This window comes from Micromonospora sp. NPDC005171 (assembly GCF_040608575.1).
Lineage (GTDB): Bacteria > Actinomycetota > Actinomycetes > Mycobacteriales > Micromonosporaceae > Micromonospora.
The window spans coordinates 1-57,671 of sequence record NZ_JBEXIM010000013.1 but is presented as its reverse complement, the minus strand read 5'-3'; the positions used below and the strand labels follow the sequence as shown (position 1 = coordinate 57,671).

The following is a 57,671-nucleotide window of genomic DNA, read 5'->3' as shown; positions in this document are numbered from 1 at the left end:
TGACAGCTTGCGCCTCGTTGACTTCCAAGTCAGGTACCTACCCGTAGAGGAGATGTTCGTTCCCGGAGCGGAACGTCTACTGGTGGGTGATCATCAGCCCGTGTGGAACACCGTCCTAGAGGGCTTCGGCTTCCACTCTCCAGGAAAAGCTCGGATGGCAAGACGATCGCCCTGGGACGAGCTTCATCCGGGTCGGCCATGGGCGGCCAATACGGCACCCAACCGCAGAAGCGGACAAGAATTGCGTGCGGCGGTCCGTCGTCATCTCTTTAGGAACAGTGACGAGCGCACGTAGACCAGTGAGCGCTCGGCGCTGCCGGACCCGATTCGCGTCAACGAGCCCGGTGCCTCGCGGCGTGCGCCCGACGCAGCGCGAGAGCGATCTTGCCGACGCCGGCGGTGCCGGTGACAACGACGAGGGTGGCGCCGACGGCCTCATCGCCGACCAGCCGGTCCAGCGCGCGCAGCTCCTCGGCTCGGTTGACGAAGCCGCGTATGCCGCCGGGGAGCTGACGCGGAGGCAGTTCGGCGAGGGAGGCTTAGCCGGCACGAAATATGCACCCCGCCGTACACGTCGCGGGCCTGCACGAGGTCGGTGGGGCCGGACAGCTCCGACCGGTTGACGTGCTCCGGTCGTCTTTGCTCCACCTCGCTGTCAGCCATCGGTCAGCCCGGACGGGGAGGCTCCAGTGGTGCCACCACTCGGGCGAAGAACTCGTTCAAGGACTCGCCGTTGTCGTAGAGCGATTCGATGAATTCCTGGCACCGTGTCACCACGTCCGGGTTCCGCCAGCGCCGCGCCGCCTCGAGTACGCCGTCGGCGTCGTAGATCGCCTCGTACATGACGTCCGTGCCGAGGGTGTAGATCTCCGGCAGCGGACCACCCGCCTCCGCGGCGACGACCTGGCCCGGCGCCACCACTCGAGTCAGCCCGCCGCACTCGTGGCGGAGCCGCAGCACATGCAGCTCCCACTGCAGGTAGGGCGTCAGTGGCTCCTGCACCACCCGCACCCGGCGGGTAGCGAATCCACTGTCGGCGATGCGCCGGTAGTAGTTCTCGAACTCGGGACGCCGCGCGTCGAGAATCCGCAGGGCTCCTCCCATCGGCCGGCGGCGAACGCCTGCCAGCCCTCATCCTGCGGCTCCTGGAACGTCTGTTGCCGTTCCAGTTTCCAAAATCCCGGCGGGCCGGTCTTCCAGAACCGTTGGTCGAAGTCGGCCCAGTAATCGTCGAGGGCCAGCACCTCGCCGGGGTCACCGCCCAGGAGTTCACGCATCAGGAATGCCCGCCTTCACCGCGATCATGGTTGACCGGGGAATGATGATAAGCCGCTCCCCGGGGTCGACAGACACACCTTCGGGCAGCCGGTCCTGGTAGGTCTCGGTGAGGCCCTGCCCGATCACCGCGACGCCGCCGTTGCACAGCTTCCAGATGTCGGGACAGCTGCCATCGCCAGGTGTCGCCCAAACCATGCGACGACTTGCCCCATCGGCCGTTGAGCTCGGCCGACGGATCCGCCCTCCACCGGTACGCCCTCACGGCACGGGCCACCGCGACGGAAGCGGCAGTGTGCGTCCCGCCAGCATCAAGGCGTACCTCTCTCAGTAGCCAGGACAGCTTTGTGGCGCCCGAGCGTGCCGACAGCTCGACTACAGCAGATCAGCGAACTGAGTCTCGCCCCACGCTGCCTGAGTGTGATCACCTGATGACGTGAACGAGATCTTCATGTTTGACTATGCGGATGCAGGCGGGGGATGCGCGACTGTCGATCGATTGTGGTGGCGCCAGTACCGTGGCTGTTCTGGCCTGGGCTGATGGCAGCGCGTCGGCGTTGTCGTTCGACGGGCTGCCGTATCTGCCCAGCGCCGTGCACGTAAGCCCCGATGGGGAGGTGCGGACAGGACAGCGGGCGTGGCAGGCCGCCGTCGAGCAGCCGAGCAGGTTCATTCCGAGCCCTCGCCGCTCCATCGAGGGCGACGTGACAGTCGACAGCACGCCGGTGGAGGGACTCGCGTTGGCGGCGGCGCCGCTGCGCACGGTCGCGGCCGAAGCGGAGCGGGTTGCTGGTGGGCCGGTGCGGGATGTACGGCTGGTGGTGCCGGCAGGTTGGGGACCGCGGCGGCGGACCTGGATGAGGCAGGCCGCGCATCGGGCGGGTCTTGCGCAGCCGCGTCTCGTCGAGGCTCCGGTAGCCGTCGCCGAGTATCTGTTGGCGACCGATCTGCAGCTGCCGGTCGGGGCGTTCATCGTGGTGTGTGACGTCGGCGCGGGCGCGGAGGTGACGGTGCTCCGCCGGGGCCCGGCGGGGTTTGAGGTCCTCTCGACCCTCGCTGACCCTGCTGCCGGCGGCACCGCCGTCGACTCGGCCTTGACTGCCGCCCTGACTGGCGGTCGGGACGCGTCCGGTGACGGCGTGGGCGATTGGGTGACCGCGCAGAGCGTCCGCGCGGCGAAGGAATCCCTGGGAGTCCACCCTGCGGTCACGGTGCCGCTCGCTGGCCAGGCACCGGTCGTCGCGAACAGCGCCATGCTCGTTGAGGCCACCCTGCCAGTGGTACGACGCGTCGCGGAGTTAGTTGAGGAAACGATCGCCGCTGCCGAACTGTCCGCCGGCGACCTCGCGGGGATCTTTTGCGTCGGCGGCAGTGCCCAGCTGCCGCACCTGGACACGGTCGTCGCCGAGCGCACGGGCATCACTCCCACGGTTGTTCCCGAACCGCAGCTCGTCGCGGCCCGGGGTGCCGCGGATGCTGGCGCCGCGCACACGGGAACGGCGGTTGTGGTGGAGGTGCCGGTACCGCCGGTGCGACGGGCCGTGGCGATCGCGGTGCCGGGCTTCGCGTCGCTGGCCCTGATCTGGCAGGTCCTCCTGACCGCCGAGCAGCACAATCTGATGAACGTCTACCGCTCGGTGACTTTGAACTGGGGCGAGTTCACGATGGCCGGCGTGTTCGCCCTGCTAGCCTGCCTCGCCGCCGGGACCGTCCTCGGTTCCCTGATCGCCGCACGCAGCCCCACCCCGAGTACCCGTACCGAGGGCGGGAAGGTCAGTATCGGCATCCTCGCCGCCGTCAGCCTCGGCGCGGCGATCGCCGGCCTCTACGCGGTCGTCACCAGCCAGTACTTCGGCGAACCCGTGGGCCCGTTCCTGAAATGGGCCCTGTGGCCGATCACGCCGATCGTGGTGATGGCCGTGGCGATGGCGGTGATCGCCGCCCGGCAATGGCGTGCCCCGCACGGCGGCTGGTCGGCGCTGCTGGCCGCACCGACCGGATCGATCGTCACCGCCGCCCTCGGCATGGGGTTGATCCAGTACTCGCTGACGGCCGACAGGTGGCCCGACCGGCTGTTGTTCATCGACATCGCCGGGCGCGTCGGTGGACTTCTCCTCGGCGTCGGGCTGGTCATGGCGCTGGTGGCGCCGCTGATGTTCCGCCTCATTCTCAGCGCCCCCGTCGCGGTCATCAGCGCCGCGATCGTCAGCGAGCAGGCCGCCGGCATTCTCGGCGTCAGCTACGCCGTGGCCGTAGCGATGTGGTGGGCAGCCCGACTGTGGACCCGCATCATCCGCCCCACCCCAGCCAGCCCCGCCACGACAGCACCAGCAGTGGGCGCCGGCACGCCGGGTGGAGGTACGTGACGTGCGGTGGCCCCGCCAGCTGATGTCACTGCTGGTCGTCCTCGCGCTCCTGGCCGGCCCGCCCGCGGTGCTGCTCTTTCTGATAGGCCCACCCGTCAGCGGGTGGCCCACCACGAAGCAGGTACAGGCGTGGGTGCAGCAACCGCTGACCGAGGAAACCCTCACCGCCGCTTTGACGATCGGCGCGTGGCTGCTGTGGCTGTTGCTCGCCTACACCGTCACCGTCCGGGCCGTGACCCGGCTACAAGCCACCGCGGCCTGGCTACGACAGGTTCCCCTGCCCACACCGTGGCAGGCGACGGCCAGCGGAATGGCGGGAGCCGCAGTGTTCGGTGTCACCACCCATCCCGTCGCCACCGCCCCACCGCAACCACCACCAGCGTCAGCAGCGGGAACATCCGAGAAGCCCGCCGACACCAACCCGACGCCTGACGACACGGCGGTCAGCGACGACGGGATCCTCCTACCCGGCGGATGGCTACCCCGGGATACCGCCGAGTCGGTCGCCGCCGCCACGGCCCTGCTGTGGCTACGCCGCCGCCGCGACTACCGACCCCGCCCACTGACCCCAAACGCCCCCGAAGCACACACCACCCGGTTACCCCCGGCCGTTACTGCGGTGCAGGCTGCCCTCGCCGACGCTCCCGCACCGTCGAACGTCCCGGCACCCACGGACAGCTTCACCGCCCTCGTCAGGGTCCTCCCGACCGGTGGCCTGAGCCTCACCGGACCGGGAACTCTGCCCATCGGCCGCGGTCTGCTCCTCACGGCACTGCTGGCGAGCCACCGTCACACCGGCTCGACGCTGGTCATCACCAGGGCAGCGCTGACCGACCTCCTCGGCCCCGACGCGGAACCGCTCGGCCGACGTCTGCCGCAGCTCACCATCGTGGAAGACCCCGGCGGCGCCATCGGGCTCGTCGAGGGTGTCGGCCCTCCGAGGATGGTGATCCTGGCCGGGGAACCCTTTGCCGCCGACAACACGACACACCTGGCCAGCGTGACGGCCGCGAACGGCGGCAGGCTGGTCGTGCTGGGAAGCTGGCCGACCGGCCAGACCTGGCATGCCGAACCGACAGGCCACCTCCACGACCCCACCCACCCCGACACCCCTGTCCCTCGACTGTGCGTCCTCGACCAGGTCACCGCCATCGACCTCCTCACCGTGATCGCCCACCCCGAACCAACGAGGCTCTCCCCCACGACACCGCGCACGCCGCTGGCGCAAACGGTGACACCAGGACCACGGCTGCCGCGACAGAGCAACCGAGGAACACCACGCCTGCCACCGGCCGCCACCAGCCAGCGGCTGCGTCTGCAGGTCCTGGGCGAGCCCACGCTGCTCATCGACGGCGAGCCCCTCATCATCCGGCGCAGCGCCGGCGTTCAGGTCCTCGCCTTCCTCGCCGCTCATCCCAACGGCGCCGACACCCGGGCACTGACCGCGGCCCTCTGGCCGGGCCTACCCCGCAGCTCCCTGCCCGGCCGGCTCTACACCACCCTCAGCGACCTCCGCGGCGCCATCCGCAGCGCCAGCGGTCTCCACGTGATCGAGCACACCGACGACCGCTACCGCCTCAACCCCGCACAGGTGGACGTCGACCTGTGGCACCTGCACGCCGCCGTTCACCACGCCGCCACGTCCGTCACGGACACCACGACAGCCTGGCAGGCGATCCGTGACGCCTACCCCGCCGACCTCGCCGCCGGACGCACATGGCCGTGGCTGGCCCCCATCCGCGAGGTCACCCGCCGGCGCGTCATCGACGCCTGCGCCGCCCTCGCGGACGGCGAGAACGACCCTCGGCGAGCTCTCATCCTTCTGCAGGGCGGCGTTGGCATCGACCCGTACAACGCCGACCTTCACGCTCGCCTTGTCGATGTCCTCACCGCCCTCGGTGACCACGAGGCCGCCGACCAGCTACACAACCGCTACCTCCACACCCTTGCGCAGGTGGGCATAGACGATCCATCCGTCGGTCACCGCGCTACCACTGGCACCATCGCCAGCTGGAATCCGCTCTCCCGCTCCTGAGATCAACGCAGCACCCCACTGGATCGAGGTCGGGTCTGTGGATCTAGCGGCTGTCTCCTCAAGCTGGTTGGCCTATTCGCGGCCAACCCAGGTGGCGACGCACGCCTCGTTGCCCTCGGCGTCGGTCAAGACCCACCACTTCGGCGCGTGCGCATCGGAGGCCAGGTGGCCTCCAGCGGCTAGAGCGGCAGCGATGCGGATCTCGGCCTGATCATGCGGGACGGCGACATCGAGGTGCATGCGGTTGCGATGTGGACGCGCCGCTTTCATCTGCTGCAACCCGAAGCCTGGGCCACGGCGCAACGGGTCGGCCAGGTAGTCATCGCCGATCTGGTCGTATCCCAATAGGGCCTGCCAGAACGGCAGTACCTCCGCGCCGACGAGCGCGTCGAGAGTGACGTTGATGAGCTGCACAGCGGTCGGATCAGCGGGGATGTCCATCGTCTTCGCAGCGGCCGAGATCCGCCGTGCCAGCCCGATGTCGCGGCGAGACAGTGAGACCGTGACGCCGGCATAGCGCATGTCAATGTTGAGGTACTGCTGCTCGGCCTCGTCGGCGAGCCGGCCAATTTCATTGACGAGCGCGGCGCCCTTCGTCATCGAGCCGGTCCGGAAATGGGCAGAAACCACGTGATACAAGCAGCGCCAGTCCTCGACACCGTCAGCCCCGTGAAACTGCCCGGCCGTGATCTGCACAGTCATGCCAGCGAACCTAACAGCGGCGACGCGCGGCGCCCATGCCTGCAAAAAGTCAGACGCAGTGCCCGTCTGCCGTCAATCGTCCGAGCCTGAACCCGCCGGCGCTGATCGCAGGCGTTAATCGCGCTCACATCATCGCCGAATATCCGGATCTGCCGCCGTCCTCGCTCGGCAATCCGTGCAACAGGGCCACCGCCTCGCTGACCTGCGGGTGTGAGGTCGTGTCAGCCGGCGTGAGGTTCTGTGAGTCACCGAGCCACTCCCCCCGGCCGGTGGCCGGTCGTAGCGTCGCGGCACCGGGTGATGCCACCCGCCGCCACCGGTACCGGTGGCGACCAGACGATGGACGGAGGGCAGGTGACACGCACCCGCACCCTCGCGATCGCCACCAGCGTGCTGGCCACTGCCGCAGCGCCGGTCATTCTCGCCGCGACCGGGACCTGGCAACCGCCGTCACCAACGTCGGGTGACATCCGGCAGGTGATCGTCTCCCCCCTGGGCCCCCACCTCGTCACCGCCCTCATCGGCGCTGCGGCGGTGGCGCTGTGGCTGTTGCTGATCACGACCCTGCTCATCCACGCCTACGCCACGCTGGCACGCCGGACACGTTGGATAATCGAGCTCCGCCTCCCTGGCCCAATCCGCAGCCTGGCTGCGGCGCTGCTGGGTGCCAGCGCCGTCACCACGGCCAGCGGCGCCATCGCCCACGCCACAGCTGTCACCACCACCACCGACCAGCCCGCCCGTGAACCGGTCACCGCCGCACCCACACCGCCGACCACCCATCTCACCGCCGCGCACCCGCAGCCCGCCCACGGGACCCCGCCCACCCACACTGTCCGACGAGGCGACACCCTGTCCGAGATCGCCGACCAAGCCCTCGGGGACGACAAACGCTGGCGCGAGATCTTCGCCCTGAATCGCGGCACCCACTTCGCCAACGTTGGTGGGACGCTGCGCAACCCGAACCTGATCTTCCCGGGCTGGGTGTTGATCCTGCCCGCCGCTGACACGCCGCCGGACACCACACCACCGCGGCATCCCCCCGCCCAGGACCCACCGCAAGGCCCAACCGCATCACCACCGACGACTGCGACTGCCACGCCGAGCACGACTACGCCCGCCGCTTCACCAACGGCCGGACCGAGCGCGTCGCCTACCGCCAGGCCCTCAACCGCGGCACCGTCACCTACCGCCGACGACGGGGTCGTCAACCCACCCTCACCGTCGGTGCCACCATCGACGGCCCCCGGCGTCACCAGCCCGGCGACCTCGACGACCGCACCGAGTCCGCCTCCTGCCGATCGCAGCAACGCCACCACGCCGCCCGGTGCCGCCGACGACAGGCCCTCACACTCCCTGTGGGGATGGGTGGAAATCGCCGGTGGCGCCATCGGCGCCGGAGTCGCCGCCGCGCTCGTCTCCGCCATCACGATGGTGTGGAAGCGCCGCCGGCACCGCTACCGGCCCACACCCATCACCAGCCCGATCCTCGCGGATGCGGACCTGACACCACCGCTGGCGGCATTGACCCGGCTACGCCACGGCGTGCGCCGCGTCGCACCACACCTGCTGACCCGCACCGCAACGCGCGGCCAGACCGTCCGCGAGAACACCACCGCCCAGGTGACACCTCCACTGCCGTCCCCCGCACCCAGCCACACGGAACAGGCCGGCGTCGACGGGACTGCGGCCGCCGCCGGGCTCGGCCTGGACGGACCCGCCGCCCTGGACGCGGCTCGCGCCCTGCTGGTGGCCACCCTCACCCCCGGCGCCGACAGCCCACACGCGCACGGTCGCGTCATCATCCCCGACACCACGCTGACCACGCTGCTGGGCGTGTCCGCGGTGGACCCCGCTTCGGTGCCCGGACTCACCGTCGCCCCGGCATTCGCCGCAGCGCTAACCCTGATGGAAGAGGAGATCATCCGCCGCAGCCGGATCCTCGCCGACCAGGAAGCCGTCACCGTCTTCGCCCTAGCGACAGAGGGGACGGTCGGTGAGCCGCTACCGCACCTGCTGCTCATCGCCAGCGTTCCCGAGGAAAGCTGGCACCCCCGGCTGGCCACCGCGATCCACCTCGGCACGAACGTCGACATCAGCGCGGCACTGATCGGCACCTGGCCCCACGGCAGCACCCTGACCGTCGCCGCCGACGGCACGACCGACGGCAGCCACGGCGATCGCGTCGGCGTCCTCGACGCCACCGCGACCACCGACATCCTGCGCATGCTCACCGAAGCCCACGGCGGCACCGCACCCGCAACCACCACGCAGGCCCCTGCACCTGCACCCGTCGCGCCGACGACGACCCCGGCACGACACGGCGACACCACCCGCGCATCGTCCGAAAAGGTAAACCCCGCACCGCAGGTCCCCGCATCGACGCCCAGCGCAGCCCCACCGGGTCCGGGAAGCACCGCGACCGGCGCCCGGGTGCGGGCCCATGTGCTCGGCCATCCCACGATCCTCGACGCCCACGGCAAGCCGGTGCGCGGCCTGCGCGCCAAGAGCCTGGAGCTGTTCGTGTACCTGGTCGTTCACCGCGGCGGCGCGAACCTGGACGACATCATGGAAGCAATCTGGCCGGACGTCACCGTCTCCCGCGCGTCAGAGCGCCTCTCCACCTGCGCGGCGAACCTGCGCACCACCATCCGGTCCGTTGCGCAGACGGGCACCGGACCGAACGACGACGCCCCGAAGATTGAACCGGTCATCAACACCGGCGGCCGCTACCACCTGGACCCGACCCTGCTCGACGTCGACTGGTGGACTGTCCAGGACTCCTACGCCCGGGTCGCCGCCGCTGTCGACGACGCTGATCGCCTCGCCCACCTGCACGCCGCGATCGCCGCCACCAACGGCGGCCTTGCTGACGGCAGAAACTACGAGTGGATCGACACCGACCGTGAGCACGCCCGACGCCACCTCGTGAAGATCTACGCCCAGGCCGCCGGGCTGCACCTCGGCAGTGATCCTGCCGCCGCGCTCGCCCTCTACGACGCCGCCCGCGCCCTCGATCCGCTCTCCGACGAGCTGACCCGCCGGGCGATGCGCACCTCGGCGCGTCTCGGTGACGCCGTCGGCGTGCGCGAACGGCTTGTCGCGTTGCGCCGCGACCTCGGTGACGCCGGCATCGGCATCGACCCCGACACCGAGAACCTCGCCACCAGCCTGCTCCGGGAACTCACACCCGTAACGCTCCGCCAGCCGAGATCAACAGTGAACTTTCGCCAACCTTAAGCCCGGCGAACAGGTTGATCAACCCATGACGGGCGGGCGACAACACCTGCACTCATTGATGTGGAACACCGTCTGGAGTGGACCAATCCAGGCTACGTGACCCTCAGCCGTCTCGGGACGGGAGGAGGACCGGATCGATCTCGGCGAGCGTGTCGATCAACTGCGCGGCGCCGTCGCGAACGTGATCATCCGGGTCATGGATCAACATCTCACACTCACGCACGGCGACGTCGCGATCGTGGCCGAACACCATGAACACATCGAGCACTGCGGTGTGAATCCAATCAGCGTGGTTGGAGCCGGCCGCCGCGAGCGCTGAGGCGACCACCGTCAGTCCGGCCGCATCCTGACGGCGGAGCAATGGCACCGCCGTCACGCGCGTAACGAACGTGTCCTCGGTGTCCAGCACAAGGCCCAACAGCCTTCTGCGGGCATCGGGATCCTCTGCGAAACTCGCCAGGCTTCGGCCCGCATCAGCCCGATCCTGGAAGTCGGGGCTTCCCGCGAGCTCGATCAGCGCGGCCACCACATCGCGTCTTGCCTCTCTGTTCATGGCCTCATTCTCTGCGCCTGCACGACCTCGCCTTCCCGGCAGGACCTCATCGCCGTGTTCAGGTCAGTTGCGAGACATCCCTTAGATGCACGTGCGCGACCTTTCCATCGAGAGCCACCGCGCCTGCGATTGTTCAGTTACCGACAGTAGTGGATGGGGATACAGAAAAGGACCTGTCGCGCCTCCCAGGCGCGTCGGTGGTGAGCAGCCGGACGGGCCGCCTGGCGACGTTCCAGCGCCGAGTGACCTGCATGCCCCACGAACTCCTGCGAGCCTCCTGAATGAACCTGATGTGCGCTAGGTGGCCGTCAGGTCGATGCCGCGCGAGGCGAAGTAGCCGACGGGGTCAACGGCGTTGGATTCGGTCGCGGGCTCGCCGATGTGGGTCTCCAGGTGCAGGTGCGGCCCGGACGAGTGGCCGCTGCTGCCGACCTGACCGATGACCTGGCCGACGGCGACCTGCTGGCCGACGTTCACCGGTGGGCGGCGCAGCAAGTGGCAGTAGCGGGTGACGGTCGAGTCGGGGTGCCGCAGTTCCACGTACCAGCCGCATCCGAGGACGGTGACCGGATGGCCGTCCACGTCGCACGAGTAGGGGCTGCCGTCGCGCAGGTGGGCGTTGCAGACCACGCGGATCACCAGACCGGAGGCGGCGGCGTGGATCGGCGTGCCTTTTGCGGCGGCGATGTCGACGCCGTCGTGGCCGGACCGGCTCTCGGTCCGGAAACCGGATACAAACGTTCCCTGAACCGGTGTCATCCACCCACCGACGCTGATGCACTGCTCACCGGAAGCGGCCGGCTGGTCGGAGACGACCCCGACGAGGGCGGCGGCGTCGCCCTCCCACCGGGCGTAGGCGTCGGGGTAGGCCGAGCGTTGCACGGCCTGCGCGGCGACGGTGAGCGGTAGGGACTGCCACCCGGGAACGGTGACGAGCGCCCGGTAGAACGCCCCGGCCGCGTACGCGGGATCCATGATCTGCGCGGGGGTGCCCCAGCCCTGGCTCGGTCGTTGCTGGAACAGCCCCCGTGAGTCGTGGTCGTTGTCCTCGCCGAGGTGCCCGAGGTTCCGCAGCCCGGATTCCTGCAGGGCGGTGGCGACGGCGATGACCTGCCCGCGGACGGGTATGCCGTGCTGGACGCCGACGGCGACGATGACGTTGGCGTGGTGCACCTGCCCGGTGTCGTAACGGCCGGTAGTGCCGGCCGGGATGGTGACGACCGAGCAGGCCGATGCCGCCCCGGTGAGGGTGACCAGTCCGGCGACGCACAGGGACGCGACGCCCACGACGACCGCGGCAGCGAGGGCGATGAGGCGGCCGGTCATGGCAGCCACCGCAGAGTGTGTACACGCATAAGGGTTTCCCGTCGAGGTAGGTGCCCGACGCCGATCTGCCGTGCGCACGCTGCAGGGGTCCGGCGTGGGCCGGGCAGGGATGCACGCCGGTGGCGCAGGTTCACGAGGTGGAGGCCGGATGGTGTGGGGCGTGACCGTTGGTGGCGGCCAGTTGGGCGATCCGGTCGATCAGGGTCAGCGGTGAGTCGAGCAGGCCGCTGGCGCCGGTGCGGCGGATCCACTGGACCTGCCGCAGGGAGATGCCGTGCCGCTGCGCGAACGCGGCGAGTTCGATGTCCGGGTCGGCTTTGAGGTCGGCCCACAGTTGCCGCCACCGGTCGTAGGACGCCTGGTCCTGCGGCACCCGGCGCAGCACGTCAGCGGGCGGCATCGGTCCGGCCACCGTCACGACGTCCCGGTCGGGATCCGCGTCGACGTCGCCGCCGACGGCGGGCACGGGCACCGGCGGGGGCCGTAGGTCGGCGCCGATGACGCGCGCCCAGCCGGGCACGTCGGCGTGGGCGGTGAGGTCGGCCGCGACCGCGTCGAGGTCGAGGGTGGTCGCGGCGATGTCCGCGCGGACGGGGTCGTCGTGCCGGGACCGGATCAGCCTCTCCACATGGGTGGCGAGGGCGGTGCGGCGTTTCTCGTCGCGCAGTTGCTGGCGGGCAAGGGCGAGGGACTCATGCAATGGCAGGCGCTGGGCGAGGGCCAGGGAACGGGCGCGGCGGGTGACCGCTGGTTCCCGCCACCACTGGGTGAGGCCGTAGACGGGGGCGGTGTCGGCGAGTTTCCCGGTGGCGCGCAGGGCGTCACGGCGCCGCGCGGCGCTGTGCATCAGCCAGATCGCGTAGGCGAAGACGCCGAGGCCGCCGAAGACGACGGCCAGGTATGCCACGTCGGCGTGGCCGACGATGTTGGTGGTGACGCCGACGGTGACCGTGGCGGCGGACAGGGTCCGCCACCCGTAGGCGGCCTCACCGAGGCGTTGCCGCCAGTCGGCGAACGCCGCGGTGACCGCACCGCCGAGGTCGATGACGATCGCGAACGGTGCGACGAACACGGCACGCCACCACCAGTGCAGGGTGTCGGGCCACGGCGGGATCTGCACACCGACCCAGATCTGGCCGATGGTGGAGCCGAGGGCAGCGATGGCGTAGAAGATCCAGGCGGCGTGTTCGACCGGTGGGCGCCGCACAGGCCCCGCCCGATCGGGTAGATCCACCCGCCGGGGCCGGTCGTGCTCGTCGAGAGTCATGCGCTTCTCCTCCAGAGGGGAAGGTGGCCCAGCGCCGCAAGGGCGACGCTGGGCCACCCGGGGGTGGTCATCCCGCCGCGACGGCCACCATCGGGGTGTCCGTCGCTGCGTGCGGGTCAGGTGGTGAGGCGGGAAGGCGGCGAGTGGCTGCCGGCCGCGGGCCGCACCCACCCACGTGCGGCGAGGGCGGCCGGGAGTTCTCGCTCCTGCGACGACGTGGGCGCTGCCGTGTTGGCGGTGATGCCGGCTTTCGCCCGACGCGGTCGGGTTAGGTCAGCGTCACGGCGGGAAGCGTTGCCGCCAACGCGGCGGTCTTGGACGCCGTCCGGAACATCGACACCGCGTTCGCGGCGATGTCGGCGATACCGTCCGCCCGTTCCCGCGCCGTGAAGGGCAACCGCGCGTGCGGGCCGACGCGGAACGCGGACAGCTCGTAGTGCTCCCGGGCGACCACGGTCCCGTCGTCGGTCGTGTACTCGTAGAAGTCCCCCAGGCCGAGCCGGTCGATGGTTGTCTCCTGGTTGCCGGTGCACACGACGACGAGGTCGTACGTGCGGCCGTCGATGAGGCCCGCACCGGGCAGCGCGACGGGCTGTACCCGGCGGGGCAGCACGGTGAGTCGCCGGAGCCCGAACCGGTCCGGGCGCAGGTACCGGCCGATTCCCTGATACCTGCCCCGGATGTCGTCGCGCCACTGCTCGCAGGTCCTGGGCAGGTCCTCGGCGTACCAGTCGATGCGCTGCACCTGGTCCAGGGCGGCGGCGGCCATGAACGGTTGCGGGGCGAGGCCCAGGCACGATTCGACGGCGCATCTGGCGGAATCACCGCCACCGATCACCGCGACCCGGCGCACCCCGCGCAGCGGCCACCTGCCCGCCATACGGTGCATGAACTGCGGGTAGGTGAGGATCGTGGTGCCGTTGGCCACGTTCTGACCGGCCGGGTCACCCAGGCCGCGGGCGTCGATGACCCGCCCGGCGGGCAGCGACGCCCTGCCCTCGATCTCCACCTCCACTCCGGGATCCCCGTCGCTGACGGACAGGACGGTGGCGTGGGGCACCACGTCGGCGAACTGCGCCAACGCCAGGCGGATCACGAATGCCATGTCCGTGTTCGTCTGGTACTCGGCCATGGACACGTTCGCCGCCTGAATCGGTGCGCCCGGCAGGTAGTTCGGGCTTGTTCCCTGGTCACCCGCCAGGCCCGCGCTGCCGGCACGGTTGCGGGAGTTGAGATGGAACACCGGCCGCGTGGTCATCGCGAAGCTGCCGCCGACGCGCCCGGTCCGCTCCAGGACCAGCGGTTTCGGGTGACCGCTGAGGACGCGGACCGCCGCGTAGGTCGCGGCGTGGAAGCCACTGCCGATGATGACCTCACGGTGGGGGCGCTCGGCGCTGAGCAGCGCCTCCTGACGCTGCTCGTCGGCCCAGGAGGCGTCCAGGAGCTCATCGGCGTAGGCGCGGCCGTGCGGGTCCAGGGCGATACCGGTGAGCCTGGCCTGCGTCGGGCTGGGGAACTCCTGTTCGCGATGCAGCATCGCCCGCAATCCCTCGGCGGCGGACTCGTTGACGGCGACGGCGGTGAGCAGGGACGTGATCTGCGCGGATGGCTCGAACATGGTGTCCTTCCTCGGTCACCGGGCACCACGCCGGCCGCGTACCTCACCCCAGGGGCAGCCCCGGGGTTACGGCACGCGGCCGGCACGATCCCCGGAAGGGTTCACTGGGTTGGCGGTTGCCAGCCCCTAATGGGTAGGTCGGCGGGCGCCTGCGTATCGCCCAGCCCGGCCTATCGGCCGTGCTGCGGGGCGTGGTGCTGTTAAGCGGTGGCCGCGAGGGGCCGGATGCGCAGCGGCGGGATCCGCTGCCACGACGCGGTGAGGGTGCCCGGTTGCGCCGGATGATCGACGACGTCGTAGTCACGGATCCACACCGCGTACCAGCGCTCCACCGGCGCGGCCTGACGCAGCACCTGATCAGCGGCGATCGGGGTGCCCGCCAAGCCCGGGTGGTCACCGGCCCGATACCGGTGCCGCCGGCCGGCGAGCATTGGGCAGGCCCGACGGCTGTACGCCGCGCACGGTGGGCAGACCGCCGGCTCCGCCGTGCACTGATGAAGCAGGTCGGATTCCCGGGCGAACAGCACCGCCCGGACGCCCAGCCGCCTACCACACACCTGGCACAGGCTGCGGGTCAAACACCGGTACTGCGCCAGGTTGCCGATCTTGCCGAACAGATACAGTCCCCCGTCTCGGGTGGCCGGGGTGATCCACGGGACGACGAGACCGCCGGCGCGAGGCCGACCGACCAGGTGCACCGGGATGTCAGGTATCCCCGTCACCCGTGTCACCTCCCCGCGGTCCGCCCCCGGGTGGTGGGGCGAGGTCAGCCACGATGTGCCCGGCGCAGCCCACCGCCCGAACCCGGGCGTCGGTGCGCAGCAACTCGAGGCAGCCAGCCGACACCGCGGACGTCACCGGACCAGGCACGACCAGGCCGACGCGGCCCAGATCGAGGGCCTGCCGGACGGTCTGCAGCGCCGCGCTACGCGCCGACGCCTCCACCACGACCGTGCCCGCCGTCAGCGCGACCAACAGCGCCCGGTGCACCCCCGTCCGCGCCAAGGTCGGGTCGGCGCCCGGCGGTTGGGCGCTCAGCAGCAGGCCGACCTCGGCCAGGCGCGCCAACAGTGCCCGATGCTGGTGCGGGTGGAGTCGGTCAAGGCCGCAGGGTAGGACCGCGACCGCCCGACCGCCGGCGGCCAAGGCGGCCCGCAGCACCGCACCGTCGATCCCGAGCCCGCCCGAGGACACCACCGTCCAACCGTGGGTAGCCAACTCGGCGGCGAGGTCGGCGGCGACGTGGTTGCCATAGCTGCTGCTGGCCCGCGACCCGACGATGGTCACCGAGCCCGCCGGCGGCGGGATCGGGGCCGGCCCGCGCGCCCACAGACACACCGGCTGCCCACCGTCCGGGCCCCGCAGCCCTGAGGGCCAGTCCGGGTCGGCGGGGATCACCACCCGGCCGCCGCCCCGTTGGGCCTCCTCGACCGCGGCAGCCGCCTCGCCCCAAACCCGGGAGGTGGGCAGATGCCGGATCTCCGACCGGCGAACAACCGGCACCTCCTGCCGGGACAGCATGTCGACCACATCGGTCGGCGCGTGCCGCGCCAGCAACTGCCGCAGCCCGGCATCACCGGGCTCACACAGCCAGCCGAGCGTGGCCCGCGCCATGCGCTCATCGTCACCGGCGCCCATCAGGCGACCTCCCGTCCGACCGCCTGCAGGTCGGCCAGCGCGAGCACCACCGGGTCCGGTGCGTCGGGTCCGGGTGCGCTCGGGCCGGCGGCGTCGTCACTCTCGTCGGGGGTGAGGTCGGCCAGGACCTGCCTGGCCACCCGCAGCACCGTGGCGGCGCACTCCTTGACCAGGTCCATGTCCCCGTTGGCCCAGCCGAACACGTAGGCGTCGGAGAAGGCCGCGCTGTCCATGCCCAGGGCCCGGAGCACGATGTGCGTGACGCTCTCGGCTTCGGTTTCGGTGCGGCCCCGGTGCAGGGTGCCCCCGGGTGCGGTGGCGTCGAGGTGCCCGCAGCGGATGTGCGCCAACTCGTGCAGGGTGGTCTTGGTCCGCTGCGCCGGGTCGACGTCCTCGCGGACCTGCACGATCCGTGTGTCGGGGCCGCGGACGGTGACGCCGTTCGCGCCGTTGAGGTGACCGGTGTGCGGTGCGACAAGCTGGTAGTCGTAGCCCTCGTCGGTGATGAGGGTGACCAGGTCGTCGTAGACGCCGGTCGGGTCGTCGCCGACGAGCAGTTGCGGGTCGTTCCCGTGCTGGTGCAGTCGCCGCCGCACGAGCACGGTCGGCGGGTCGAAGGGCTCGCCGTCGGTCTGGGACAGCTCGAAGGTGTTGGCCAGGCCGAACCCGACCAGCTGGACCGCCGGCCGGCCGGAGGGTTCCCGCCGCACGGTGCGGCCGTTGGCCTCCCATTCGGTAGCCTGGTCCTCGGTCGGCCGGCGTGTGATCGGCGCCCAGATCTTGAACGCCTTCTCACCGGCGCGCACGTACCGGTGGTGGGCTTTCCACCCGGTCGAGCCGTCCTTCTTGCCGTAGGGCAAGAAGTAGCGGGGCGTGATGCCGCGCTCTTCGGCCTGGACCAGCAGCAGGATCTGGTTGCCGACGCTGTAGCGGGCACCGAACACGGCGACGTGGTCGATGAACTCAATCCACCGCGCCGGGTCGGCGGCCATCCGCGCCAGCCGGTCGTCGAAGTCGGCTTTGATCTTCGCCAGCAGCCCGTCGCGGTCGCTGTCGTTGTTGTCGGGAGACGTCTCGCTTGTGGTGCGGGTGTTGCTGTGGTGCGTCGTGGTGCTGTTGGCCCTGGCCTTCCTGGCCGGGGTTTTGCGCGTGGCCATCAGGGTGGCCTCCTATCCCCGCCTCGTGGCGGCGGGCAGGTGGGGACCCGGCGCGGCCCCCACCTGCCCGTAGGCACGAGGTGAGGCCGCCGCCCCAACGGTGGGCGGACTACAGCCGGGTGGGACGGGTGGGATGGGGGTCGGTCACCGGGCGATCACCACCTCGTCGTCGAGGATGGCGAACCAGGGGATGGCCGTCGTCCGGCGCAGCCGGGTCAGCCAGCGGTCGATGACGGTGATCGGGCCGTCGGGGTCCGGCAGCGGATGCCGACGGGTGAAGTCCGGGTCGTCCTCGGCCAGGCCACCGGTCTCGGCGAGGGTCCTCGCGAAGATCCGGATGGCTTCGCGGGTGACCGCGTCGGCGCTGCGGCCGACGATGAGGATCGGCGCGTCATCCCAGTCGATCAGCCCGTACACATCCCCGCCGGCTGGCACCGTGGGCCGCTCCCCCACCCGACAGATGACCGATCTGCGGGTCCTCATCACCGCGTCCCGGTGCCGGCGTCCGGGCCGAGTGGGCGGTGGTGGCCGCGCATCGTGACCGGGTCGAAAACCGCGGTGTGCCCGCGGCCGGTCGTCTTCGCCGCGCGCATCGCCCGGTCGGCGCGCCCGAGCGCCCGCCGCTGATCCGGGTCCTCATGCGGGGTGAAGACGGCGACACCGGCGCACGCGGTGACGGTGACGGTGATCCGGTGCCGGGTGAGGCGCAGGTCGGTCGGTTCGGCGACGGCAACGACCAGCCGGCCAGCATGCCGCGGCGCGTCGGCGGGATTGTCGAGGATGACGGCGAATTCGGCCCGTCGCATCCGGAACACCGCGCCGCCGGCGGCGGACGCGACATGCGTGAGGCGGCCGGCGGTCAGGACGAGCAGTTGGTCGAGCGCGCGGTGGCCGAAGCGCCCGACGACCGTCCGGGTGCCGTCCAAGTTGATCAGGATCACGGCGACGGGGCGGCGGCGTTCGGCGGCGGCGGCCAGCGCCGCGTGGAAGCCGCCGCGGTTGCCCAGGCCGGTCAGGTCATCACGGCGGGCGGCCTGCGCCGCGGCGGTGAGCGCCGCCTGGTAGCGGCAGGCGGTGCGGCGCCCGGTCAGGTGGGCGGCGATGGCGGCGGTGAGCGTCAGCGCCGCGACGACGACGGTGATCTGCGCGAAGGTGGACATGGGTGCCCACGCCTCCAATCCCAGGTGGGTTTGGTGGTGAGGGCAGCCGGGATGCCACCGGCTGCCCTCACCTCAAGCGGTGCGCGGACCCCGGTGTGCGGGGTTCGCGGGCGGTGCCGGTGGTGCCCGGTGCGGGCACCGGACAGGGGTTGTTAGTCGGTGGTGGTGCCGGTGATGGCGGCCTGCCAGACGTGCGGCGGCACGCCGGCCTGAAGGGCCTGGCCGAGCAGGTGCGCGAGCCGGTAGTCCGGGTCCGCGTCCAGGGCCCGGTCGACGCCGATGCGCGCCATGGCGCCGTCACCGTCGAGGTAGGCGGTGATGGCGAGCAGGCAGGCCGGGGCGGCGCTCAGTCCCGGCGTCGCCCGTCGGGTCACGTCGGTCCACAGCCGTCGCTGCGCGTCGCTGCCGTCGCCGGTGATCCAGGCGTGGTCGCGGACCTCGGGGACCATGAGCACGGCGGTCAACCACGCCACGTCGTCGTCGGACAGGACGTCCCCGCGCCCGGCGCATTCGTAGGCCTGCCGGACCGCCGTGACACCGTAGGTGACGACCTGCTCGGGCGGGGATGACGGCGGCACCCCGGCAGCGCCCGCGGTGGGGTCCCGGCCGTCGGTGAGCATGCCGGCGAGGCGGCGTAGCGCCTTCTCGGTCGCGGCGCGCATCCGCTCGCGACCTGGCCCGATGATCGGGGTGATCAGGTCCTGCAACGCGGCCCGGTCCGGCAGCGGCGCGATGCCGAGGTAGACCGCCTCCGCCGGGACCCTGCTGGTGGATGGGTCATACGCCACGCCGGCGGCGCAGGCCGGGGCACCGCACAGGCACCAGTAGTGGCCGTCGGCGACGCGCAGCACCTCGGGCACGATGACGTCGATGCTCTGCAGCGCGGTGCGCAGGGCGGCGGTCGCGGGTGCGACGCGGTCGGCCGGGCCGTACCCGACGAGGATCACCGCCGACGCGTACCGCACCAGCAGGGTGGCGGTGTGCGCGGCCGGTTCCGCGAAGTCGTCGACTGCGGACGGCTCGGGCAGGTCGAGTCGGGCGACGAACCGGATCCGCCGCTCATCCACCGCGATACCGACCAGGCTGTCGGTGGGGTGGAACCCGAGAAGGTAGGGCACCGCGACGACGATGTCGTCGCGGCTGGTGAGCCGGAGCGTGCGGGGTGCGACCACGGTGGGTCCTCCTTGACGATGCGGTGGGAGATGGCCGGCGACCCCGGGGCCGCCGGATGGGGCAATTCAGCGGCAGTGGGTCAGCGCGGCCAGCACCGCGTCGACCTGTGCGGTGGTGAGGCTGCGGGCGGTGCCGTCCCGGTAGCCGGTCAGCGCGATCGGGCCGGCCAGCGGCAGCCGGGCACCGCCGAGGTGGGCGATGAGCAGACCGGCGACGGGGTTGGGGCGGCGGCCTGTCGACGGTGCGTGCGCGTCGCACCAGGCGACCAGGTGCACGGCGGCGAGCGGGATCGGTGTCGGCGCGGCGCCGACCGCGCGGCGCAGCCAGGTGTCAACAGCACCGGTGCGCTGCCGGGTGTGGTGTTCGTGGCTGGTGCCGTCCTCGGCGACCACGAGGAACGTGTAAGCGGTGTGCGCCATGCGCAACCCCCTGGGAGGTGGGGTCGCCGGGCAGGGCCATCTGGCCATGCCCGGCGACACGTGATGGCCGGGCGTCGGCCAGGAGCGGAAGAGTGCGCACCCGTCGAGCCCGCCATCGGCGGCGCTACGCGGCACGGGTGCGGTGGTGATCTAGGCGTCGAACACGGGCTCACCGTCGACGGTGACCCGCATCGGGACGGTGCCGTCGGGGCGGCGCAGCCACCCGACCGCGTCCTGCAGGTGCGTGGACACCTGCAGCACGCCGCCAGGGTCGACGGCGACGACGACCCACACCCCGGCGACGTGGATCGCCGGGTACGGCGCGTCGAAGCGCGCCGCGACGACGCGGGCGTCGAGGTTCGCGGCGAACGCGACCACCGGCGTCGACTGGTGGATCTCGTCGAACCCGGCGGCGCGCCGCCGCCACCCGTCGGGGTCGTTGCCCGGCGCCGCGGTGCCGCCGTGCGCCTCGGCCCACTGGTGGGCGCGGTCGGCCATCAGCTCACACAGCCGCGCCGCCTCCCCGTAGAGGGTGGCGTGGGTCAACTCCGTCACCAACCGCGGCTGTGGCTGCAGCTGTCCCAACGGTCCGCGCAGCTGGTACACGCGCAGCCGAACCGCATGCGAGTCGTCGTGCAGCACCAGGTGGTAGCGGTAGTCGAGGTCACCGATGTAGGTGTCCTCGGCGGCAGTCGTGCCGGTGACCTCCAACCGCGCCAAGGTGCCGGGGAACGTATCGGCGTGGGCGAGCCAGCTGTCCACGGTCAGCGGCCGCTGATGCCGATCCGCCCAGGCGACGAAGTCGGCCACGTGCGGTATCTGGTACTCCGGGCTGCCCCAGCCGGCCCAGAAGCAGCGGCTGTTCCCGTGTTCGTCGGTGATGGTGACCACGGCGCGGTTACCCATCGGACGTTCCTCCTTGGTGACGGCATGTGCTCACAGCGGAATGCCGTGGACGGTGACCGTCGGGGTCGGATCGGTCAGGCGCAGGACAGCGGTCGGCGGTACGACCGCGCGGGCACCGTCGGCGTGGGAGATGACCCACCAGCGGTCACGCCGGGGCCAGATCGCGGCGACGGTGCGGGTGGTGCCGTCGAAGGCGAGCACGTCGTCCCCGGCGCGCAGGTCGCGTACCGGGCGCAGGCACACCCCGTCGGCGGGCCGCACCCTCCAGGGCGGCACCACCTCGGTGCGCCGACGATCCGCCGGCACGGCGATGCGGTAGTCGACGACGACGCGCGCGGCTGCCAGGGAGGTGACGGTGGCCGGCAGCCAGGCGGCGCGGGCGTTGACGTGCACGGCCTGCCCCACCTGCAGCACGGCCGCGGGGAGGAAGGGAGACGTGAACAGATCAGTCATGCCGGGCTCCTTCACTGGGGGATGACGAACCTGGACACGGCGGCGCTGCCGTGCCCGGGTGGGGTGATCACGTGGTCAGGCCGGGCAGCGGCCGGTGAATCGCACACAGGGGCGCTGGTGCTGTCGGGCAGCACGTGTCGCGGTAGCGCACGGCAGCGGTAGCGGCCCGGTCAGCGGCCGGCAGGGCGTCAGGGAGTGCCGCGCGGACCGTGACTGCCGCAGCCTGACCAGCTGACCTGCCGGCGGACGGCGACCGGGTACCTGCCGTGGGGGTACCAGGTGCGGGCCGTGCTGGTGGTGCGCGACCACGGCGCGGGGTGGGATTAGGAGGTGCCGGTGCGGTGCCGGTGGGGGCGGCGGTCGCGGTGGCGCACCGCCGGGCGCACACCGGATGCGGGCGGCTCGCCGTCGCGGACGGGGTCGTAGTGCGCTATGCCGCCGCCGCGGTTTTTCGCGGCGTACATGGCCCGGTCGGCCTGGCCGAGGGCACGGTGCGGGTTCCCGCCGGGTGTGCGGCAGATGCCGATGCTGACGGCCATCGGCCGGGTGATGCCGTCGATCGTGATGGACGGCGCGAGGACGCCGGTCAGGGACCGGGCCAGGGTCTGCGGGTCGCGGGGTGTGACGAGGACGAATTCGTCGCCGCCGAGGCGGGCGACGAGGTCGCCGACGTGACTGGCCTGCTCGAGTCGGGCGGCGAGCTCGGCGAGGAACCGGTCACCGCCGTCGTGGGTGTGGGTGGTGTTGATGGCATGCATGCCATCGACGTCGATCAGAGCGACGGTCAGTTCGGTGCCGACGGCGTCGATGAGGTGGTGTTCGGCGACGCGGCGGACCGCGAGCCCGGTGACCGGGTCCCGGTAGGCGACCGCGAGGTCCCTCTCCAGGGCGGCGATGCGGTCCGCGGCGTGCACGACACGGCGGTGGGACAGGGCCAGCAGGACCGACTGGGCGATGCCGACGGTGGCGATGATGCCCGCCACCCAGGGGCGACCGGTGAGCAGCAGGGCGAGCAGTGCGGCCTGGGCCGCGATCGTGGTGGCGACCGGGATCCGGCGCAGGGCTGTCGCCCACGCGGTAAGGCACATGAACGGTTCTCCTTTCGACAGAAGGGGGACGCGCATGCCGGTAGGCGGACCGGTTCGACCGGTCCGCCTGCTGGTTCGGGGGTGCGGTAGTGACTTAGCGGGTGTGCAGCGCCACGAGTACGTCTCGGTGGTGCAGCAGGCTGATGTGGTGGTTGACCGCGGCGAGGTAGGTCATCTGGGTGACGTACCGGTCGGTGGCGGCTACCAGGTGGGTGCCGTCGAGGCTGACGAGGCTGCGGCCCGGCACGGCGCGCAGCCACCCGTAGTGGGCGTAGCTGTGCGCGCCGGTCTGCAGTGCCTCCAGGTGGCTGGTGGGCAGATCCGTGAGCCGGTTCGGTAGGGCGTTGTAGGTGAGCATGCTCGCGATGCGGGGTTGGGCGAGGTAGTGCTGGCGGGCCGCGGCGATCAGGTACGTGCCTGGCCTGGCGCGGTGCCGGTCGACGAACGTCCAGTAGGGCTGGGCGGGCCGGGTGCCGGCAACGACCTGGTTCCAGAGGTGCCAACGCCGCCAGAACGCGTCGCGGGCAGCGGCGCGCATCGTCTCGAGGTCCAGCCATCGGACGGGTCCACCAGCGGCGGTGTTCTTCCTGGGCTGCAGCAGGCTGCCGCGGTGCCAGCGGGTGCGGGTGATGAAGTGTTGGGCGCTGCTGAGGGGGGTCAGCGGGGTGCCCGCGAGGCGGGTCGCGGCCGTGGTGGCCAGTCGGTGGGCGGGGGTGCCGTCAGGCAGGCACACGATGGTCAGGGACCCAGGGGGCACGGTTCCTCCTTGCACGGGGGTGGCCAGGCGCGGGTGCGCCGGGGGCGGTTTCCCAGGGAAGGGAGGTGGGGCGCGGAAGAGGGCGTGACTGCGATGCAGTCAGCGGTGCGCGGGAAGAATCCGCGGTGGCGCCGGATCGGCGCGGGCGGTGCTGAGGTGGGCGAGACGCCTACGGGCGGCGCAGGCCGACCGGCCAGGTGGCGGGTGGGCGGTGGCGACCGCGGTCGTGGGCGGTGGGGCCCGGATGGTGCGGCATAAGGGGGTTCATGGAAATGAGCCCTCACCGTAGCCCGGTCACCCAACAGACACCGGCCTCGCGGATCCACTCACCACCCGTGCCGGCACGGGTGGTGAGGCGCGCCGGTGCCACGGCACCGCCGGGCCCACCGCTGTTGGGTGAGGTGCGGGTGCCTGTTGGCCAACCCGCCACCGTCGTCGCCGTTGGGTAACCCGATGAGCTGTCTCCGGCCCGGCATCGCCCGGCTTCACCGCGACTCCTCGTCGGCCACCATCACCGACGCCGCGCGCTCAGAGCCCGCGGCTGGTCCTCGTGTCAGCGCGCCACCATCCGTAGGGTCACGAGGTGGCGTCGACGATGAGGCGCAGCGGATGGTCCTCCGGTCGCGCCGGCCCGGGGGTGAGAGGGCCGGGTGAGCCGTGGCTGCTCGGCAGGTCGGCCAGAGTGAGCCGGTGGCGTCCGTTACCGGCCAACCGCCACACCGGCCCCGCCGGATCGGACCCGGATTCCGGTGAGGTGGTGGCGACGGTCAGGGTGGGCTCCGGCCGGTCGGCGAGCCTGCGGTGCAGGTTCTGCTCGCGCAGCCGGCTGGGCAGGACGAACAGCAGCGGGTAGTGCGGGCCGCCCTCAGCGTGCAGCTTGCGGTGCGACGCCAACTTGTCGACGAGGCGTCCGATCGGCTCGGTGCCACGGTCGAGTTCGAGGAAGAACCCGGTCTCCTGATCGCCGTCGGTCCAGACGCCGTGGCCGTCGGGTTTGATGCGGTGACCGAACGCCGCGGCGGTGGTGCGCTCCGACCACCAGCGGGTCAGCGCGGCGCCCTCCTGGTGGCGGGCGTGCACGAGCAGAGCGACGAACATGTCGTTCACCGCGAGCAGGTGGTGCAGAGTGGGGCTGGAGTAGATGCGGTCCTGACGTTCCCGCACGGCCCGCGCGGTCGGTGGACTGTCGTTGCGGGACAGGGCGACGTACCGGGAGGACAGCAGGCCGGGCAACCAGCACACCGGGTCAGGTGCGCCGGGCCGGTTACGGATGAACCGGTCGATGAACCCGAGGCGCCGCAACAGGTGCAGGCGATGCCGGCAGGTGGTGGGGCTGGCGAACAGGACGGCGGTTAGGTGCTCGGTGGTGAGGGTGCCGTGCTCGTCGAGGAGCGCGGCGATGGTGTAGTCGCGCGGCCGCAGACGATGGGACACGCCGATCAGGGTGTGCGCAGGCGTCGGACGACGGGTGGTCGGACGCAGTGCCACCACCGACGTGTCCCCCGTGAATGACTCCCCCTCAGGGAGGTGTCGGGCTTCGGTGTCACCGGACATGACGGCTCCTAGCTGGGCTGTTGGGTGGGCAGGGGCGGCCTTGGCCCGGCAGCACGACGCCCGGTGCCGGCCGGGTCGGTGGCCGCCGCGACGATCGGTTCCTGGCCGACCCCGGTGGCGGCTGCGCCACACCCGGTGGGCGCCTGAGGGACACCACCGCGGCGGCGAAGGCTGGCCGGCGTTGCCTGGTGGTGCGCCGGTGGGTCACCCCGCCTCCGGTGGGTCGGCTGGCGGGTTACCCGGATCAGCGGCGTCATGTCCCGGAGGGTTGGCCAGGCCGGCGAGACGGGCGATCGCGGTCCGTCGCGCGGGCCCCCCGGCAACGGGCGGCGCGGCGGCCTGGCGGACCGCCGTCGACTCCCCGATCAGTGGCCGCGGCGGGTTGGTGCGCAGGGTGAACGCAGCGGTTTCGCAGCTGTTGACGACGAGCCGGCATCCCGCCCGGTAGGCGTCCAGGTGCGACAGGTCATGCTCGTCGAGTTCGGGCATGGTGTGCCGGGCCAACTGGTGGGCGTCCTCCGGGGCGCAGGAGAAGAACACCTTGTTACGGGCGTTCGCGGAGATGGCCAGTTGCGTGTCGCGTGGCATCTGCGTCAGGTTCTGGTGGGCCAGGACGAGGCCGAAGTGGTAGCCGCGGGCCTCGGCGAGCATGTCGCCGACCGAGCCCGGCAGGTTGAGGAAGTTGTGGGCTTCGTCGATGTAGGCAAAGGCATCGCGGCGGTCGGGTTCGGGGAGCCGGGCGCGGCCGGTCGCGGCCTGCCAGGCGGAGGCGAGGACGAAGCTGCCCATCAGCCGGGCCGTCTCCTCACCGATCTGTCCCTTGGGTAGGCGGGCCAGCAGGATGCCGCCGTCGAGGACGCGGCGCATATCGAAGCTCGACTGCGGGGCGCCGAGGGTGCGGCGGACGAAGTCACGCAGCAGGAAGGCGCGCAGCCGGGACAGGACCGGGCCGATGACCTGGGCGCGCAGCGGCGGTGGGGTCGACTCGAACCATTCCCAGTAGCCGCGCAGCCCTTCCGGGTCGTCGAGGTCCTGGGTGAACGCGTGGCGGAACTTTTTGTCGTTGAGCAGCGGCGGGATCAGCGTCAGCGTGGCGTTGGCTTTGCGCAGCAGCGTCAGGCACGCCACCCGCAGGGTGTCGTCGATGCGCGGCCCCCAGTGCTTGGCGAAGATCCGCCCGAAGATCGACACGATGTTGTCGACGACCAGGTCGTGGTCGGCGCCCTGCAGCGGGTTGAGGGTGGTGCCGGCCGGCTGGTCCGGGTCGATGATGGTCAGCCGGTTGGCGTGGCTGGTGGGGATCCGGTCGAGCAGGTCGAGGACCAGGTCGCCTTTGGGGTCGATAACGACGACGCCGCGGCGGGCGTGGATGTCGTCGAGGATCATGTTGAGCAGCAGGGTGCTCTTGCCGGAGCCGGTGGAGCCGAGCACGTGCAGGTGCTGGCGGGCGTCGGTGACGCTCACGGCCACGGAGTGGCCGCCGACGTCGGCGCGGCCGAGGACCTTCGTGCCGCGTCCTCCGGTGGGGACGGCGACGGGTGCGGGCATCGGCTTGGCGCGGGCCCGGTCCAGACCGGGCACGGCGATGTCCTGCGGCAGTGCCGCGATCGTGGCCACCTCGGCGGCGCTGAGCAGGAATCCGCGGCGCAGCACCCGGGTGGCCAGGGCGCGGGCCGGGCGGTGCAGGGGCAGCCGGCGCAGCCGGTTGCGGCCGGTCCAGGATCCGAACGCGGACGCGACGCCGTGCGAGAGGGTGACCAGCCGGGGCGTGAGGGTGGCGGGGTCGGTGCCGCGGGGGTTGGTGTGCGCGACGCCGAAGCGCAGCGCGACCTCCCACTGGGTGCCGGTGAGCTTGTCGATGCCGGCGCGGCTGTCGCGCTCGCGCCGCGGGTCACCACCGGGTGCGGGTGGGTGCGCTGCAGGTGACGAGGGCCGCCGGCCCGTGGTGACCACCTCCAGGCTGAGGTCGAGGACGGCGCGCAGCCAGGTGGCAGGGTCGAGCAGGTGGCGCGGTGGGTGTCCGGTGCGCAGGCTCTGCACGCCGCGACGCAACCCACGGATCTGCCGGACGGTCGCGGGCCGGGCCAGGACCTGCACGCAGGCGGACTCGGCGGCGCGCAGCCCGGACGCGGCGGCGATCAGGGTCCGCAGCGGGTCGCTGTGGTGATCGGTGTGCAGTGAATACCAGGGCGCCAGGGTGGGGGCGAGTACGCCACCGACGGCGAGGGCGTCCACGGGCAGCGGCGCGGTGGTGTCGGTGACGGTGCACGCCGCTCCGGGCCAGGCGCCGCGGATCGCGGCCTGGATCGACGCGGGGTGGATGCTGCGGGGCACCCACATCGCGATGGTGAGTTCCCGGCCGTGCCACCGGTACTCGACGGCGAGGTGCGGGCGGCCCTCGCGCAGCCGGTGGCGCCAACCGGTGTGCAGGACCTCGGCGAGGGTGGCCCAGAGCGTGGCGGCGCCGTCGGGGTCGACCTGCGGCGGTGGGCTGATGGTGATCAGGTGGGCGTGGCGGATCATCCGGGTGTGTCGGCGGCCGGCCACGACGACCCTGCCGGTGTGGCCGGCGGCGATGAGCAGCACGGCGACCAGCGCGAGCCAGGGCCGGTCCCGGCACCCGTCGAGGGCAGCGGCGGCGGTGTCGTGCAGCCACTGCGACGGGCCGGGCAACGGCGCCGCCGGCGGTGAGGTGGGAGCGGGAGCGGGAGCGGGCGTGAGGGTGGCAGCGATTGCGGGGATGATCGCGGAGACGACACTGATGCTCACTGGTCGGACCCTTCGGTGAGAGCACGGACAAAAGGGGCCGGCGCCGCCGATGCTGGTGGCCCGCGGCCCCTCGGGAAGGGGGTCGAGTCCCGGCAGGTCGGGTGTGACTCCTGTTCTCATGACGTCCAGCCGATCCCCTCGATCGAGAAGTGCGGAGCTGACTGTCGGGCGCTCGTTGGGTTCGCCGCGTCGGCTCGGGTCGGCCGACGTTGAGGCGGACTACGAGCAGGAGCTGGTGGATCAGCGCCTCCTGGCGTGCGTGGGCGCGGGAACCTGCGACAGCACGGTCAGGGTGACCGGTCGACGTTGGGCGCTGAGCGTTGCCGGTACTGTGAACCACCATGATCGACCAGCGGCCGACCCCACAGCCCCTCCCTGCCGAGCGTGTGCTGGAGCTTGCCGCGCCGATGCTTGCCGAGGTCGGTGGCGAGTGGCTGCTGACCGAGGGGCCGATGCTGCGGTCGGGATCGTTGGGTGTCCGGGTTCTTCCGTCGGACAGCGACGATTACCGCCACCTGGACCTGGAGATCCTGCTGAATGTCGACCGGCCGGACGTGCCAACGGTCGTCGACTGCACGCTTGGCCTCGCGGCTGATCCGGTCGAGGCGGCCCGTCAGGCGGTCCAGGCGTGGATGGAGACCTGCCTGGTGACGGTCCTGGAGATGATCGAGCAGCAAGGGCGACTGGCGAACCACTTCAGGTCCGGCGACGAGGGCGGGTTCGCCGGCTGGCATGCGATAGTCGGCAGTGTGACCGGGTGGTCCGTTGACGGATCGCAGGCTAAGCAGGAGTGGTTCGCCGAGGCGATGCCGTGGTCGACCCTGGCGCCGGTGATCGCGGCCGGGCTCGACCGCCCGTATCTCAATGGCGTTCGCATGCTCCTCGGCCAGGGTGGTGACTCCACCGAGTGCGAGGTGCGGATCAACGGCCAGCGGCACGAACCGTCCAGCGCGGCGCTCGCCGCCCTGGACTGGCCGCGTACCGACCGTTTCGGCCTGGCACGCACCTTCGTCCTCCTGGTCGGCCCCGACTAGCGCCTTGACGCCGCCCGTACCGTCGGGGTGGTGCCGGTGGCGGCGGAGCGACCGCAACGGTGGTCGAGGTTGGTCGGGCCGCCCTCGTGGGTGCAACTGATGCTCACGTGTCGGACCCCTCAGTGAGAGCACGGACAAAGGGGTCGGGCGCCGCTGTTGCTGACGGCCCACAGCCCCTCGGAAAGGTCGTCGAGTCCCGGATGGTCGGGTGTCACTCGTCGTCGGGCACCTCCAGGTCCCCGATGCACAGCCGGTGCTCCTGTGGGGAGGCCACCGCCTGGAAACCCACCCGGTGGGTGCCCGAGATCAGCAGGCCTTCGCCGCGGCCGGCGGCGAGCAGGACCCGGGCTTCGCCCGCGGTCAGGCCGAACACGTCGGTGATGATGTCGATCGCCTGGGGTGCCTGCCGCAGCAGCACCTGGGTGGCGGCGTTCGCGATGACCACCTGCCCGAGCTCCGAGCTGAGCAGGTCCCCGACGTCCTGGGTGATGACGGCCAGCCCGGCCCGACGTTTGCGGGCGGACTTCGCGAGCCGCGACAGGAACCGGGCGCCCTCACCGTCGCGCAGCAGGGTCCACGCCTCGTCGACGACGACGAGCCGCCGGGGTGTCTGCGCGCAGCGGACGGCCGGGGTGTCGACCTCCCGCCAGATCGCGTCCAACGCCAGCAGCATGCCGGGGGCGCGCAGTTCGTCGGCGAGGTGCCGGGTGGACCAGCACACCAGCTGCCCGTCCGGGACGGTGGTGGTGGGGCCGTCGAAGAGGTCCTTGAACGATCCGGTGGTCCAGGGCGTCAGCCGGGCGGCGAGGGTGTCGGCGGCGTCGGTGCGTTGGTCGGTGAGCGCGGCGGCGACGTCGCGCAGCAGAGGGGCGCGCCGGCGCCAGGTGTCGGGGTCGTTGGAGATGCCGGCCTGGTCGTAGGCGTCGTTGATCGCCTTGTCCAACGCGGCCCGCTCCGACGGCGGCGGCTGCTGCCCGAGCAGGACCGCGATCAGGGTGTGCAGGAACAACGCCCGGTGGGTGCGGGCCTGCGGGCGGCGGTCCCCGGGTGGAATGTCGAGGGGGTTGAGCCGGACCCCGCCGACGCCGAGGGCGATCGTGGCGCCGCCGACGGCGTCGGCGAGGCGGATGTACTCGTTGTCGGGGTCGATCACCGCGACGTGCACACCGTCGGCGAGGGAGCGCAACACTTCAAGCTTGACGAAGTAGCTCTTACCGGCCCCGGACCGGGCGAGGACGACGCTGTTGGCGTTGTGCTGCGCCCACCGGTCCCACCAGACGATGCCGTTGCTGGCGGGGTTGAGGCCGTAGAGCATCCCGCCGGTGTCGCCGGGCTGACCGGGCAGCGGCGCGGGCAGGTCCGCCGAGGCGAGGGGGAACGCCGAGGCGATCGCGTCGGTGTCCATCACCCGCCGCATGCCCAGCCCGTCGGTTGCCAGGGGCAGGGTGGTGGTCCAGCCCTGCAGGTGCCGCCACGTCGCCGGCTGGGTGTCGAGCAGCAGGGACGCGGCGGTGGCCCGCACGTGCGCGACGGCCTCGTCGAGGTCGTCGAGGCCGGTGGCGTGCACGCACAGGTACAGCCCGACGCGGAACAGTTTGCTGTGCCCGCGGGCGATCCGGTCGGCCAGCTCCGCGGCGTCGTCGGCGGCGGCGTCGGCGACCGGGTCGCTCAGGCGGCCCTTGTCGGCGTCGGCGCGCCGGGTGGATTCCAGCCGGGCCCGCTGTTTGCGCAGCTGCGCGGCGGCGGTCTGCGGGGTGAGGGGGTCGATGTAGACGACGACGTCGAGGCGGCCGGGCCAGGCCAGCAGCGGATCCAACCAGGCCGGTCCGACCTCGGCGGGGTACCCGGTCACGATCAGCGTGGCCGCGTACCCGCCACCGACGCGCAGGTAGCGGGGCGTGTTCTCGATCCCGGCCGGGCCCAGAACGGCCGCGAGCCCGGCCGGATCGGCCGGGCTCGCGTCAACGCCGGTGGGCTTAGGCCATGGCAGTGGGGGCATGTGCGTCTCCTGATCTGGTGATGGCCGCGTCGGGCAGGGCACGCGCCCAGGTGACGTCGGCCGGGGTGTAGGGGTCGGTGGCGCAGGTCAGCACCGCGGCGGCGTGACCGCCGTCCAGGACGGTGGTCTGCGCCCCGAGCGCGGACAGCGCCGACGCGGCGTGCGCCGCGCGGCGCAGGACCTCGGTGTCGCGGGCCTTCTCGCCGGCCGCGGTGACCGCGACGGTGACGGTGCGCCACAGCGGGTCCCGGTGTGCCGCGAGGTCGTCGAGGAAGCGGGCGTAGTCCCGGGCCGCGCCGACCAGCGCCGGATGGGCGATCGTCTCGGTGTGCTCAGCGATGCGGTGGGCGTGGCGGGACAGATCCACGCGCTGCGCGGAGATCACGATCTGCACCGGTGCGGACAGCGAGTTGAGCCACCGTCCGTAGCTGCCGATCAGGGCGGCCTGCTCGTCGCCGGTGCGCAGTCCGATGTTCACGGTGGTGCAGGCGACCAGCGCGACCGCGTGCGTGCCGACGTCGATGACACCCGCGCCGCTGATGGCCGTTGCCGGCAGCCGCAGCACCGGCGCCGCGGTGGCGGGTGGTGCGGTGCCCGGCGCCCAGGCCGGCACCGCGGTCGGGTGGCCGGCCGCGGCCGGGGCCAGCCGCTTCGGACTGCGGGTGTGCCGCAGCGCCGCCATCAGCCAGGCGTCCATGGACAGGCCGTCGCGGCGTCCCAGGGCCAGCACGATCGCCGCACCGGCGAGCGGGGTGAGGACCGCGATCAGGACCGGCTGCGGCAGCAGCGTCCCCACCGACCGGACGGTGCCGTAGCCGAGCGCCGCGGCCACCGCCAGGATGGCCAACTGCCGCGCGGTCAACCCGTAGACGATCTTGTCGGGGGTGTCGACGTCGGCGGGAATGCGGGCCTGCGGGGGCGCGTCCTCACTCGGGCGCATCGTCGTCCCCCTGGTGTCCGGTGCCAGCGGCACGGGCCTTCATCGCCTGGGTGTAGAGGTCCACACCGTCGGCGATCTCCGCGGCGGTGTACCGGTGGATCGGCCGACCGGTGGGCCAGGCGACGGCGACGATGGTGGACGGGGCGGGGGATGGTTCGGTGACCTCGACGTCCGGACGTGAGGCATGGTCAGTGGTCATCAGGGTGCCTTTCGCACGGGGGAGCCGGCGCGGGCCTTCAGGGAGCGGGTGTAGAGATCAACACCGGCGGTGATCTCCTCGCGGCGGTACGGACGCACGGACCGGCCCGTCGGAGAGGCGGTGCCGGCGTGGCCGGGACCGGCGCCGGACGGCCGCACCGGCGGTCGGGGTGCGGATCCGCCGATGAGCAGTGCCGGGGACGTCGGGGCAGGGCGGGGGCGCGCTCCCCCTCCCCCGCCGGTGCTCACCGGCCACGGCCGCGCGGCCGCACCGCCGCCGGTCATGCCGGGGCCGCCGCCTCTCCCGCTGGCGGCCCCGCCGCGGGAGCCGACCGCCCGGGACAGGCCCCGGGTCAGGTGCTGCACGAGCACGACCCGCAGGATCGTGCCCATCCGGTTCGGCCGGCTCTGCGTGACGTACCGACTCATCAGCGCGGGAATCTTGACCACACCTAAGAGCAGGCAGACGACGATGAGCAGGTTCATCACCGCACCGGGATCGCCGGGCAACCCGAGGACCGGAAGGTTCGCGTCCGGGGCCAGGAAGATCGTCAACGTGGTGTGCAGGGCAACGGCCTGCAGGGTGACCGTCCCCAGACAGCCGAGCAGGGTCCGCCACCACAGCTTCGCCACGCCCTCGGTCTGCGCGGTGCCGTGCAGGGCCAAGGCGATCGGGGCCACGCCCACGGTGATGACCAGCAACCCCAACCGGATGATCCACTGCACGACGAGCATGCCGAGCAGAACGGTGATGAGCGCTCCGATCAGCAGGAGAAGGAACCCGACCGGGCTCGTTCCCGTCTGCCCGGACAGCGCGGCCGCCGTGGTGGCGCGCAGCTGCTGCAGCGAACCGGGTGCGGTGATGTCCTGCCCGGTCAGGGCAGCGGTGAGGGCGTTGACCAGCTCGATCGCGGTGGAGCAGATCGGGATGGCGAAGTTCGCCGCGATCAGACCGATGACCAGCCGGGGGATGAGGTCCCCCGGCCCCACCCGGGACTGGATGGTGTCGCGACCCATCACGACGATCGCCATCCACAGGAACGCCAGCACGTAGCAGGTGTTCACGATGGCCAGCGACGTGTCAGCGAACGCGGTGACCTGCGGCAGCCGCGTGACGTCGGGGCTGACGAACACCGTGGCCGCCAACAGGTCCCACAGCACGTTCAGCGCGCCGAGGATGGTCTCGGCGAACCATCCGATGACCGGGTTGATGAAGTGGCCGACGAGCCAGTCGTCCACCTCAGCCCCCGACCCAGCCCTGCACGACAGCGAGCAGGATGGGCGCGAGCACGGCCAGGGCATACCCGATCAGCGCGCTCTTGAGGGCGGACTTGGCCTTGTCCAGCTCGGTCGTGTCCCCGCCTGCCGCGAGGTAACGCAGACCGCCGACGGTCAGGAACAGGGTGGCAACGCCGATGAGGATCCCGACGATCCAGGTGGTGATGTTGCTGATGACCACGGGCAGCGAGTTGGCGACCAGGATGTGCGGCGCGGCCGCGTACGCCGGGGCCGCGCCGGTCACGGTCGTCAGGATCGCGACCGTGACCACGGTGCAGCGGTACAGGATGTGGCGGAGCATGGTGAGCACCTCCCGCCCCGCATCTGCGGGGCTCGGTTGGGGTTGAGGTGCGCCACCGGGGATCGGGCGGGCCGTGGGAGCGTCGCTCCTTCCAGCCGTGAGGTGATCGGGTGCGAACACGGCCACTCAGGCCGGCCGCGCCCCGATCCCCGGGGCGCCGACACCGGCCGCCTCTCGGTCCGATGTCTTACCCACCAAGGGCCCGCTGTTGGGTGGCCAACACGACGCCCGGCGCGTCGCGGCGACCCAACAGCGACCCAACAGCCTGTTGCTGTTGGGTCGCACCCCCGGCAGCGACGCGGTGCGGGGCGGAGGTCGCGCGCTGCCGGGTCGCGGCGACCTGACGGTGAGTCGCAGGGTCCGTGGGAGTGACGCGCTGGTGAGTCGCGGCGGCCCGGTGCGGCGTCAAGGCAGCGCTGCGGCGCCGGCGAGGCCGCAGCGACACGAACGCAAGGTCACCCGCGCGAACCGCCTCCAGAAGCCGGCGTTCGGCCTTCAACCGCCACGACGAGGCCAGGCTGGCGGTGATACCGAGACGCGCCGCTGCCTGCGCGAGCGTGGCGTCCTCCAGGCGGGTCACGGCGATCAGGTTCGCCTCGTCAGCGTCGATGACCCCCGCCGCGACGGCCCTGGCCAACACCAGGTCCGGATGATCCCACGGCTGGACCGGCGCGATCGGCCCGGTCACACCGGTGTGGACGAGCTGCGCATCGGAATCGGCGTCGCGGGCCCTACGGGCGGCGCGCAGACCAGCGTCAAGGAGCCGACCGAGCACCCGCGACGGTTGCAGGTCGATGGTCGTGAGTCGTTCGATGAACCCGACCAGCAGCTCCGCGTCCAGGTCACGGGTGTCCCCGCGCCACCCCGACGCGAGGAGCCCTGCGATGTGCCGCAGGCCCGGTAGGGCAATACCGACCGCGGCCACGACCCAGGCCGGACCGTCCCGGCGGGCGCGGACAACCAGCTCACGCCACACCGCGTCGCGGACCTCGACACTCGTTCGCGGCTCCAGCAGCACCGCGCGGAGCCGTTGCAGCGGCAGGATCCCGTCCGGCAGGCCATCGAACCCGCGGGCATCGAACCCGAGAGGAGTGGGCGGCTGGACCAGCAGGGTGAACGCACGGCCGGCCGCGGACAGCGGCGACGACGGCCAGGACCGAGTAGACATGGCATCCCTCGCGAAGCGCTCGGGCGCCGCACCGTGACGGCGGCGCGAGACCCCTATCCGCGCACAGCTACCGAACAGTCCCCGAAACACCCGGGCGGGGGCGGGAGCCTGTTGCGCCTGCTCACAGGGCATCTCCTCCCCACGCCCACCACCAGGCCGAGGCCGGCGTTGGCACTGTGCCGCAGCCCAGCGGCCCAGCTCACCGTCCTGTTGTCTGCTGTTGGCCAGGGAAGATCCGCGAGCCGCGGACGACGACCCCACCGGGCCTCGGGAGGCGCCCAGGAGGTGACTCGGCGCATCCTCGGCGTCGGCCCAACAGGTCCGAACGCTGTTGGGTGCCGTTGGGTCACCGACCCCGTCACCGGATGCTCTGAGCCGGCCTGGCGGGGCCATTCGTAGACGCGAACACGACCAGTCAGCGCGGGAGCCACCCGCCCATGACTGCTTCCCCTGACCCCACCCCGAACGGCGCGACCCACCCGAACCCGGTGCACTGCGAGGCACGACAGCACACCGACGAGGCGATCCTCGTCGGTGGTGATGTCCCGATCGCCGTCTGGCGCCTCGATGACCGCAACGACTCCGCACCCGCCGCCCGCCCGGGCAACCGGCTTGCGTCGCGCCTGGCGCAGCGACTCATTCTCGTGTACACCCACCGCGGCGACACGATCGTCGACCTCGACAGCGACCCGCACCTGGAGCACGCCAGCTCCACCACGTCCCGCACCTACCTGCCCATCGCCGATCCCACCGCGGTCGCCGACCTCGAGGCGCCCACCGACCCGATCAGCCTCGTCGTCCTGCGATGGCCGCCACGGCACAACCTACGGACACCGGCCAGCGTCACCGACCTGTTCGCCGCCTGCCGGCTCGTCATGACCACCGACACCTGCGCCATCGCCGCCGTCAGCTCCGACGCGCCCGACCAGCCCGGCACCATGCACGCCGAACACCTGAGCGAACTCCTGCCCGCCGCCCGCGCCGCGGGCCTCACCCACGTCCTGCACATCGTCGCGGTCACCGGACCCGGCGGCCACGACGAGTTCCTCTACTACGCGACGCGGGCCGAGGCTGAGGCGGCACGGCGGGGCCAACCGACCGGCGACGTCGAATCGAGCTCCGGCGTCGACCTCCTGGTCTTCACCCACGGGCGCCGTCATGGCTGGACGGGTCCCGAGTCAGGCGTTGGGGGACCTGTCCTTGCGCGCGAGCCCTCTCAGCCGGACGCACCCCCACGACCCGACGTGGTGCACGCTCATGCCGATGAGCGCGTGTGAGACCCGAGGTAGTCGACCGTCTGCCTTCAGGTGTTTAAAAGTAGCCCGTTTGCTGCGTGTCCGAGGCTCAGCGCATGGATGGGAATAGCGCACTGAGCCGCGGGAGGCGCTGGCTCATCTCGGTCTCGTCGTCGAAGGCCCACCGGTCTCCGGTGGGCGCCGGGTCTTCCGGATAGTCGTGGTGGAGTGCCCGCAAGGCGTCGATGATGCCCTCGCTCTCACCGGTCGCTGTGTCATACGCCTGACGGCTGACATAGTTGAGGGCCTCCCACTCCGGCCAGTCATCGTCGGTCCACTGGTCCGCCCTCATAGTGGCCAGCCGGCGCACCTGCGGGACCTCGGCGAGCGCGTCGGGGTCGGCGGTGAGGCGGTCGAAGCTGTCCCGGCCGAGACCGACAAGCCACGGTAGGAAATACCAGAAGCCGTCGCCGGAGCACAGTCCGGACGTGATCCGATATGCGGCGGCCCACATCGTCCACGTCTCGGCCCGGCGACGCGCCGCGGTGAAGGCGACGTCGAACTCCACGATCTCGGCCGGCGTCCGGGCCGCGAGCCGACACTCGATCCACCCTGCCCGGTCCGCGTGCCCCGCAGAATCCTCGATCAAGGACCAGAAGTCACTCACGCCGGGACGATAGCTGTGGCCAAGAGGCAGCACCCCGGCGGGCTCAGCGAGCCTTGAAACCATCCCCAACCGGCGCTACTGCACCGCGTCGATCCATATCTCGGATCAACCGACATGGACCTCGTGGCAGTACGTCAATGGCTCGACCACCGAGACGACGCCGATCGACCGGCCGCGCACGGATCTGCCGCCGACCGTGCACGCTGGTGGCGTAATCGCAACTGCGTCTACGCGATCGAGAGCGGCCGCCGTTCTCGTCAGAGAAGTAGCTCGTAGCGGCTGACAAGCGTTCGGGTGCCGCCGCCGGAGCGCTGACCGGGAGCGCCGCCGACTTCGACGTCACCGCGGTGGTGAAAGCCGGCGGCCTCGTAGTAGGCGCGCAAGCCGGGATTGGTGGCCACGCAGTCGAGCCGTAGCACGGCGGCGTCGTGGGCGCGTGCCCGATCCGCGGCCCAGGCCAGGATGGCGCTGCCGGTACCAGCAGCCCACCTTTCCACCGCCATCCGGTGCAGGTAGCCGGCTCGACCCAAGCAGTCGCTCCATACGGGATCGGACCAGTCGAGCGTCACCGTGCCCGCGGTGCGACCGTTGGCACGTACCAGCCAGGTTTCCCCGCGCTCAACGGCCGGTGTTATCCATTCGGTGACAAACTGGTCCGGCCATTGCTGGATGCCGGCGGCGGTGAGCCAGGCCGCGGCGTGGTCGAGCACCGCCAGGACGTCCGCCACGTCCGCGGCCGTCGCACGAACGAACTGCAGATCCCCGTGGATTCGGCTCGTCATGCCACCAGTTTCTCAGCGCCATTCCGGTTCGCTTGTCCCGACCCCGGGCCACGCCAAGCGGAGGGCCGCTGCGACATCCGCTTCTGCCGCTGACAAGGCGCGGCGATCGTGGACGTGCTCCCCGAATGCCCGATGCGGCTGCGGGAGTCAGCGCTGGTACCAACGAAGGCACTGGGACGGCAGCTCATGATCGGTCGGCGGCAAGCCCGTTTAAGGGGAACAGGTTGGGAGGAGCGGGGTGCCCTAAACGGCCTTGAACTGCGTCCAACGGCACCGGACGGCGCTCAACTGCACCCAACCCTGTCTGCAGCTCCACGGTGCCGCAAGTCAGGGTCGGTGCGGCGTCCTGTTGCGCGAGGAGTGCTCCGCGGCTCTGCACCGGCGCGCTCTTCCGCCAGTACTGGAGCGCACCAGAGGCCAGCGGACGGTGACCAACCAGACGACCCCGTCCCGCATCACCACCTCGCACCGCATCATCATCTGAACCCCGACAGGCCGCCCGGCGGGGGCAAATCAAGCACGGGCTCCGTGGCCTCCGATTGCAACGCGCTGCGTTGACCCGACAGCACCCCGTAGTTAGCGTTAACACGTCTGGTCCACTTTAGAAACAACCGCACCCTGTCAAGGAGGATCAATTGAGACTGCGACAGCGAAGGCCACGTCTCGGGCTGACTCGGCAGGTTAGAGGTGTCGCGGTCCTGGCACTGGGTGCGCTTCTTTCGGTCTCATTCGCGGCGACGCCCGCGCACGCTGACGAGGATCGGCTCACCGACGGTCTGGTGCACCACTTCGCCCTCGACGAGACCAGTGGGACGACGTTGGTCAACTCGGGTAGCGCGGGCGCGACGGCGAACGCTACGCTCGTGAATCCCGAGAAGGCGGCCTTGACCGGCGAAGGGGTCAGGTTCAACCCCGACTCCTACGAGAGCGCCCTCGACGGTGCATACGTCGCGCTGCCGAACGACATGACCGCCGGCATGTCCAACCTCACCGTCGACTATGACGTGTGGGTCGACCCGGCGAACGTCGGCGAGCACCAGATGTGGAGTCTTGGCCGCAAGTCCGGCTCGTGCGACGTCGACACCGGCGCCCAAGGCTCCATCTTCGCGTCGAACACTCAACGGTTCCGCGTCGCGGTGGGTCCGGCGAACCTCCAACAGAACCGCGTCCGCATGCGCGAGGGAGCGTGGACCCATGTCACCTACACTCAGTCACTGAACTCGGACGGAACGAGCTGGACCGGCAGCCTCTACCTCGACGGCGTGCCGCACGCGACCTCGACGAACCTGACCACGGCGCCGTCGGTGAACGCTGCGGGGACCAACTGCAACTTCCTCGGTCGCTCGCAGACGTCGGTCCACTACTCGTTCCGCGGAACGATCCGGGACTTCCGCGTGTACGACCGGGCAGTGAGTCTCGACGAGACGCTCGCTCTGGCAAAGAAGACCGTCTCCGACGGCGTTCGCGCCGACGCCGCAGCCATCGACCTCGGCCGCACGAGTGCGGTCGTACGCGACCTCGTCCTGCCCAAGGTGGGCTCCGTGGCGGGCTCGGCCATCACCTGGACGAGTTCGGACCCGTCCGTCGTCGAGGTCAACACCCCGCCAGCCCTCGCCAGCGCACGCAAGGTCGCGGTGACCGGCAGAATCACCCGGCCCGCCCAGGGGCAGCCCAACGCGACAGCCACGCTCACGGCGACTGTCCGCAAGGGCGCTCAGGAGGTCACCACCCGGGAGATCCCCGTCGTGGTGAAGGCCGAGTTCGACGACGCGCAGGCGGCCGACCGGGACGCCTTCGACCTGACCCTGAAGGGCGCCGCCGACGTACGCGGAAACCTCGACCTCGCCACCAAGGGCGAGTTCGGAGCCACGATCACCTGGCGGTCGACCACCGGCCTCGTCACCCCGACGGGTGAGGTAACCCGCCCGGCCTTCGGCCATAAGGATGTTGCCGCCACCCTGACGGCGACCATCACCAAGGGTACGGCTTCGCGGAAGAAGTCGTTCCCGGTGACCATCACCGCCATGCCACGTTCCGAGGAGTACGAGCGGTACTTCATGGGGTACTTCAAGGGCGAGGGAATCGCCGACGGCGAGCAGATCATGTTCGCCACATCCAACGGGAACACCGCTCTGGACTGGACCGGTCTGACCGGAGGTCGACCGTCACTCATTTCCCAACTGGGCGACCAGGGGCTCCGTGACCCGCACATCGTCCGCTCCCCCGACGGCGACACGTTCTACATGATCGCCACCGACTTGAACTGGTACGACCAGGGCGGATACGCCATCAACGACACCCAGTACATCGAGGTGTTCGAATCACACGATCTGGTGAACTGGACCCCTCAGCGGCACGTGAAGGTCGCGCCCGACAACGCGGGCAACGCCTTCGCACCAGAGTCGCTGTGGGACGAGGAGCTCGGCGCCTACGTTGTGTTCTGGGCCCAGTCGCTGTGGAACGACCCCGTGAACCGCACCGGTCAGGGCAACGCGCAGATGTGGTATGCCACAACGCGAGACTTTCAGACGTTCTCCGCTCCCCAGGTCTGGCAGAACCCGGCCCCGCTGTCCCGGATCGACACGACCGCGATCCGGGTCGGTGACTACTACTACCGGGTGACCAAGAACGAGGCCGGCAACCAGGGCTCGGACATCTTCTCGGAGAAGCACACCGACTTCCTGGACAGCAACATCAACAACTGGACGATGGTCGCGCCGGCTCTGGGGCGCACGACATGGGTCGCCAACCAGGGGTACGAGGGACCGGTCATCTTCAAGGCCAACCCCGGTGACACCTCCTGCCCCGGCCAGTTCTACCTCTGGGGCGACCGGTACACCAACGGTGGGGGATACCAGGCCGCGTGCCACGAGAACATCGAGGCTCCGACCTGGAACGCCAAGGCGATCACGATGACCAACGCGGGTGTCGTCCGTCCGCGTCACGGCACCGTGATCCCGCTGACCGTCCGTGAGTGGAACGACATCCGCGGCATCCCGAACAGTGACGTCACGACCACCACCGCGGTGGCTGTCGAGCCGTACCCGAGCGGGGCCCAGACGAGCAGGGCCACCGTAACAGTCACGGCAGCTGACGGGTTCGAGACCGGCGGTCAGGTGCGGTTCAGCATCGGTTCGTGGTCGAAGCTCGCCCACCTGAGCGACGGCGCGGCCACCGTCACGCTGCCGACGGGTCTGCCCGCGGGTGCCCGGACGGTCAAGGCCGAGTACCTCGGCTTCGACTACCTGAAGGCGTCGGAAGGTACGGCGTCGTTCGAGGTGCCCTCCGGCCCGGCCGCCGTCAAGGTCCAGGCGAAAGCCGCGCCGGCGTCGGTTGTCCGCGGGGACACGTTCCGATTGAACGTGAGTGTTGGCCCGGCGGTCGGGCCCAAGCCGCACGCTCCGATTCCGACCGGCGAGGTTACCGTCACCTTCGGCGGCAAGGTGCAGGTCGTGCCACTGGCGAACGGTAAGGCCGTCATCGAACTGCAGACCGCCGATCTGCAGCCCGGGGCCCACCCGGTACACGTTGCCTACTCCGGCAACCCGACCTACCAGCCCCACGCCGCCAACTACCAGAAGTTGACGGTGCGGAAGCCTGCGTAGGCACCCCCAGGCGCGCTGAGGTGCGCCACACGAAGGGGCGGGCGAGATCCAATGATCTCGCCCGCCCCTTACTGCACTGCTCAGCAACCGGACTAGGGTGTGATCATGCCCTTCTCGACGACCAGATTGTAGTTCTCCCCGAACACGTTGAGTTCGTGAACTCCGACCTTGACGGTCTCGGTCGTACCCAGGACCTTCAGCCTGACCGCGTTCGTCAACACCCGGTCGAAAGTGACGTAGTCAGCCGTGTACGCGGTGGAGTTCGTACTCCTGTCGACCAGGGGCCGCCACGTGTTGGTGGGGATGTCCCTGTACTCCAGCGTGTACCGAACCGCGTTGTCCTTGGTGAACGTGCGCCCGAGTTCCTTCCACTGGATCTGCGCGGCGGAGATGTGGAAGACGGTCCCGAAGCCCCTGATGTACGTGGGCGCGGTATCGCTGTCAGCCGGCTCCCACCAGGTGGATAGGGATCGGTCTCCTCCGTAGTACGGGTTGCGCCCGGGCGCATAGCTGCTTGCCCAGTACGCCTGGCTGTTGGTGGCCACATTGTAGAGTCCGACGTCGTCCCTGCCCGAGATCTTCTTCCCAGGGGCCAGTTGCGGCGTGTTGGACAGCTCGCAATCGATTGTTCCCTGCTGCGGACCGGCGGGAATCACGTTGCAGATGTCCATTCCCAGTCGTCGCTCGAAGAACTCCTCGTACGCGATGACATAGGTGTAGAAGAACACCAGGTTGCCGGACTTGTCGAGTACGAAGCTGCCGTGCCCGGCGTTCGGGTATACCGCGCTTGGGTGGTTGTTTCCGTAGCCGATCGGGTTCTGCTGAGTGACTTCGAACCCGGAAAGCGGTTTGTCCGACGTCATCACGCCGGTCGCGTACGTGGTGAACTCCGTGCCACCGGACGCGACGGAGAGATAGTACGTGTCCCCCACCTTGAACAGCTGCGAACCCTCCACGTACCCGTGCGTGTAGGTCGCCTTGTTGTCACCGATGTGCTGCCACTCCTGGCGCGGGTCAAAAGTCCAGACCACGACCGGGTCGCTGATGAGCTGCCGAGGATTGTTCGGGTCGAGTTCGGCGCCCATGATCGGCGAGCCGATGTTGTACGTCAAGTACAGCCGGCCGTCCGTGTCGAGGAAGAACTGCACGTCGCCGACGCTCAGGGTCTGGCCGGTCGGGCGCAGGAAATTCCCCATGCTGGTCCACGGCCCGGTGGGCGAGTCAGCTTGGTAGACCGGTGTGTTGTTGCCGGCCATGTAGAACTTGTCGCCGAGCTGCACGACGGTTGGTGCGACTAGGCCCAGGTTCATCTGATGGGGCGTCCACGTAAGGTAGTCGGTAGTGGACCAGACAGTGCGGTTGTTGTTCGGTGCATTCTGCATAGCACCGGATGCGTAAAGATAGATGGTCCCGTCGACGTTCAGCGCGGACCAGTCCGCCCCGGTCCGGGCAGAGTTCTCCGAAATCCTGGTGAAACCGACGCCGGATCGGCTCGCGAGAGTCCGCCCGGACGCTGCCGTCCACGTCTCCAGGTTCAAGCTGGCCGGGATTTGCGATGTGTTTGCGACATTCGTGTCCGTAGGCGGCATCGTCCCTACGATGTTGCGCACGGCCATCCCGGGCAGATTGATCGGGTTCACATACGTCTGTGCCATGTCGACACCGGCCAGCGGCACCTTGGCGGACGGGGTTTGAGGTCCGACGCCCCGCGGCGCCGGCGGGGCGGGCTTCTCGGCCGAGGCCGACACGATCGGTGTCAGTTGACCCACCCCCACTCCTACCGCGAGAGCAAGACCAATAGCCGCTAAACTTCGGCGTCGATTGCCGGCAGTCCTCTCAATAACCACTAGGTCCCACCTTCCGTCTGGGCGGCATTAGCGCTAACAACGGGAGAAGTGCCGATTTTCGGGATAATCGCCTGGCGTGGTTAATTGCTGAGTGTGAGGCATCCTTCGAAGGTGATCACGAAGGGTGGAGAAAGCTTGGTCCGCTCGACCAATTGGGCTTCCAGCGCGCACGCCATCGGCTCGGTGTCGTCCAGCGGGGGTCAGCGACTGGGAGGCTGTTAGCGCTAACAATGTTGCGATGATGTTAACGCTGCTATCTGGATCGCGTCAAGAGCATCAATGTCACGTGACCGGGTTGATCATGGCTGTTGTGGTGGTTGCGGCTGGGGTGGTTGGAGAGTTGCGCCTGATGACGATCATCCTGGTTCTGCCTATGGCGGCGCCGACACTCGCGATGGCGCCGTCGAAGCGAGGGTGGGTTCGGTCAGGTGGGCGACGATGTTCCACCAGACGTGGAGGGACGCTCAGGGCCGGTCGGCGGTTCGCCGAAGTTCGAGTTCGAGGTTGGCGAAGGCCGAACCTCTGCCGCTCTTGAGGCGCTCACACATGGCAGTGCATGCCGACTCCATCGGCAACCGGGCACGACGAGCTACTTTCGTCCGTCTCGGACGAAAGTACGGTTGAATCGAAGGAAAGCCATGGACACGTCTACATGTCTTTTGTAGCGTCGGCCAGGTCGATGGTGTTTCGTCGCGGTAAACCGCGAGGTTGGCAGCCCTGGCTGTCGGCCGAAATCTGACCGCACCTGTCCCCTACCCCTGTCCTCCGCCCGTTCCCGACCACGCAGCCATGAGGCCGTCGGCAACCTGCTCGACGCCGCGGTGGCGGCGTGCGTCGCGAAGGGGCGACTCAGCCATGCCCGCACAGGTCCATCAAGGAGTTGTTGGCTTCCTCGACCTGCCCCGACCAGTCCCGAGCAAGGAGAGGCAGATGAATAGACGACTCGCGCTCGCAGTAGCGGGTCTGACGACCATCGCGCTCGTCGCTACGCCCACCGTCGCGACGGCCGCGCCGACCAGCCCGCCGCCCGAGAGCGACTTCCAGAAGGTGACCCTCAACGACAACCCGGGCGAGCCGATGGACCTCGCGGTGCTGCCCGACCGCCGGGTGCTGCACGTGACCCGCGCCGGTGAGGTCCGGCTGCACGACCCGGACACCGGCCGCAACACCATCGCCGCGACCCTGGACGTCTACCGGCACGACGAGGAGGGCCTGCAGAACGTCGCGATCGACCCGAACTTCGGCAAGGCCGGCAACAACTGGGTCTACCTGTACTACTCCCCGCCCATGAACACCCCGATCGACGACCCGTCGACGCCGAACGTCAACGAGGGCGACGCACCGGCCTGGGGCACCGCCGCGGACTTCGCGAAGTTCAAGGGCGCCCTGCGGCTGTCCCGGTTCCGGCTGGTCAAGGACAAGCTGGACCTCACCACCGAGCAGCAGATCCTCGACGTACCGGTCGACCGGGGCATCTGCTGCCACGTCGGCGGCGACATCGGCTTCGACGCCGAGGGCAATCTGTACCTGTCCACCGGCGACGACACCAACCCCTTTGAGTCCGGTGGCTACGCGCCGCTGCACGAGCGCCTGGGCCGAAACCCGGCATACGACGCGCAGCGCACCTCGGCCAACACCAACGACCTGCGCGGCAAGATCCTGCGCATCAAGGTCGGCGCCAACGGCGGGTACCGCATCCCGGACGGGAACCTGTTCCCGCAGGGCACGGCCGGCACCCGTCCGGAGATCTACCTGATGGGTCTGCGCAACCCGTTCCGGATCGAGCTGAACCGCGAGACCGGCGACCTGTACGTCGCCGACTACTCGCCGGACGCCCGCCAGGCGGACCCGCTGCGCGGGCCGGCCGGGCACGGCAAGTGGCTCGCCGCCCGCGAGGCCGGCAACTACGGGTGGCCCTACTGCGCCACCGCGGCGCTGCCGTACACCGACTACGACTTCGCGACGGGCGTGTCCGGGGCGCCGTTCAACTGCTCCGCGCCGGTCAACGAGTCGCCGCACAACACCGGCCTGCGGGAACTGCCGCCGGTGGCGCAGCCGCAGGTGTGGTACACCTACGGCCAGTCGGCGCAGTTCCCCGAGCTGGGCACCGGCGGCATCGGCCCGATGGCCGGGCCGGCGTACCAGTTCAGCCCGCCGGGGACGCAGGGACACGCGCCGGTGGCGTGGCCGGCCTACTACGACGGCGTCCCGCTCCTGGCCGAGTGGACCCGCGACTACGTGAAGGGCCTGCGGCTGGACGCCGGCGGCGACCTGACCGAAATCGAGCCGGTGCTGCCGTCGATCACGTTCGACAACCCGATGGACCTGGAGTTCGGTCCGGACGGGGCGCTCTACGTGCTGGAGTACGGCGACGGCTACTTCAGTGAGAACCCGGACGCGCAGCTGGCCCGGATCGACTACACGGGCTGGACGGGCAACCACACTCCGGCGCCGCAGGTCTCGGCCACGCCCACCGCCGGGCTCGCGCCGCTGACCGTCACGTTCTCCAGCGACGGCACCACGGACTCCGACGGCGACCGGCTGAAGTATGCGTGGGACTTCGACAACGACGGCAAGGTCGACTCGCGCGCGGCGAACCCGACGTTCACGTACCGGGACAACGGGCTCTACAACGCCAGCCTGCGGGTGACCGACCCGGGTGGGCTCTCGGCCGCCGCGTCGGTGCGGGTAGTGGTCGGTAACGCCCCGCCGGTGGTGGAGCTCGCCAAGCCGGTCGCGGGCCAGCCCTTCGCCTTCGGCGACACCGTGCAGTTCGAGGTACGGGTGACCGACGACCAGCCGGTGGACTGCTCCCGGGTCAGCGTCACGTACATCCTCGGCCACGACACCCACGGGCACCCGCAAACCACCGCGAACGGCTGCACCGGCTCGATCCTGACGACGGTGCCGTCCGGTCACGACCCGGAGACCGATCACCTGACCGGGGTGTTCGTCGCGTCCTACACCGACCCCGGCGGTGACGGCCTGCCGTCCCTGACCGACACCGACGAGGTCGTCCTCGTCCCCAGCGCATAACGTTCGAGAAGGAGAGACCATGTGTTACGGACATGACGGGATGGCCGCGCTGCGGCGCTCCGTCGACCGGCGCAGCCTGCTGCGCGGCACGCTGGCCGCCGTCGGCGTCGGGCTCGCCTCGTCCGGCCTCGGCGCGACGGCCGCGTCGGCCACCGCCCACCGGACCGGACGGCACCACGTACCCCCGGGTCTGATCAGCATCCAGCTGTGGACCGTGCGCGACGCCCTGTGGGGTGCGCCCGGCTACGACGCCACCCTCACCCACCTGGCCCGAATCGGATATCCGCGCGTGGAGCTGGCGCTCGGCTACTTCGATCGGACCGCCGCCCAGCTGCGCCAGTTCCTGGACGGCATCGGCATCAGGGCCAGCTCCAGCCACGACGGGATCAGCGGTACTGCCGCAGAGCTGGAGCAGAAGGTCCAGAACGCGGTCACCCTGGGCCAGCAGTTCATGGTGGTGCCGTACCTGTACTCCGAAAGCACGGACGACTGGAAACGCTGGGCGGAGCAGATGAACGTCGAGGCCGCTGCGGCGCGGGCAGCCGGCCTGCGCTACGGCTACCACAACCACGCCCACGAGTTCACCATCGACCTCGGCGGCGGCAAGCGGCCATGGGATGTGCTGACCGCCGAACTCGACCCGACACTCGTGCACCTGGAGGTCGACCTCTACTGGGCGGTCACCGGCGGCATCAACTCCGGCGACGGCGTCGCGGACCCCGAGGGCTTCACCCTCGACGTCATCCGCTCCGCGCCGCAGCGCGTCCTGCAATACCACGTCAAGGACCGGGACGCCACCACCGGCGACATGGCCGACCTCGGTGCCGGGACCGTGGACTTCGCCCGGATCTTCCGCGAGCACTCGGTCCTGGAATACATCGTCGAGAACGACACGCCCGACGTGACACCGCAGCAGACGGCCGAGATCGGCTACCGCTACCTGCGCAAGCTGCGGTTCTGAGGAACCGCCGACGGGAGTGCTGACGGGCACCAGGGCTGGCGGCCGGAAATCTCGGCTCTGGTGCCCGACCAGCATTTATAACTGATATCGAAACTGACCGCGACAACCACTCACTCTTGGCGAGGAGAGTGGTTATCGGCATGCCATGAAACGGCAGCAAGAAATGCGCCAACGCCGACTGCGGGCGCCGTCGAAATATTGACCCATCGAAATTGACCTCGTAGGGTTCAAGGCACGAGGAAAGCGCTTTCTCACCACCGACCCTCGCCAAGGAGCGCGTGTATGAGACGCCAACGCACGCTACTGTTCGCCCTGCTCGCGGCCGTCACACTCCTGTTGCCGAGCACCGCGGCGACCGCCGCCGAATCCGCGACCGACGCCAATGTCCGGGTGCTGGTCTTCTCCAAGGTCACGAACTTCTACCACGACTCCATCCCCGCCGGCGTCGCCGCCATCCGGCAGCTCGGCGACCAACAGGGTTTCGCTGTCGAGGCGACCGCCGACGCGGGCGCGTTCACCGATGCCAACCTCGCCCGCTTCGACGCTCTCGTGTTCAACAACACCAATTCCACCCCGGCGTCCGGCGACCTCCTCGACGCCGACCAGCGGGCCGCGCTGCAGCGGTTCATCCGTAACGGTGGCGGCTGGGTCGGCCTGCACGCCGCGTCGGCGAGCGAGCGGAACTGGTCCTGGTACGAGGGGCTGGTCGGGACCATCTTCGACCAGCACCCGGACTTCTCCGCCACGGGCGGCACCTTCCCGGGCCGGATCAAGGTCCTCGACCGCGCGCACCCGTCCACGAAGGACCTGCCGGAGCTCTGGGAGCGCAGCGAGGAGTGGTACAACTGGCGGACCAACCCCACCGGCAAGGTCCACACGCTCGCCCAGATCAAGGTGCGCGACGGCATTCCCGGGCTCGACGAGGGCACCGACCATGCCTACTCGTGGTGCCAGAACTACGACGGCGGGCGCTCCTGGTTCACCGCTGGCGGGCACAGCTCCTCGTCGTTCCAGGAGCCGGCGTTCCTCGCGCACCTGCTGGGCGGCATCAAGTGGGCCGCTGGCGCCGCCCCCGGTGACTGCGGCGCCACCAGAACCACCAACTTCGAGCGGATCCCCCTGGTCAACCAGGACCTCTCCGACCCGTTCGAACTGGCGGTGGCGCCCGACCGCCGGGTCTTCTACATCGAGCGCACCGGCGCGCTGAAGGTCATCAACCAGGACACCCTCACGGTCACCACCCTGCTGGACTTCGCCTACACGCCGGCGCAGACCAATCAGTCCGACGGCCTGCTCGGCATGACCCTGGACCGACACTTCGCCGACAACAACTGGCTCTATCTGCTCTGGTCCGACCGGGTGGAGAAGCAGCTGAACCTGTCCCGCTTCACCGTCGACGGCGACAGCGTCAGCCTCGCCTCGGAAAAGCGCCTGGTCACGATCCCGACCTGGCGCGGTGAGGCGCGCGCCAACTCGCACATGGGTGGCTCGGTGACGATGGACCAGCAGGGCAACCTGTACGCCGCGATCGGTGACAACACCGACCCCTTCGAGTCCAGCGGCTTCACCCCGATCGACGAGCGGACCGGCCGGCGCGCGTACGACGCCCAGGGCACGGCCGGCAACACCAACGACCTGCGCGGCAAGATCCTGCGGATCAAGCCCCTGCCCAACGGCAAGTACGCCATTCCCGACGGCAACCTGTTCGCCCCGGGCACGGCCCGTACCAAGCCCGAGATCTATGCGATGGGTATGCGCAACCCGTTCCGCATCACCGTCGACTCCAAGAGCCACGCGCTGCTCGTCGCCGACTACGGCCCGGACGCCCGGTCCGCCAACCCGGCCCGCGGGCCGGAGGGCACGGTCGAGTTCAACCGGATCACCAGCGCCGGCAACTACGGCTGGCCCTACTGCATCGGCGACAACATCCCGTTCAACGACTACGACTTCGCCACCGGCACCTCGGGGCCGACGTTCGACTGCGCCGCGCCGGTCAACGACTCCCCCAACAACACCGGCCTGACCAACCTCCCGGCAACCCGGCCGGCCCTGGTCTCGTACGCCTACTCGGCCTCCCCGCAGTTCCCGGAGCTGGGCACGGGCGGCGGCGGCCCCATGAGCGGACCCGTCTACGACTACGACCCGTCCAACAAGCGGCTGACCAAGTTCCCCCAGTACTACGAGGGCAAGTGGATCGTCTACGAGCTGACCCGCAGGTGGTTCAAGACGCTGTCGATCCACGACACCGCCCAGACCTTCAGCGATCCCCGCTTCGGCCCCACCAACGCCGGTGACCTGCAGTCCATCAACGGGATCCTCGGCGACATGTCGTGGATCCAACCGTTCGAGGCGGAGTTCGGGCCGGACGGCTCCCTCTACGTCATCGACTTCGGCGAGGGCAGCGGCAGCGGTCGCGGCGGCAGCAACGAGGGCGCCGGCATCTACCGCATCGACTACGTCGCCAACAGCCGGCCGCCGGTGGCCAAGCTGGCCGTCGACAAGGACAGCGGCCCGGCGCCACTGACCGTCGCCTTCTCCAGCGCCAGCTCCAGCGGGCCGGACGGCACCGCGATCCAATACGCCTGGGACTTCGACGGCAACGGCAGCGTCGACTCCACCGCCGCCAACCCCAGCCACACCTACAGCACACCGGGGCGCTTCACCGCCCGGCTCACCGTCACCGCCACCAACGGGCAGACCGGCGTCGCCGTACAGGAGATCACGGCCGGCAACACGCGCCCGACGGTGATCCTCAGCGTCCCCGACGGGGCCTTCTTCGACTTCGGTGACCACATCCCGTACACGGTGACGGTCACCGACCCGGAGGAGAGCACCATCGACTGCGCCAAGGTGGTCGTGCAGACCCAGCTCGGCCACGACTCACACGCCCACCCGCTGGACAACTACGTCGGCTGCACCGGGGTGGCAATGACCGAGAGCAACGGCGGCGACGGGCACGGCCCGGGACAGAACCTCTACACGCTGCTCTCCGCCCAGTACACCGACGGCGGGGCGAACGGGGCACCGACACTGGTCGGCTCGACCCGGTCCGAGCTGCAGACCAAGAGCAAGGAGGCCGAGCACTTCGACGGCCAGAGCGGCATCCAGGTCCTCGACCGGGCGACAGCGAGCGCCGGCAAGCGCATCGGCGACATCGACAACGGCGAGTGGATCAATTTCGGCCCGGTCAACCTCCGCAACATCGACTCGGTCTCCTTCGGAGTCGCCTCGGGCAGCAGCGGCGGCGACATCGAGATCAGGGCCGACTCCCCCACCGGCCAGCTCCTCGGCCGGGCCACCATCGGCGGCACCGGCGGCTGGGACAACGTCGTCTCGCCCACCGTCGAGCTGACCGACCCGGGCCGCACGACCACCCTCCACCTCGTCTTCCTCAACCCGAACCAGACCGGTGGCACCCCCGACCTGATGGCGCTGGACTGGCTGCGTTTCAACGGCGCCGGGGTACGCGAACAGACCGACGCCACCGTTTCGGCCTCGGCCACACCCACCACCGGCACCGCGCCGCTGGCGGTCGCGTTCACCGGGACAGCCTCGCCGGCGGCTGGGCGCACCATCACGGATCACACGTGGGACTTCGGCGACAACTCAGCCGTCGTGCACGGGGCGTCGGCCAGTCACACGTACGCCCGCCGAGGCACGTACACGGCACGACTGACCGTCACCGACAGCGTCGGGGCGACGACGTCCTCGATCGTGGTCGTGACGGTGAGCTGAGCGTCACGGGTGGCGGGGCGGAACGCCGCCCCGCCACCGGTGACCCGGCGCGGCCCCGACAGCCTCCAGCAACCGCCATCCGTGGCGCCGCACTCGGTGGTCTGACCACCTGCCCCTCCGACTTCCGGGAGACAATCGATGAAATCCAGCTCTGCCCGCCCGTCCCACCCTCGACCGCGAGCCCGTCACCTCGCCGTGTTGCTCGCAGCGACACTCCTGCCGCTCACCGCGACTCCGGCGTCGGCCGTCGAACCCGACACGTCCGCCGCGGAACAAGTCGCCGCCGACCTCTGCCCGTGGGGCTACACCACCTCGTCCACGGTCTTCTTCGGCCGTGCCGGCGCCGACTCAGGCGTACCCAACCGCGACCTCGGCAACGGGTGCACCATCCTGGACACCGTCTGGGCGAAGGCCCCGTTCGCCGACCACGGCAGCTTCGTGAGCACGGTCAGCGGCCTGACCAACACGCTCCGGCAAGACAACGTCATCACACCGCAGGAGAGCGCGCGCATCGTACGAGCGGCAGCCCGCTCCGAGATCGGCACACCGCGGCCGGCATCGGGGACCCGCGCGCTACCCGACGACCGCATCGGCCTCGTCCTCTACACGGTTCGGGCCACCATGCCGAACGCACCCGAAGCCACCCTCGGCGCGCTCGCCGCCTGCGGCTACCGCAACGCGGAACCCTCGGGCGCGGTCAACAACTTCTACGGCAGGACGGCCACCGCGCTCGCGCCCCTGGTGGCCGACGCCGGACTGTCCGTTCCCTCCATCGGGATCGGCCTCGGCGACCTCCAGAACAACCTCGACGGCGTCATCGCCAACGCCAAGGCGTTCGGCGCGAAGTACGTCCGCATCTCCGGATCGGGCTCCTGGACCCTCGCCGACTACTCCAGGCTGGCCGTGACCCTCAACACCGTCGGCGCCACACTCAAGCAGGCCGGCATCACCGTCGCGTACCACAACCACGGCTTCGAGTTCACCGCCCAGAACGGCGTACGCGGCTACGACGTGCTGGTCCGCGAGACCGACCCGAACCTGGTGGCGATGGAGCTCGACCTCTACTGGGCGGCCAGCGTCGGCGTCGACCCGGTGGAGCTGATCAAGCAGTACCCGGGCCGGTTCTCGCTGTTCCACGTCAAGGACATGGCCGCCGACGGCTCCTTCGCCGACGTGGGCGAGGGCACCATCGACTTCGCCCGCATCTTCGCCTACAGCCAGATGAGCGGCGTCGGCCACTACCTGACCGAGAACGACAGCCCCCGCCCGGACGGCGTCTCGTCCGCCTGCGACAGCTACGCAAACCTCCGCGCCCTGCGCTACTGACAACTCCCACAGATTCGCCCGCTCCGGCCGACCCCGCGCGTCGGCCGGAGCGGGCGATCGTCTGCCGAGCGCCGCCGTCGGTAGCCTCGACTCACCGTCGAAGCTCGGCCACCACGCCCAGCCGCTCGAGCTTCTGCGGGTTGCGGATCGCGTAGATCTGGGTGATCCGGCCATCCTCGATGACGAACGACACGGCTGTGTCGTTCTCGCCGCCGGGGTCGATGCGCGCCGCGATGCCGCCGTTGATGTCGACGATGAAAGCCCTGACGCCGGGCGCGACCTCGGCGAAGCGGGCCATCACGGGGGCGAGCTTCGCGGCCCCGCGGACCGGCTTCGGGATGGTCGGGGCCAGGCCGCCACCGTCGCCCACCACGAGCACGTCGGGAGCCAGCACCTTGAGCAGTCCGGGCACGTCGCCGGTGGTCAGGGCGGCGAGGAACCGCTCGACCACCTGCTCCTGCTCGGTGCGGCTCACCGACATCCGCGGCCGGCGCGCCGCCACGTGCTTGCGGGCCCGCGTCGCGATCTGGCGCACCGCCGCCGGCGACTTGTCCAGGGCCTCGGCGATCTCGTCGTACGGCACGTCGAAGACCTCGCGGAGCACGAAGACCGCGCGCTCCGTCGGTAGCAGCATCTCGAGTACCGCCAGCATGGCCATAGACCCTCTCTCCGCAAGCTCGACGTCCTCGGCGACATCCGGGCTTGTCAGCACGGGCTCGGGCACCCACTCGCCCACGTACTCCTCGCGCTGCCGCGCGAGCGTGCGCAGCCGGTTGAGGCAGAGCCGGGTCACGATCCGCACAAGGTACGCCCGGGAGTCCCGGACCTCGCAGCGCTCGGCGTCGACCAATGCTGCCCACCGCAGCCAGGTCTCCTGCACCACGTCCTCGGCGTCGGCGACCGAGCCGAGCATCTCGTAGGCGACGGTGAACAGCAGGCTGCGGTGGGCGACGAAGGGGTCCTCGCTCATGACGCGGACGCTACTCCCGGTCGCTCCGCCAGCGGCTTCAAGCCGCACGTGGCGGCGAAGCCGTCGGACTCGATGCCGAGCGCCACGTTGCCACGTGTGCTCATGTTCGCGAATGCGATCACCGAGGTGAGCTCGACCACGGCGGGAGGTCCCAGCTCGGCGTGCAGCCGGTCCACCAGCTCGTCGGTCACGGTCGGCGGTGTCTGGCTCATCGCCTCGGCGTACTCCAGGACGTCCCGCTCCAGCGGAGTGAAGACGTCCGCCTCCCGCCACCGCGGGATCTCACGCGCCTTCTCCACGTCGAGCCCCTTGTTGCGGGTCTCGAAATAGTTGAAGTCCAGGCACCACGTGCAGCCGACCAGCGACGCGACCGCCATGTGGGCGAACGACTTCAGGCCCTCGTCGCAGGCGTCCCACTTCTGCAGCTTGCCACCGAAGCCGGAGCTGGCGAACAGCACCTTGGGGTTGTGCCAGTAGACGCCCACCGCCGTCGGCACCTTGCCCAGTTTCTTCTCGATCATCCGCTTGATCAGCGCTCCCTTGACGCCGGTGATCTCGGCCGGGGGGATGCGGGTCGTGTGCTCCATGTCTCCTCCTGTGCCGACCGGTTGGTAGGTCGTCATGCCATGGAGACACCGGCCGGGCCGCGGATGTGACATCGAGCGGGAGAAACGACTGGTCTGTTCGTCGTAGTCGGCGCTCCTTCATGGATGACACGGAAGGGTGCCAGATGAGTGCGTTCACACTCACCGAACTCGGTCAGACTCTGGGAGGGGAATCGTCCTCGCTCGGGGTGGCCCAGGCATCGACGATGCGGTCCAGGGTGCGCCTGCCCCACCGGCTCATCGTCGGGTTGGAGTCGAGGTAGTACCAGACCAGCCCCATCGCCTGCTGGAACGCCCAGGCCATCCCGCGCCGCCATTGGACGTCGCCGCATCCGAGCTCCCGGCGGAGGATGCCGCGCTGGGTCTCGTCGAGGAGGTGCCAGGCCGCCACGAGGTCGAGCGCCGGGTCCGCCGGACCGAAGCCGCCGCCGTCCAGGACGCCGACGAGACGGCCGTCGTCGACGAGGACGTTGGGCGGGATGAGGTCGCGGTGGCACATCGCATCCTCGTCGACCTCGGGCAGCGTCCGAAGCTCCGCCCAGATCCGCCGAAGGAGGGGTACGTCGAGCAGGTCCTCGCTCTGCCGGAAGCATGTCTCGAGCCACTCGTCGTGGTCCGGGAGGTGCCCGCCGCGACCGACGCCGTCGAAGCGTCGCTCACGGGTGTCGTCGGCCCGCATCCCGGCGATGAGCTCGGCCAGGTCATGGGCGAACGCGTTCGACCCTGCGGCGTCCTCGACCGTCGCGTCGTGCCCGGACAGCCAGGTCTGGACGCTCCACGGCAGAGGATAACCCGCGCCCGGCTCCCCGATCGCCACCGGCTCCGGGGTGGGCACGGAGGCGGCGTCGGCCAGTTCACGCGCGGCCTCGGCCTCGGCCGCCAGCGACGCGCGGGCCTGCGCCGGGTCGTGACCGACCAGCGGAAAGCGAGCGGCCAGGTCGTCGCCGATCCGGAAGATCGCGTTCACGGTCCCGGGCGTGCGCAGCTCGGTGACCGGCAGTCCGCGCCATTGAGGGAACTGCACCTCGACCAGCCGGCGGACGGTTTGCACGTCTACGTGGAGCTGGTCGGCGTGCATCGTCATGCCGCCATCCTCCCGTCGGCGACCGCGGGTGTCCTCCGAGTTTCGCGCGGCAGGATCCGACCGCTGGGACGTGACGACAGGTCCACACCTGGACCACCTCGGCAGTAGCCCTCGCTGGTGAGGACGGCGCTCAAGTCGGCACCTTCGTGCCCTGCTCAGTGGGGCAGAGGCTGTACTGCGGACGGCCGGGCCGGCGAACCGGTACCGGCCGTCCGCATTCTGACCGCTGGCGAAACTACCGGTCCAGCGGCTCGATCCAGATGTTGCGGTACTGGACCGGATTGCCGTGATCCTGCAGTCGGATGGCACCCGTCGCCGGGCCCTCGGGCCGGCTGCCGCCAGTCGGGCCGAGGATCTCGACGTCGTCGTGCACCCTGACGCCGTTCCACACCACGGTGACGCGAGGGTTGGTGACCTTCTGCCCAGATGCGTCGTAGCGGGCCTGCCGATAGACGATGTCGTACGTTTGCCAGCTCTGCGGCGGCAGCGCCGCGTTCACGTCGGGGGCCTTCTGGGTGTAGATGGCCGCGGCATCGTTCTTCTGCGGCAGGTCGATGCCGAAGGAGTCCAACACCTGGATCTCGTAGCGGTCCTGCAGATACACCCCACTGTTGGCGCGCGCCTGGCCGGTCACGTCCGGCGGATACAGCGGCAGGTTGAACTCCACGTGCAGCCGGAAGTCACCGAAGGCCTCCACCGTGCGCAGGTCCCCGTTACGCACCGTCATGGCGCCGTCGGCGACGGACCACGAGGGTTCGCGCCCGTCGGTGTGCTGCCACTCGGTGAGCTCGCCGCCATTGAACAGCGTGATGCGTTTGCCGTGCGGCCGGACGGCGAGCACGTCCAGGTTCACATGCCCGGAGTCCGCTGCCTCCTTGCGGTATTCGACCACGTTGCGACCCTTGTTCAAGTGCGCGTTGGTCGTGACGGTGCCCCACTCGTCCCAGGTCACGGTGGAGGGGAAGACCGTTTGCTCGACCCGTTCTCCGTTGACGTAGAGGCTCAGCTGCTTCTCGCCGGAGTACGGATTAGGGCCGTTGCTGTAGCGCAGCGCCAGGTCGTACGTCCCGGCCTCGCGGACATCGACGGAGATCGTGGCCGACGAGCCGTCCTGGGCGAACCCGGCGGCGAAGCCAGCACCGGAGTAGGCGGCGTGGTCGGTCGCCATGCCGACGCCGGCCGTACGGCCCTCCTCGGCCTCGAAGAAGGTTTGCGGCTGCACCACCCGGCCCGGAATCTCGTTGAGCGTGTACCAGGCCTCGGTGTTCCACAGCTCCTCGCCGTCGGCGGACGAGAACGGACGCGGGGAGCGTACGTGCACCACGCGGTTCTCCTTCAGGCCCGGGATCTTGAGCTTGACGGTGCGGCCGTCGGTCGACAGCTCGGCCTTGGCCACCTCGAGCGTCTCCAGCTCGAGCTTCGGACCGCCGTACTGGCTCGTCGCGCCGTAGCGCCACTGCGTCACCTGGTACGCGTCGGCGAGTTCCTGCGCGGTCTCGGCCGACAGCGGCTCGGTGTACTCCAGCTCGAAACCGACACGCGACGCGCGCATCTGCTTGACCTCGAAGACCGAGGTGCCGTTGGGCGTGAGCTTCTGCAGGCCGTAGGAGAGCTTGCCCTCCTGGCCCCAGTTGCCGCCGGCACCCAGGCCACCGGTGTAGAGCGCGCCGTCGGGGCCGAGGGTGACCTCGTTGACGCCGGCCTCCAGGCCCTGCGTGTGCCGGAACACCGCACCCTGGTACTGCCCCTCGATCTTTTCGAGGAACACGCGTTGCAGGCCGCCGTAGGTTACGTCGCCGACGACCAGTTGTCCCGCGTACGGGCCCTGCTTCAGCAGCACCGGAGTCGACGGCGAGTTGCCGATCTCGTTCTGTGGGATCCAGACGATGGGACGCGTCACGGCCTTGTCGTCGAACGGACCCGCGGGCGTCGTGTAGTGGTTGTAAAACGCCCCCTGCTGGATCTGGACCAGCTTGGACGCGGGCAGCCAGCCGCCCTGGTTGTCGGTGACGAAGACCTCCCCGCGGGGGCCCCACCCGATCCCGTTGGGGGTGCGCAGTCCTCCTGCGACATAGGCGATTTCGCCGGTCTTGGCGTCCACCTTGATCGAGGTTCCGCGGTTCGGCGCCGGCTGGGGCACGGTGGTGGCGCCACCCAGGTCGATGGCGACCGACAGGTTGAGGTAGAAGTACCCGTCCCGGTAGAGCAGGCCGAACGCGAACTCATGGAAGTTACCGCCCCATGGCCAGGTGGCCACCGTGCGGCGGTCGTCGGCGAGGCCGTCGCCGTCGGTGTCGCGCAGGGCGGTCAGCTCGTGCTTCTGGCTGACGTAGACGGTGCCGTCGACAACCGCGACGCCCTGGGGCTCCCGTAGCCCGTCCGCGAACTTACGGTAGGTCACCTGTTCGGGGCTGGTCTGGCCGGTGACGCCCTCGACAACGTAGATCTCGCCGGTCGCGTTGTCGGTGCCGCCCCAGGTAGACATCATCAGGGCGCCGTCGGGCCGGAACGCCATACCGGTGACCTGCGGCTGGAGCCCTTCGGGGCGCAGGTCGGTGAGGGTGTAGCCCGGGTGCACCCGGTCGAGCGGCAGGCCGTCGCCGGCCGAGTCGGTCGCCCCCTCGCAGTACTTCCATCCCGGGGCGGTGACGCGTACGACGTCGGCGTCGGTGCTCAACGCGGAGTTCGGTACCAGCTCGAAGTTGGTCGCACCCGGGCGGCGCCATTCGAGCCGCAGGACCTGGCCGCCGCCGTTATCGAAGAACTCGATGCGCAATGGGTGCAGGCCGGCGCTGAGGGTGGTCGACCCTTCCTCGGAGGTTTCGCCGTGCAGCCCGTCGTGGTCGACGACACGCTGATCGCCGATCGTCAGCCGTGACCCGTCGTCGCTGGTGAGCCGGAAGGTGTACTCGCCGTCGACGGGCGCGGCGAGGTTGGCGATGACGTGGCTGATGAACCGGTCGGAGAGGCCGAACTCGTCGGTGGTGGTCCAGTTGATCTGCGGCATGAGCTTGTCGACGTTCGGTGTCTGTGCCGGTTTGAGATTGCACAGCGCCGACAGCGGAGCTCCCATGTCGTAGGAGCGCAGGGTGACGCCGGGTTCCTGCGGCGGGACGTCGGCGGTGATGGGTGCGGCCCCGGCTGGGGTGATGGGGACCGCGGCGAGCAGCGCCGTCAGAGCGGCACCTGCGGCCACGAGACTCACGCGACGGCGCCGGCGCCATCGGTTCGGTGCGGGCATGGTTCCTCCCGGTGGTGGGTGAGTCCTGGCCGAGGTAGGAGGCTTTCCCCACCCTGGCCGGCCAGTACGGTCTCGGAACACAAAAGATCGATCGCAGACGCTATCACTGAGCCATTTTCATCGTGACGGTGCAGGTCACGGGCGGTGCGGGAGGCCGCTGTCCATGTAGGACGAGGCTCCCGGTAAGACAGCAATCGACCAAG

45 protein-coding genes (1 of these 45 running past the window's edge) are annotated in these 57,671 nt (G+C 70.3%); 11 read left to right on the top strand and 34 right to left on the bottom strand.

What is annotated here, in order from left to right:
• Positions 1 to 295 carry the 3' end of an Eco29kI family restriction endonuclease gene (locus ABZU74_RS18100; RefSeq protein ID WP_355424794.1) on the top strand. It extends 629 nt beyond the left edge of the window, so 295 of the gene's 924 nt are visible here — the last part of the coding sequence; its start codon lies beyond the left edge, outside the window; the stop codon is at positions 293 to 295.
• 371 nt (positions 296 to 666) lie between these two features.
• On the opposite strand, the gene ABZU74_RS18095 is transcribed toward ABZU74_RS18100, so the two are convergent.
• Genes ABZU74_RS18095 through ABZU74_RS18085 form a run of 3 tightly spaced genes read right to left on the bottom strand, consistent with a single transcriptional unit; the run spans position 667 to position 1,473 of the window.
• Positions 667 to 1,104 (bottom strand): DUF6879 family protein, encoded by a 438-nt coding sequence (locus tag ABZU74_RS18095; RefSeq protein ID WP_355424791.1) that lies wholly within the window; start codon positions 1,102 to 1,104, stop codon positions 667 to 669.
• Complete coding sequence (locus ABZU74_RS18090; RefSeq protein WP_355424788.1) at positions 987 to 1,277, bottom strand: DUF6879 family protein; 291 nt, start codon at positions 1,275 to 1,277, stop codon at positions 987 to 989. The genes ABZU74_RS18095 and ABZU74_RS18090 overlap by 118 nt, the downstream gene beginning before the upstream one ends.
• The gene (locus ABZU74_RS18085) at positions 1,270 to 1,473 is read right to left on the bottom strand and encodes a hypothetical protein (RefSeq protein WP_355424785.1); all 204 of its coding nucleotides are present in this window, start codon (positions 1,471 to 1,473) and stop codon (positions 1,270 to 1,272) included. Before ABZU74_RS18085 ends, ABZU74_RS18090 begins: the two co-directional genes overlap by 8 nt.
• A 419-nt stretch (positions 1,474 to 1,892) precedes the next feature.
• Between ABZU74_RS18085 and ABZU74_RS18080 the strand changes: the two genes are divergently transcribed.
• Both ABZU74_RS18080 and ABZU74_RS18075 read left to right on the top strand, forming a co-directional pair.
• Positions 1,893 to 3,641: an Hsp70 family protein gene (locus ABZU74_RS18080; protein ID WP_355424783.1), complete on the top strand. Its 1,749-nt coding sequence runs from the start codon at positions 1,893 to 1,895 to the stop codon at positions 3,639 to 3,641.
• Position 3,642: 1 nt separating this feature from the next.
• On the top strand, positions 3,643 to 5,676 hold the full coding sequence (locus tag ABZU74_RS18075) for a hypothetical protein (RefSeq protein ID WP_355424780.1): 2,034 nt from the start codon (positions 3,643 to 3,645) through the stop codon (positions 5,674 to 5,676).
• Positions 5,677 to 5,748: 72 nt separating this feature from the next.
• Here the strand turns inward: ABZU74_RS18075 and ABZU74_RS18070 are convergent, their stop codons facing one another.
• On the bottom strand, positions 5,749 to 6,378 hold the full coding sequence (locus tag ABZU74_RS18070) for a VOC family protein (protein WP_355424777.1): 630 nt from the start codon (positions 6,376 to 6,378) through the stop codon (positions 5,749 to 5,751).
• A 354-nt stretch (positions 6,379 to 6,732) separates the two neighbouring features.
• Here ABZU74_RS18070 and ABZU74_RS18065 point away from each other — a divergent pair, with 354 nt between their 5' ends.
• Positions 6,733 to 9,618, top strand: a complete 2,886-nt coding sequence (locus tag ABZU74_RS18065) for a LysM peptidoglycan-binding domain-containing protein (protein WP_355424774.1) — start codon at positions 6,733 to 6,735, stop codon at positions 9,616 to 9,618.
• A gap of 103 nt (positions 9,619 to 9,721) precedes the next feature.
• Here ABZU74_RS18065 and ABZU74_RS18060 read toward each other — a convergent pair whose 3' ends face one another.
• From ABZU74_RS18060 to ABZU74_RS17980, 17 genes are all read right to left on the bottom strand, one after another.
• A complete protein-coding gene (locus ABZU74_RS18060; protein ID WP_355424771.1) occupies positions 9,722 to 10,171 on the bottom strand; it encodes a hypothetical protein in 450 nt (149 codons plus the stop codon).
• A 297-nt stretch (positions 10,172 to 10,468) separates the two neighbouring features.
• Positions 10,469 to 11,497 (bottom strand): M23 family metallopeptidase, encoded by a 1,029-nt coding sequence (locus ABZU74_RS18055; RefSeq protein ID WP_355424768.1) that lies wholly within the window; start codon positions 11,495 to 11,497, stop codon positions 10,469 to 10,471.
• Positions 11,498 to 11,627: 130 nt separating this feature from the next.
• Positions 11,628 to 12,764: a hypothetical protein gene (locus ABZU74_RS18050; RefSeq protein ID WP_355424765.1), complete on the bottom strand. Its 1,137-nt coding sequence runs from the start codon at positions 12,762 to 12,764 to the stop codon at positions 11,628 to 11,630.
• A 268-nt stretch (positions 12,765 to 13,032) separates the two neighbouring features.
• Positions 13,033 to 14,382 (bottom strand): hypothetical protein, encoded by a 1,350-nt coding sequence (locus ABZU74_RS18045; RefSeq protein WP_355424762.1) that lies wholly within the window; start codon positions 14,380 to 14,382, stop codon positions 13,033 to 13,035.
• A 200-nt stretch (positions 14,383 to 14,582) separates the two neighbouring features.
• Entirely contained in the window at positions 14,583 to 15,104 is a 522-nt protein-coding gene (locus ABZU74_RS18040; RefSeq protein ID WP_355424759.1) for a hypothetical protein, read from the bottom strand.
• Positions 15,088 to 16,020, bottom strand: coding sequence for a DNA-processing protein DprA (locus ABZU74_RS18035; RefSeq protein ID WP_355424756.1), 933 nt, complete (start codon positions 16,018 to 16,020; stop codon positions 15,088 to 15,090). Before ABZU74_RS18035 ends, ABZU74_RS18040 begins: the two co-directional genes overlap by 17 nt.
• Complete coding sequence (locus ABZU74_RS18030) at positions 16,020 to 17,177, bottom strand: ArdC-like ssDNA-binding domain-containing protein (RefSeq protein ID WP_355424753.1); 1,158 nt, start codon at positions 17,175 to 17,177, stop codon at positions 16,020 to 16,022. The genes ABZU74_RS18035 and ABZU74_RS18030 overlap by 1 nt, the downstream gene beginning before the upstream one ends.
• A gap of 144 nt (positions 17,178 to 17,321) precedes the next feature.
• Complete coding sequence (locus ABZU74_RS18025) at positions 17,322 to 17,660, bottom strand: hypothetical protein (protein WP_355424750.1); 339 nt, start codon at positions 17,658 to 17,660, stop codon at positions 17,322 to 17,324.
• Positions 17,660 to 18,337: a GGDEF domain-containing protein gene (locus ABZU74_RS18020; RefSeq protein WP_355424748.1), complete on the bottom strand. Its 678-nt coding sequence runs from the start codon at positions 18,335 to 18,337 to the stop codon at positions 17,660 to 17,662. The genes ABZU74_RS18025 and ABZU74_RS18020 overlap by 1 nt, the downstream gene beginning before the upstream one ends.
• A gap of 152 nt (positions 18,338 to 18,489) precedes the next feature.
• On the bottom strand, positions 18,490 to 19,509 hold the full coding sequence (locus ABZU74_RS18015) for a DUF4192 domain-containing protein (protein ID WP_355424745.1): 1,020 nt from the start codon (positions 19,507 to 19,509) through the stop codon (positions 18,490 to 18,492).
• Between the two features lie 66 nt (positions 19,510 to 19,575).
• A complete protein-coding gene (locus ABZU74_RS18010) occupies positions 19,576 to 19,929 on the bottom strand; it encodes a hypothetical protein (RefSeq protein ID WP_355424743.1) in 354 nt (117 codons plus the stop codon).
• Positions 19,930 to 20,079: 150 nt separating this feature from the next.
• Positions 20,080 to 20,835, bottom strand: a complete 756-nt coding sequence (locus ABZU74_RS18005) for a hypothetical protein (protein ID WP_355424740.1) — start codon at positions 20,833 to 20,835, stop codon at positions 20,080 to 20,082.
• Positions 20,836 to 20,865: 30 nt separating this feature from the next.
• The gene (locus ABZU74_RS18000; protein ID WP_355424737.1) at positions 20,866 to 21,288 is read right to left on the bottom strand and encodes a hypothetical protein; all 423 of its coding nucleotides are present in this window, start codon (positions 21,286 to 21,288) and stop codon (positions 20,866 to 20,868) included.
• Between the two features lie 323 nt (positions 21,289 to 21,611).
• A complete protein-coding gene (locus ABZU74_RS17995; protein ID WP_355424734.1) occupies positions 21,612 to 22,376 on the bottom strand; it encodes a GGDEF domain-containing protein in 765 nt (254 codons plus the stop codon).
• Positions 22,377 to 22,470: 94 nt separating this feature from the next.
• Complete coding sequence (locus tag ABZU74_RS17990; protein WP_355424731.1) at positions 22,471 to 23,133, bottom strand: hypothetical protein; 663 nt, start codon at positions 23,131 to 23,133, stop codon at positions 22,471 to 22,473.
• A 576-nt stretch (positions 23,134 to 23,709) separates the two neighbouring features.
• A complete protein-coding gene (locus tag ABZU74_RS17985; RefSeq protein WP_355424728.1) occupies positions 23,710 to 24,567 on the bottom strand; it encodes a replication-relaxation family protein in 858 nt (285 codons plus the stop codon).
• Positions 24,568 to 24,891: 324 nt separating this feature from the next.
• Entirely contained in the window at positions 24,892 to 27,456 is a 2,565-nt protein-coding gene (locus ABZU74_RS17980) for a type IV secretion system DNA-binding domain-containing protein (protein ID WP_355424725.1), read from the bottom strand.
• Positions 27,457 to 27,797: 341 nt separating this feature from the next.
• Here ABZU74_RS17980 and ABZU74_RS17975 point away from each other — a divergent pair, with 341 nt between their 5' ends.
• Complete coding sequence (locus tag ABZU74_RS17975; protein ID WP_355424722.1) at positions 27,798 to 28,490, top strand: DUF6348 family protein; 693 nt, start codon at positions 27,798 to 27,800, stop codon at positions 28,488 to 28,490.
• Between the two features lie 211 nt (positions 28,491 to 28,701).
• Here ABZU74_RS17975 and ABZU74_RS17970 read toward each other — a convergent pair whose 3' ends face one another.
• The 6 genes from ABZU74_RS17970 to ABZU74_RS17945 form a co-directional block, all read right to left on the bottom strand.
• Positions 28,702 to 30,489: a DUF87 domain-containing protein gene (locus ABZU74_RS17970; protein WP_355424719.1), complete on the bottom strand. Its 1,788-nt coding sequence runs from the start codon at positions 30,487 to 30,489 to the stop codon at positions 28,702 to 28,704.
• Positions 30,467 to 31,429: a PrgI family protein gene (locus ABZU74_RS17965; protein ID WP_355424717.1), complete on the bottom strand. Its 963-nt coding sequence runs from the start codon at positions 31,427 to 31,429 to the stop codon at positions 30,467 to 30,469. The genes ABZU74_RS17970 and ABZU74_RS17965 overlap by 23 nt, the downstream gene beginning before the upstream one ends.
• A complete protein-coding gene (locus tag ABZU74_RS17960; RefSeq protein ID WP_355424714.1) occupies positions 31,416 to 31,628 on the bottom strand; it encodes a hypothetical protein in 213 nt (70 codons plus the stop codon). The genes ABZU74_RS17965 and ABZU74_RS17960 overlap by 14 nt, the downstream gene beginning before the upstream one ends.
• Positions 31,628 to 32,866 carry a conjugal transfer protein TrbL family protein gene (locus ABZU74_RS17955; protein ID WP_355424712.1) on the bottom strand — a complete coding sequence of 413 codons (1,239 nt, stop codon included), beginning with the start codon at positions 32,864 to 32,866 and terminating at the stop codon, positions 31,628 to 31,630. The genes ABZU74_RS17960 and ABZU74_RS17955 overlap by 1 nt, the downstream gene beginning before the upstream one ends.
• A 1-nt stretch (position 32,867) precedes the next feature.
• Entirely contained in the window at positions 32,868 to 33,206 is a 339-nt protein-coding gene (locus ABZU74_RS17950; protein WP_355424709.1) for a pilin, read from the bottom strand.
• 187 nt (positions 33,207 to 33,393) lie between these two features.
• Positions 33,394 to 34,374: a hypothetical protein gene (locus ABZU74_RS17945; protein ID WP_355424706.1), complete on the bottom strand. Its 981-nt coding sequence runs from the start codon at positions 34,372 to 34,374 to the stop codon at positions 33,394 to 33,396.
• 437 nt (positions 34,375 to 34,811) lie between these two features.
• Here ABZU74_RS17945 and ABZU74_RS17940 point away from each other — a divergent pair, with 437 nt between their 5' ends.
• A complete protein-coding gene (locus ABZU74_RS17940) occupies positions 34,812 to 35,651 on the top strand; it encodes a hypothetical protein (protein ID WP_355424703.1) in 840 nt (279 codons plus the stop codon).
• A 67-nt stretch (positions 35,652 to 35,718) separates the two neighbouring features.
• Here the strand turns inward: ABZU74_RS17940 and ABZU74_RS17935 are convergent, their stop codons facing one another.
• Together ABZU74_RS17935 and ABZU74_RS17930 are read right to left on the bottom strand one after the other, a co-directional pair.
• On the bottom strand, positions 35,719 to 36,276 hold the full coding sequence (locus ABZU74_RS17935) for a DUF4240 domain-containing protein (RefSeq protein WP_355424700.1): 558 nt from the start codon (positions 36,274 to 36,276) through the stop codon (positions 35,719 to 35,721).
• Between the two features lie 257 nt (positions 36,277 to 36,533).
• Entirely contained in the window at positions 36,534 to 37,004 is a 471-nt protein-coding gene (locus ABZU74_RS17930) for a GNAT family N-acetyltransferase (RefSeq protein WP_355424697.1), read from the bottom strand.
• A gap of 917 nt (positions 37,005 to 37,921) precedes the next feature.
• Here ABZU74_RS17930 and ABZU74_RS17925 point away from each other — a divergent pair.
• Positions 37,922 to 40,663, top strand: coding sequence for an immunoglobulin-like domain-containing protein (locus tag ABZU74_RS17925; protein ID WP_355424694.1), 2,742 nt, complete (start codon positions 37,922 to 37,924; stop codon positions 40,661 to 40,663).
• 92 nt (positions 40,664 to 40,755) lie between these two features.
• Here the strand turns inward: ABZU74_RS17925 and ABZU74_RS17920 are convergent, their stop codons facing one another.
• A complete protein-coding gene (locus tag ABZU74_RS17920; protein WP_355424691.1) occupies positions 40,756 to 42,432 on the bottom strand; it encodes a family 43 glycosylhydrolase in 1,677 nt (558 codons plus the stop codon).
• A gap of 1,008 nt (positions 42,433 to 43,440) precedes the next feature.
• Here ABZU74_RS17920 and ABZU74_RS17915 point away from each other — a divergent pair.
• The 4 genes from ABZU74_RS17915 to ABZU74_RS17900 all read left to right on the top strand — a co-directional run bounded on the left by ABZU74_RS17915 (position 43,441) and on the right by ABZU74_RS17900 (position 51,568).
• Positions 43,441 to 45,546 carry a PQQ-dependent sugar dehydrogenase gene (locus ABZU74_RS17915; protein ID WP_355424687.1) on the top strand — a complete coding sequence of 702 codons (2,106 nt, stop codon included), beginning with the start codon at positions 43,441 to 43,443 and terminating at the stop codon, positions 45,544 to 45,546.
• Between the two features lie 19 nt (positions 45,547 to 45,565).
• On the top strand, positions 45,566 to 46,507 hold the full coding sequence (locus ABZU74_RS17910; protein WP_355424684.1) for a sugar phosphate isomerase/epimerase: 942 nt from the start codon (positions 45,566 to 45,568) through the stop codon (positions 46,505 to 46,507).
• 282 nt (positions 46,508 to 46,789) lie between these two features.
• Positions 46,790 to 50,242 carry a ThuA domain-containing protein gene (locus tag ABZU74_RS17905; RefSeq protein WP_355424681.1) on the top strand — a complete coding sequence of 1,151 codons (3,453 nt, stop codon included), beginning with the start codon at positions 46,790 to 46,792 and terminating at the stop codon, positions 50,240 to 50,242.
• A 198-nt stretch (positions 50,243 to 50,440) separates the two neighbouring features.
• A complete protein-coding gene (locus tag ABZU74_RS17900; RefSeq protein WP_355424679.1) occupies positions 50,441 to 51,568 on the top strand; it encodes a sugar phosphate isomerase/epimerase in 1,128 nt (375 codons plus the stop codon).
• Between the two features lie 91 nt (positions 51,569 to 51,659).
• Here ABZU74_RS17900 and ABZU74_RS17895 read toward each other — a convergent pair whose 3' ends face one another.
• The 4 genes from ABZU74_RS17895 to ABZU74_RS17880 all read right to left on the bottom strand — a co-directional run bounded on the left by ABZU74_RS17895 (position 51,660) and on the right by ABZU74_RS17880 (position 57,423).
• Positions 51,660 to 52,538 carry an RNA polymerase sigma-70 factor gene (locus tag ABZU74_RS17895; RefSeq protein ID WP_355424677.1) on the bottom strand — a complete coding sequence of 293 codons (879 nt, stop codon included), beginning with the start codon at positions 52,536 to 52,538 and terminating at the stop codon, positions 51,660 to 51,662.
• Positions 52,535 to 53,125 (bottom strand): carboxymuconolactone decarboxylase family protein, encoded by a 591-nt coding sequence (locus tag ABZU74_RS17890; protein WP_355424674.1) that lies wholly within the window; start codon positions 53,123 to 53,125, stop codon positions 52,535 to 52,537. Before ABZU74_RS17890 ends, ABZU74_RS17895 begins: the two co-directional genes overlap by 4 nt.
• A 172-nt stretch (positions 53,126 to 53,297) precedes the next feature.
• Positions 53,298 to 54,227, bottom strand: a complete 930-nt coding sequence (locus ABZU74_RS17885; RefSeq protein ID WP_355424671.1) for a phosphotransferase — start codon at positions 54,225 to 54,227, stop codon at positions 53,298 to 53,300.
• A gap of 235 nt (positions 54,228 to 54,462) precedes the next feature.
• Positions 54,463 to 57,423, bottom strand: coding sequence for a family 16 glycoside hydrolase (locus tag ABZU74_RS17880; protein ID WP_355424668.1), 2,961 nt, complete (start codon positions 57,421 to 57,423; stop codon positions 54,463 to 54,465).
• Between the last annotated feature and the right edge of the window lie 248 nt (positions 57,424 to 57,671).

What these genes read in the sequence shown, in the direction of transcription:
- ABZU74_RS18095 (WP_355424791.1), bottom strand. Translation starts at nt 1,104, where the DNA reads ATGGGAGGAGCCCTGCGGATTCTCGACGCGCGGCGTCCCGAGTTCGAG.
- ABZU74_RS18090 (WP_355424788.1), bottom strand. Translation starts at nt 1,277, where the DNA reads ATGCGTGAACTCCTGGGCGGTGACCCCGGCGAGGTGCTGGCCCTCGAC.
- ABZU74_RS18085 (WP_355424785.1), bottom strand. Translation starts at nt 1,473, where the DNA reads ATGGTTTGGGCGACACCTGGCGATGGCAGCTGTCCCGACATCTGGAAG.
- ABZU74_RS18070 (WP_355424777.1), bottom strand. Translation starts at nt 6,378, where the DNA reads ATGACTGTGCAGATCACGGCCGGGCAGTTTCACGGGGCTGACGGTGTC.
- ABZU74_RS18060 (WP_355424771.1), bottom strand. Translation starts at nt 10,171, where the DNA reads ATGAACAGAGAGGCAAGACGCGATGTGGTGGCCGCGCTGATCGAGCTC.
- ABZU74_RS18055 (WP_355424768.1), bottom strand. Translation starts at nt 11,497, where the DNA reads ATGACCGGCCGCCTCATCGCCCTCGCTGCCGCGGTCGTCGTGGGCGTC.
- ABZU74_RS18050 (WP_355424765.1), bottom strand. Translation starts at nt 12,764, where the DNA reads ATGACTCTCGACGAGCACGACCGGCCCCGGCGGGTGGATCTACCCGAT.
- ABZU74_RS18045 (WP_355424762.1), bottom strand. Translation starts at nt 14,382, where the DNA reads ATGTTCGAGCCATCCGCGCAGATCACGTCCCTGCTCACCGCCGTCGCC.
- ABZU74_RS18035 (WP_355424756.1), bottom strand. Translation starts at nt 16,020, where the DNA reads ATGGGCGCCGGTGACGATGAGCGCATGGCGCGGGCCACGCTCGGCTGG.
- ABZU74_RS18030 (WP_355424753.1), bottom strand. Translation starts at nt 17,177, where the DNA reads ATGGCCACGCGCAAAACCCCGGCCAGGAAGGCCAGGGCCAACAGCACC.
- ABZU74_RS18025 (WP_355424750.1), bottom strand. Translation starts at nt 17,660, where the DNA reads ATGAGGACCCGCAGATCGGTCATCTGTCGGGTGGGGGAGCGGCCCACG.
- ABZU74_RS18020 (WP_355424748.1), bottom strand. Translation starts at nt 18,337, where the DNA reads ATGTCCACCTTCGCGCAGATCACCGTCGTCGTCGCGGCGCTGACGCTC.
- ABZU74_RS18010 (WP_355424743.1), bottom strand. Translation starts at nt 19,929, where the DNA reads ATGGCGCACACCGCTTACACGTTCCTCGTGGTCGCCGAGGACGGCACC.
- ABZU74_RS18005 (WP_355424740.1), bottom strand. Translation starts at nt 20,835, where the DNA reads ATGGGTAACCGCGCCGTGGTCACCATCACCGACGAACACGGGAACAGC.
- ABZU74_RS18000 (WP_355424737.1), bottom strand. Translation starts at nt 21,288, where the DNA reads ATGACTGATCTGTTCACGTCTCCCTTCCTCCCCGCGGCCGTGCTGCAG.
- ABZU74_RS17995 (WP_355424734.1), bottom strand. Translation starts at nt 22,376, where the DNA reads ATGTGCCTTACCGCGTGGGCGACAGCCCTGCGCCGGATCCCGGTCGCC.
- ABZU74_RS17975 (WP_355424722.1), top strand. Translation starts at nt 27,798, where the DNA reads ATGATCGACCAGCGGCCGACCCCACAGCCCCTCCCTGCCGAGCGTGTG.
- ABZU74_RS17970 (WP_355424719.1), bottom strand. Translation starts at nt 30,489, where the DNA reads ATGCCCCCACTGCCATGGCCTAAGCCCACCGGCGTTGACGCGAGCCCG.
- ABZU74_RS17965 (WP_355424717.1), bottom strand. Translation starts at nt 31,429, where the DNA reads ATGCGCCCGAGTGAGGACGCGCCCCCGCAGGCCCGCATTCCCGCCGAC.
- ABZU74_RS17960 (WP_355424714.1), bottom strand. Translation starts at nt 31,628, where the DNA reads ATGACCACTGACCATGCCTCACGTCCGGACGTCGAGGTCACCGAACCA.
- ABZU74_RS17950 (WP_355424709.1), bottom strand. Translation starts at nt 33,206, where the DNA reads ATGCTCCGCCACATCCTGTACCGCTGCACCGTGGTCACGGTCGCGATC.
- ABZU74_RS17945 (WP_355424706.1), bottom strand. Translation starts at nt 34,374, where the DNA reads ATGTCTACTCGGTCCTGGCCGTCGTCGCCGCTGTCCGCGGCCGGCCGT.
- ABZU74_RS17940 (WP_355424703.1), top strand. Translation starts at nt 34,812, where the DNA reads ATGACTGCTTCCCCTGACCCCACCCCGAACGGCGCGACCCACCCGAAC.
- ABZU74_RS17915 (WP_355424687.1), top strand. Translation starts at nt 43,441, where the DNA reads ATGAATAGACGACTCGCGCTCGCAGTAGCGGGTCTGACGACCATCGCG.
- ABZU74_RS17910 (WP_355424684.1), top strand. Translation starts at nt 45,566, where the DNA reads ATGTGTTACGGACATGACGGGATGGCCGCGCTGCGGCGCTCCGTCGAC.
- ABZU74_RS17905 (WP_355424681.1), top strand. Translation starts at nt 46,790, where the DNA reads ATGAGACGCCAACGCACGCTACTGTTCGCCCTGCTCGCGGCCGTCACA.
- ABZU74_RS17895 (WP_355424677.1), bottom strand. Translation starts at nt 52,538, where the DNA reads ATGAGCGAGGACCCCTTCGTCGCCCACCGCAGCCTGCTGTTCACCGTC.
- ABZU74_RS17890 (WP_355424674.1), bottom strand. Translation starts at nt 53,125, where the DNA reads ATGGAGCACACGACCCGCATCCCCCCGGCCGAGATCACCGGCGTCAAG.
- ABZU74_RS17885 (WP_355424671.1), bottom strand. Translation starts at nt 54,227, where the DNA reads ATGACGATGCACGCCGACCAGCTCCACGTAGACGTGCAAACCGTCCGC.